This is a genomic window from Paenibacillus sp. Y412MC10 (genome assembly GCF_000024685.1).
GTDB classification, from domain to species: domain Bacteria; phylum Bacillota; class Bacilli; order Paenibacillales; family Paenibacillaceae; genus Paenibacillus_AQ; species Paenibacillus_AQ lautus_A.
This window is the reverse complement of the sequence record NC_013406.1, coordinates 4,607,749-4,665,419: the sequence shown is the minus strand read 5'-3', so window position 1 is coordinate 4,665,419 and position 57,671 is coordinate 4,607,749. Positions and strand designations below refer to the sequence as shown.

Sequence of the window (57,671 nt, the reverse complement as noted above, 5' to 3'; positions counted from 1 at the left end):
ACCTGTTCATGCATGCCGACGAGCGGTCACCGGCCGTCAAACTCCTGACGATCGCCTATTCCTTCATCTACGGATTTATATTACTGGCTGTTTATCTATGGACGGCTTCCCGCAAGGATGCAGCGTCCATGATCCGAAAAGTAGGTTGAAGTAGGAGGAGTCTTCCTTTACCATAGGAATATACACAAATAGAAACGGTAAAGACAGCCAATACTAGAGGAGGATACCATGAAACAAACTCGACTGCTGGACAGTGACCACTCCAAAGAGCTGTTTGCCTATTTCGGATTAGCGGTGTATTATTCACAGGCCCTTGAGCAGCAGCTCGCGAATTTGTTGATGCTGATCAAGCTTTCTCAAGGGAATGTGCCTTCAGAGGAAGATTTCACCCAATTATATCAGCGGAAACTAAGCAGCTCCTTGGGCCAGCTGGTCCATGAGATCCAGCATTACTTTCCGTTCTCCGAGGAAGAGACGCTTCAATTAAAAGAAGTATGGAAGCAGCGAAACTATATCGTTCATGATTATTTCAAAGAACGGATCCATGAGACGTTTAGCCCGGCCGGCCGTTCCCGAATGATTCGGGAGCTGACGGCATTTAAGGACCAAGCCCAAGCGCTGGAGCAGAAGCTTCAAGGTTACTCCCGCGAGATGTATATAAAGCTGGGCCTGGATAGCGAAAAAAGCGTGTAGAAGAAAATGCGCTTCAGATGAAACATATTCCAGCACCTCTGCGTCAGGAATAATAGGAGGTGTAACTATGAAAAAAACAACCAAATTATTAACCGCTATGCTTGTCACTTCGTCATTGCTCGGTGCCGGCGCCGCCTCTGCTTTTACGGATATACAAGAGGAGAAGCCATTGCAAATGGTGAAGGAACTGCAATCGAAAGGAATTATCCAGGGCATCAGCGCCGACAAATTCGCTCCGTCCAAGACGATAACGACCGCTCAGGCAGTGCAGATGATCGTGAATGCAGCCGGCCTGGAGGTGCAGCCGAACTTTACGGGCCGCTCGTTCGACAGTGTTCCGAAGGATGCTTGGTTTGCCGAAGCCGTGAACATTGCGGCTCAGAACGGATTGTCGGTATCCGCGGACATGAAATGGAATGAGCCGATCACGCGCGAAGGGTTCGCGACCTTGCTCTCGGAAGCGATTCAGAAGACCGGGAATTATCCGGTGATCATGATGTATTTGCATGTGGCCGACGAGGATCTGATGAAAGAGGAGAGCCGCGGGGCCGTGCAATTCCTGCTGTTAACCAAAATCGCGAAGCTGGACGCGAACGACAAGTTCCATCCGACGAAGAGTTTATCGCGAATCGAAGCGGCAGAGCTCGTATACAATTCCATTCGATTCATTGAGGAGCATCAGAAGAACATGATACCCGAAGAGCCGGACCAATCTGAACCGGATGTAAGCACAAGCGTCGTCAAGGTGGACGAATCGCAGAATAAAGTCACGGTAACCAAGGAAGATCTGCCGAATCCGGGGTATGGCATTAAAATTACTTCGGTAGACTATGTCAGCGACACCGAAGCCGTAATCTACTTCAAGGTGGTGCAACCCGATCCGGACAAAATGTACCCGCAAGTCATCTCAAAATCGTCCGATGACGTACTCGTGCCGTCCAAGTACACCAAAATCACGGTCAAAGCAGCCGGTACTCTTGATTCGGCAAAGTAATTCTTGTTATGTACCTCCAGAATACGATGTAAAAAAGAAGGCTGTCCCCAAGCGAATGTTACATTCGACAGGGGACAGCCTTTTTAAAGTGTCAGAAAGTATAAACTTACAAGCCTGGACCTTCCGGATATCGCAAGAAAAACTACGATATTAACCGCGGTCTGTCTTCATATGACTGCGTTGGCTTTGCCTAACTTGATCTATAAATGCCCTCCGGCCAAGTTGCTGTTGGAAGCGGCCAGCACCGTTTCCTTATTCTCCGGAACCGAAGGCGAGCTTCCTTGCTGGAGCTGGTACATTTTAAAGTACCTTCCGCCCAAGGCCATCAATTCGTCATGGGAACCCTGCTCCACGATTTCTCCGCGGTGAAGGACCAGAATCTGATCGGCGCTGCGGATCGTGGACAAGCGATGAGCGATGATAAACGTTGTACGACCGCGCTTCAGAACCTCCAGCGCGTCTTGAATCAAGGCTTCCGTTTCCGTATCGATGTTAGCGGTGGCCTCATCAAGGATCAGTATGGCCGGGTTGAACGCCAATGCACGGGCAAACGAGATCAACTGGCGCTGACCGGCGGAAAGCGTGCTGCCTTTCTCCAGCACCGGCTCATCAAAGCCTTGCGGCAGATGGGCCAGGAGCCGATCTGCACCTACGTCGCGAAGGGCCTGCTCTACCTGTTCCCGGGTAATGTCCGGATCGCCCAGGCTGACATTGGATGCAATGGTGCCGGTGAACAGGTACGGATCCTGCAGCACGATTCCCATATGCTTGCGGAGCCACTGCTTCGGAATATCGGTGACAGGCTGGCCGTCAATCGTGATGGTGCCTTTTTGCGGGTCATAGAAACGGAACAGCAGATTGATGATGGAGCTTTTGCCCGAGCCCGTATGCCCGACAAGCGCCACCGTCTGTCCTTGCTTCGCTTCAAACGAAATGTTCTTCAGCACGTAGTCCTTCTTGTAAGCGAACGATACGTCCTGAAATTCCACATTCCCCAAATATCGCGGCATGGAGCCGTCCGTTACTTTTTCGCCCGTTTCATCCATCAGCTCGAATACCCGCTTGGCGGAGACGATGGAGGTATCAAGCGCGGCCAGCTGGTTGACCATGCCGGTAATCGGCTGGAACATGCGGCCGAGCAGATCGACGAAAGCGTACAGCACGCCGATCGAAACGATCCCGGCACCGTTCAGCGATGCCGAACCGAAATACCAGAGCACGACCACAAAGGAAACGTTACGCAGCACGTTGACCAGGTTGTGGGTGGTGAAGGAGTTCAGATTCAGCATTTTGTTCTGATGGGCCATGTAATCCGCGTTTAGCGCCTCGAACTCGTCCTGGGTCGCTTTTTGGCGGCGGAATACACGGATGATGGCCATACCCTGGATGGATTCATTGATAATGGCGTTGATCTCGCTCAGACGGGAGCGGATAACCGTATTGTATTTGGTTGCGAATTTACGGTACAGGATGGTCCATACAATCAGCATCGGGATGACAAACAAACTGATCAAGCCCAGTCTGACATCCAGAAGGAACAGGGCGACATAAACACCCGTGATATAGACGGCGCCGGAGCTGAAGTTGGATAATACCGCAACGAACAGGTCCTTAACCGCTTCGGTGTCATTGGTTACCCGGGAAACGACTTTGCCTGCCGGCAGATTATCGAAGAAGTTGACGGGCAAGCGCTGTATATGGGCATATACATCGGTACGCAGCTTCTGGATGACCCGATTGGCTGCCGATTGGAGCCAGTACGTTCTGCCGAATACCGTTATCATGGAGATCAGAAGACAGATCAGGAACAGGCCGACGAGTTTATAAATGCTGGGCAGCTCGGGTTTGTAAAATTCAAACAGCTGTTCCTTGGTTAATTTGACGGCCGGGTATTGCAGCTCTTCCGAGGCGTAGGAAATCGTCAATACGCCATCCTGGAAGGAACGGTTTCCCTCGGTTCGGGTTACCGGCTCATCAATGAAATAGAAGCTGCGGCCAGCCTGAACGAGGCGCACTTCCTGACCTCGTGTCTCGCCTTCCTGAAAGCGATCTTCACGTTTATAATAAGTTCCATTATAGGATGCGGCACCCTGAGCCTGCGTCGTCTCATAATAGGGACGCTCGATGCCCAAGATATGCTCGTCGATCATCGTTTTCGCGATGAAGGGTCCTGCCAGCTCGGCGGCAACGCCGATGGCCAGCAGAATCAGGGCGGTGATGAAGGTGCCCTTAGCCGTTAAGGCATAACGGAAGAGCCGTTTGGCAATTCCGGATTCATTCGAGATGGTTGTATCGCTTGGAGTCAATTAAGACACCTCCTCCGAGGTCAGATTGTTTTCCACCTGCTGGCGTTCGAATTGCTCGCGGTACCAGCCGCCGAGTTCCAGCAGTTCATCATGGGTTCCCTGCTCCGTGATTCGGCCGTCCTCCAGCACGACGATCAGATCGGCATGCTGGACCGCCGAGAGGCGATGCGTGGAGATCAGGGTCGTTTTACCGGCGCGCTTGCTCCGGATATTATCGATGATCCTGGCTTCCGTGCGCGCATCCACCGCGGACAAGGAATCGTCCAGAATCAGGATTTCAGGGTCGCCGATGAAAGCCCGGGCCAGGGATACCCGCTGTTTTTGCCCGCCGGACAGCGCCACGCCTTTTTCGCCGACAATGGTATCCAGACCATCGGACAGGGTGACCAGATCGCGGTCAAACGCAGCGGTCGTAATCGCCTCCATGATCAATTCGTCGCTGGCATCCTTCTTGCCGAATTGGATGTTCTGGCGCACCGTCTTGGAGAACAGGATCTGCTCCTGCGGCACATACCCGATCCAGCTGTGGAGCTGATCGGTCGCGAGCCTCTCCATCGGCACGCCGGATATGAGGATATCCCCGGTTCCGGTCGGATACTCATGCAGAAGCTGCTTCAGCAGCGTCGATTTGCCGCTGCCCGTGCGTCCTACAACGCCTAGCGTCTGCCCTTTTTGCAGCGTAAAGCTGATATTTTGCAAATTTTCGATCGTTGAAGTCGGGTAACGGAAGGTGACATCCTTAAATTGAATCGTGTCCGGAACCTTCACGTCTACGGGATCCGCGACGTCGGCAACATCCGGCGGCGTCTTCAAGGTTTCGTTGACCCGATCCAGCGAGGCGTTACCCCGCTGCATGATATTGATCAATTCCCCGATCGCAAACATCGGCCAAATCATCATCCCGAGGTACATATTGAACGATACGAGATCTCCGAGCGTGATTTGATTTTGGAACACGAGGTACACCCCGTAGGCCAAACCGATGACGTAGCTGAGACCGATGGAAAAATTGATGGTCGGCTCGAATAAGGCATCCACTTTGGCAACCGCCAGATTTTTACGATATACGTCATCCGTAATATCCTGGAAGCGCTGTTGATCGGCGCGTTCCTGCACATAAGCCCGGATGACGCGCACGCCGGCTACGGACTCCAGCACCTGGTCGTTCATGTCTCCAAAGGCATCTTGAGCCAGCGTGTAGCGTTTATGAATGGCTCTTCCGTAGATCACCATGCCGATGGCAATGATCGGCATCGGCAGAATCGCCGCCAGCGTCAGCTTCCAGCTGACGATGAAACCCATGGCGAACAGGACGACGATCAAGTAGATGGTGGAGTCCGTCATGACGAGCATGCCGAAGCCGGCGGTTGCAGCCACGGAGCGAAGGTCATTCGTCGCCTTGGCCATCAGGTCCCCGGTACGGTTGCGCTCGAAAAACGGAGGAAGCATCCGCAGCAAATGGTTCATGTACCGGGTACGGAGCAGGCGTTCCACGAGGTTTGCGCCTCCGAATAAACGGTGCATCCATATGTACGTGGCACAATATACGACAGCAACGATGCCGAGAATCATGAGCAGGTATTGGACGAGGGACGCCCAGGTTATGGAGCTGCTGACGATATCGTCAATGGCGTTTCCGAGCAGGAGCGGCGGCAGAAGCTCAACCAATCCGCAAAAGATGAGCAGGGCCAGGCCAATCAAATAACGTTTTTTCTCACGCTTGAAAAACCAGCCTAAATTTTTAAGTACGGCAAACACATTATCCCTTCCTTTCGTATCGTTCTGGCATCATATCATCCGCAAAAACCAAAAAAAGCACATCATCCGACGACGGACGATATGCTTCATTAATTTTGAACTTATCATACGCACGGTGATCATGACTTCCGCGCAAAGGTCAGCAGCTTCGTTCTAATTCATTCCGACAACGAACGAACGAGGCTTGATGATGATGAGTCAGCACCAGCGGGGAGTCGATCCATATTGAATTGTAGGGAATGATGATCCAGATGATCTTTATCCATCGCAAACAATTTCAGCATGTCACTCACCCTTTCTTCGTCATTTTACATTTTATTCAAATCGATCTCGTATGGACTGAATTTTATCACCATGAACTGGAATGTGTCAAACTTATTTTTTCGGATCCCCGCGAGTCATTCTTATAGTGAAGGAAGGCCGGAACCTTATGTCACTATTTAATTATCAAAATGATTTGTATCCTAACGTGCGTATGCGTTATGATAATATTGCAGCTAAATATGGATACCGTCCCTATGATCTCCGGTCTGCCAAATAGATAGGGATCAACATAAAATAACGTCTAAGGAGGGTGCACGACACATGCAAATTCAAGTCAGCGATCAGGCAGCACGTTGGTACAAGAAGGAACTCGACCTTCAAGCCGGCACGTTCGTTCGCTTCTTTCCACGCTATAGCTCAGGCGGCGGGCTCCATCCCGGCTTTTCGCTCGGTATTTCGGTAGAAGAGCCAAGGGAAGCAGGACTGACGGAGCGTTCGGAAGAGGTAACTTTCTATATGGAAGAGCAGGATCTGTGGTATTTGAAAGGGTATACGCTACGCGTGAAATATGAGGAATCCTTGGATGACATTTCGTATATTTATGAAGAAGAGGGCGCAGTAAATTAACCTGATGAGAGACTGCAGCGCCATCTAGGGAAAGGAGGTTCCCAAGATGAGCGTATATCACCGTGATATTCGCCAGTATATCGGCAAACGTTCGGTGGTCCGTGTGAAAGCGGCGGTGCTTGTGCTGAACGATAACGGAGAGATACTTCTCCTGAAACGTCAGAACAGGGACGAGTGGGGACTCCCGATCGGAAACCTGAAGCCCGGCGAAGCTCTTGAAGACACAGCCTCCAGAGAGCTGTGGGAAGAGAGCGGCCTGACCGCGGACGATATGCGACTCTTGGACCTTGTATCAGGTCCGGAGTATATGAAGAAGCAGCTTGGTGGAGATGAGGTATATTATGTAATCGGCGTTTACGCGGCAACCGGTCTGCACAGCGCCATTCATTTGTCCCCGAATACGGAAGTATCTCTTAAATATTTTGATTTCCAGGCATTGCCCGCTATGGATGCGATCACGATCCGCTTGCTCGATAAGATAAAAAAGAAGAGCTGAGGCTCGTTCGTGGAGGCAGATGTGCATGCTTTAAATTCCCCCCACGGGGAATTTTTTTCGGTCAACATGAGGAGTCCCTGCCCCATTCAAACCGGGGAAGGGACTCCTTTTGCCTTGTGTATGCATGTACACAGGAGCCTTACGGCTGCCCGGATAACGGGACCTCCAGTGCAAAGTCAAAATCGTCGATATCATAGACCTGTACGGGAAGAGCGCTTTCAACGATACGCTGAATCAACTCGTATTGATCCGTCAATATGGGAGCCTCCGCTTTTTGGGAAGCCAGCAGCAGCTCGGTCTCAATGGGATCGAAGGACTCTCCGTACGGTGCGGTGTCCATGGTGTTCATGACCGAGACCCGAGTGGTTTCGCTAACGGGAATGGTCGGGCTTTTGGACCAGGGAACCTGGAGGGCCCGCTCGATTTTCTTTTTGTTCAGCGGCTCTTCGAAATATGATATCAATTCGCCGATCTTTATTTTGACGTGCTGGTCATCAGCACTGCTATTCATGAGATGTTCCTCCGTGGTATGAAGCTCATATAATTCCAAAATCGTGGTGTATGGAATGATGTATTCGACGGGTTTGGGTGGTACTAACAGCTGACCGTAAATGGCCAGCATGACCGCTTCCGTCACGAAAATTCTGGTCATGACTAAATCCTCCTGCAGACATGATACATTTCATGAGTTTAGAACTAATAAAGCATTGAAGCTCTCAAATGTCAACTGCTCTTCGTCTGTCACTAGATGGATGTCCCTTGAGAAAAACCTCCATCGATGTACCTTTACTGAAGGCAGACAGTGTTTAGAAGGGCGTTTTTCTTGCGATTATCGAAGGAGTTCACCTTCGCAGAAAACTTTGTGCATTCTATAATCTGAAGAAAGGGGCTGTGATTCACCTTTGAAGTCATGGAAAATCTATTATCCGTTCGTTAAGCCGTATATGAAGTGGATCATTCTCACCCTCATCATCGGCATGATCAAATTCGCGATCCCATTATTGCTGCCCATGATCATGAAATATGTCGTGGATGATCTGCTGATCAATCAGCAGATGAGCATCGAGCAGAAAATCCAGGATCTGATGTGGATTCTTGGGGGGACGCTGGTGCTGTTTGTCATCGTTCGCGGTCCGGTGGAATACCTGCGGCAGTATTTTGCGCAGTTCATTACGAGCCGTATTTTGTTTGACATGCGTAACCGGCTGTATGCGCATCTGCAGCGGTTGTCCCTCCGTTACTACCAGAATACCAAGGTCGGCGAGGCAATATCGCGTTTTATCAATGATGTGGAGCAATCGAAAAACCTGGTGGAAGTCGGCATGATGAACATCTGGCTGGATATGTTCACATTGCTGTTCGTATTAGTGGTCATGCTCTTCATGAATCCCGTTTTGACGCTGGTTGCCATCTCGATTCTGCCTCTCTACGGACTAGCGGTGAACTTACTCTATAAACGGCTTAAGCGCTTGACCAAAGACCGGTCGCAGGCTCTCGCGGGCATTCAGGCATACCTGCATGAGCGGATTCAAGGGATCTCGGTCATCCGAAGCTTTACCCTGGAGTGTTATGATCAGAAGAAATTCGAAGGCATCAACGGAAATTTCCTGAATAAAGCGATGGCCCAGACGCGCTGGAATGCGCTGACTTTCTCGGTGATTAACACGCTGACCGATATTGCGCCTATTCTGGTTATCGGGTACGGGGGCTACCGGGTGATCCAGGGAGATCTGACATTAGGTACGTTTGTTGCCTTCTTCGGTTATCTCGACAGATTGTATGCGCCCCTTCGCCGCCTGATTAACTCTTCAACGGTGCTGACGCAGGCCTCAGCGTCGCTGGAGCGGGTCAAGGAGCTCATGGACGAGCCGTATGACATCGTGGACCGTCCGAATGCCAAAACGCTTAAGACCGCGGGACAGATCGAATTCGACCGTGTCTCCTTCAAATACAATGACGCTGCGGGATGGGTGCTTCAAGATATTAACCTGACCATTCGGCAGGGACAGACGATTGCGTTCGTCGGCATGAGCGGCGGCGGCAAATCGTCCCTGATCGGACTGATTCCGAGATTCTACGATGTGCAGCAGGGCGCGGTGAAGATTAACGGCCACGATGTCAGGGATTTGACGCTGGACAGCCTGCGCGGATCGGTGGGCATGGTCCTGCAGGACAACTTCCTGTTTAGCGGCACCGTCCGAGAAAATATTCTGTTCGGCAATCCAGAGGCAGATGAAGCTGCGATCGTCGCCGCTGCCCAAGCCGCCAATGCCCATGACTTCATTACCCAGCTGCCGCAAGGCTATGACACGGAAGTAGGCGAACGCGGCGTCAAGCTGTCGGGAGGTCAGAAGCAAAGACTGGCGATCGCCCGCGTCTTTCTCAAGGATCCGGACATTCTGGTGCTAGATGAGGCGACTTCGGCGCTGGATTTGGAGTCCGAGCATTTGATCCAGCAGGCGCTGCAATCCCTAGCGAGCAACCGCACCACATTGATCGTCGCCCATCGTCTTTCGACCATAACGCACGCCGATCAAATCGTTGTGCTGGAGAATGGAAGAATTACGGAGCAGGGCACGCACGGCGAGCTGATGACTCTGGATGGAAGCTATGCCAGACTGTACAACGTGCAGCATTTGGAGACTTAATTACACGAAAGACCCGTCCTTCTTAGGCATGGTATTCGGCCATGCTTCAGGGGACGGGTCTTTTGATTTTTTTTACAGTCTTATTTCTCGATATGTTTGAACACCGTGTCATAGGTCGTCTGAATATAGTCCAGCGACTGACCGTGCAGCACGATATTGTTGACGAGCGTGATGAGCAGGAACAGCGCCATGATGCCGGTGAGGACTTGTTGAAGCCGGAGGCTCTTCGTCTTGGCAATGAACAGCCCAGCAAGCACGAACAGCGCAAACAGATAATGTCCTGCGTAGAGGTAGAGATCGTAAGCATATGTGGCCAAACCGAACCCCACGATGATGTGCAGCAGAATGGCGAACAGAATATAGATGGAAAATGCCCAGGTATCCCGGGAACGGATGCCCTTGATGAAGGACAGAACGGCTAGGAGCAGTACCCCGATCCCGACGATATGGACATGGATCGGATACGGTTTGGCCAGATCTGTCACGAACGCCGCGATTCCCGGATCGATCATGGCAAGCTCAGGCGACAGGATCGGGCTTACAAACAGCATGTAGAAGACCCGGGAATGATGCTCCCATGAGAAGGGAGAAACATAGCTGAGCGCACCATTCTGCACGCTTGAAAACACGTTCGCGATCCATGACTTACCGGAGAACAGCAAGTGCTGAAGCAGGGTGACGATCACCACCATTCCCAGAAAAATCAGCATAATGATGATAAACCTTTTGATTGTATCCATTCGGCGTCGATCGAACAGGCTGATCAGCAACGCTCCCGAGAACGTTGCCACATTCGTGGACGTGATCCCGAAATTAATCAGGGCCAGGGAGGCATTCGGCATGACGGCATACCGGTCCTCCAACCGGCTGTAGTGCAAATAAGCGGCCGACAAAATGATCATGAATTGGGCATACGCGTATGAATCCGGAATGAATGCCGTGAACAGCGAATATGAGCTGATACCGAAGAAAGCTGCCGTTACAAATGACAGCAACCAGCCGGCTCCGCTTCGCCGAACGATGTAATAAACCAAAGCTGCACTAAAGGCGTTCAAGACGGATTGAATCAGAAGATAAGGGAGGTTGGAGCTCCCGATCATCGTTGTTAGCGGACTCGTCAGGAAATTAATGAACGGATGGATGATCGAAATATTTTCCGGTCCATATTCCATCGAAGGGTCGAAGTTAAACAAATTCAGCGTAAAGGGCGCACCGTAGAAAGGGCTGTGAGGCATCAATTCGGCTGTGTGATCCTTGATGTATGTCACGAAGGGAAGGTTCATGAATACATACCATAAGGCAAGGCAGACGCTTAGCCCGACCGCCGTGTAATTATCTTTTCTATTTCCAAATAAATAACTGAAAAAAGTCATGTTTTTCGTTCCACCAATCTATCCGTGATATGTATTGAGATTCGGCCTAGCGGCATTCGTTTACCAGATCAGCAGCAGCAATCCGGATATGATAAAGGCAACGCCGGCGATTTTTCGAATGCCGATGGTTTCCTTGAACACCAGTTTGGCAAACAGCAGCGCCCACAGGAACGTAAGGGCATTGGCCGGCATCACCAGCGTATACGGAAGTTTCCCAAGCAGGTAAATGTTTAACAAGGCTCCCAATCCGTAGCTAAGAAAACCGATCAGCAGCAGCTTGATCCGTTTGCTCGCGGTATATCCTTTGAAGAATACGCTGCCCAGCGAGCCCAGCAAGGTCATTAGGAGCAGAAGCGAGTACAGCAGCACGTCACTTTTCATAGGAGGTTAATGTCACCCCGATTCCAAGCAGGGCCACGGCGGCCAGCTTTTTCAAGGTTAACGGCTCATCCAGAAAGAACTCCCCATAAAACAAAGCCACGATATAGCTGATGCACATCAGGGGATAAGCGACGGACAGCTTCTCCAGGGAAAACGATTTGATCATGAGGATGGCTCCCAGGCCGTAACAGACAAATCCGATTCCCATATACACCAAATTGGCGTGTCCCCATTTCCAGAACAGCTGGCCGGTCGCCGTCAAAAAAGCCGACAGGATCATAAACAGCTTGCCTAAGTGGCGCGGGGCGCTCTGCGCTTTTACTTGTTCCATGTTAATCCCTCGCATCCATGGGCGGACTTTTGATTGATCAAATATTTGTGCTTAACAAGCCGAAACATCGGCAGATCGGATAAGGAATCGGAGTACGCGCAGGAAGAGTCGTAATCAATGGCCAGCCGCTGCTCGCATAAGTATTGCTGAATCCGGTTCACTTTCTCCTCACCCTTGCAGTTGTTTCCTTCAATCATCGACGTGAAACGCCCATCCCGAACGGATAATTTCGTGGCGATGACCGCGTCGACGCAGGGCAGCTCCGCAAAATATCTCATGTAAGCGTCGGGGGACGCGGTTACGAGCAGGACATGATAGCCCTCGCTTTTTTTTAGCTGCATTTCCTTCAGCGCATCCGGGAAGATGGCAGGCTTCAATTCCGTTTCGTAAAAATGCTTCAGGTCGGCGTCATCCATATGGCGCATCGCATGAAAATAAGCGCTTTTTGCCTTTTCGGCTTCCAGGAGACGGAGCTTGTAGAGCACGGAATGCAGCACGACTTTCAGGATGACCGGTGTCGTGGCCGGGTGTTTTCGTATGCCGTACTTCAAAAATCGAAACATGGAGTCCGTATGGATGACCGTTTTGTCGATGTCAAAAATAGCGAATTTCTGATTCATGAAATTTCCCTCAATTGCCGTTTTTTTAATTACTCAAAATAGATCAATATACCGATAACGCTGATGACATAGAGGATCACGGTGACCAGGATGTGCGAGTCTTCCAGGAGCACCCGGTCCGGGGCTCCGCCCTTTTTCTCGATATGAATCAGATAAAGATACCGAAACATCCCGTAGATGACGAGCGGAATGGTCCACATAAGATGAACGGTCCTACCGGACGTAAAGGTAAAGAGCGAATAACTGATGATGGTTGCCGTTGTGACGATGCTGCTCATCTGGTCGAGCAGATCAAACGAGTATTGATCAAGCACCTTGCGGTGAGAGCCCTTGTCATGCTGCAGCAGATGAAGCTCATGCCGTCTCTTGCCGATCGCCAGGAAGAGCGATAGCAGCATGGTACATAAAAGGAACCAGGGCGTGAACGGGACGTGAATGACGAGCCCGCCTGCGATCGCGCGCAGCACAAACCCGGCCGCGATAATCATGATGTCGATGATGACAACATGTTTCAGCCGGAAGGAATAAGCCACGTTCATGGCAAAATAGAGCAGCAGTAATGCGGTAAACAGCGGATTGAGCAGATAAGAGACGGCCAGCGAAGCGATCAGCAGCAGTATGCCGAACACGACGGCCAGCTTAGGCGGGAGTGCTCCCGAGGCCATGGGCCGGTATTTCTTCACCGGATGGTTGCGATCCGCTTCGCGATCGGCATAATCGTTCACAATGTAGACGCAGCCCGAAACGAAGGACAGCAGGAAGAAACCGATCAAGGTTTCAACAAGTGACCCCGGATTTACCGTTTCAAACGAGAAGAGGGGGGCTGCAAATATTAACAAATTTTTGGTCCATTGCTTCGGCCTTAGCTGCCTGAAGAGCAGCATGGGAAGCTGCTTTAACGGGGCAGCGGCCGATTCGGTATTCGTTGAAGACAATTGTGTTACCTCCTGATACATCCTAATTCTTAGGGGAATACGGGAAAAGCCGTTAAAATACGATAGCTATCATACCATAAAATAGACTATATATGGTAACGGCCCGTCCGGCATGGTACTTAATAGAACAAATAAACCTCCCTTAAGGTTCATGAAACCGGCAGGGAGGTTTTTGGCCTTTATCCTATTTACCTATATAAATAACAGTTGTTCCGTGAGAATTCACGATTTGCCGATAAGTAAGGACAGCAGGCCGGCGGCAATAAGCGGGCCGACGGGCACGCCGCGGAATAGGGCTACCCCGAGCACGGTGCCGACGAGCAGGCCGGCGACTACCGTAGGGTTGCTGCCCATCAGCGTGGCTCCGCGTCCGCCCAGATATGCGACAAGCATGCCGACGGCGATGGCCAGAAGCGACTTCCAATTCAGGAAGGATTCACCGATCGTTTGGAGACTCATTTTGCCGCTCGCCAGCGGAGACATCACGCCAATGGTGAGAATTATGATGCCGAGGGTCAGCCCGTATTTCTCAAGCCATGGGAAGGCTTGCTGGAAGCCGGTGACGCGGATGAGCAGCAATGCCAGCATGGCTATGGTCACGGCGGAATTGCTGCTGATAATGCCCAGGCCCGCCATTGCCAGCAGAATGAGCGAGGTTACGTCCAATGGAGATCACTCCTTATGATTTAGATATCAGAAAGTATGAATTACCGATGAGCAAGCCTTCCTGATATCGAAAAAAACATCAATTACAAGCGGGTTGTCTTCCGGGAATGTACGCTTTGGAAGACGTTGGTTACACCTTTGTGCCCAGATGCTCCGCGATCAATCGGCCGTGCAGCCTGCCGGTTTCAATGAACACCTCATTGGCATTGCGGCCGGACGCAATTACGCCGGCGACGTACAGTCCCGGAACATTGGTCTCCATCGTATCCGGATTATAGAGAGGTTTCTCCATATCTTCGTCGAGCTGAACGCCGGAAGAGGCGAGCAGTTTGCGATCAGGACGGAACCCGGTCAATGCCAATACAAAATCGTTTTCGATGATCGATTCCTGTCCCTGATTCGAAAGCACGGTAATGGAGGACTCCGCGATTTGAACGACGCGGGAGTTCAGATGAAGCTGGATATGCCCTTTTTGAACCATGCTGTCGAACAGGGGCCGAACCCAAGGTTTGATGTTCTGCGAGACTTCCTCGCCCCGATAGACCATCGTAACCTCGGCCCCGACACGGATCAGCTCCATGGCCGCGTCCACCGCGGAATTGCTGCCGCCGATGATCGCCGTTTTCATGCCGGCATAAGGATGGGCTTCCCGGAAATAATGGGTTACTTTCTCCAAGTCTTCACCAGGAATGCCAATATAATTCGGATGATCAAAATAACCCGTAGCAATGACTACGTGTTTGGCTTGTCGAAGGGTCTCTTCACCGCCGCGTCGCCGCGTCTTTACTTGAAAGCTGCCGTCAGGCTGCTTGGCAATGGTGAGAGCTTCTTCGTATGGGGAAATATTCAGGTTAAAATGTTTGGCGACCCGGCGATAATAGGCCAGCGCCTCGTGCCGGTACGGTTTATCGTTCGATATGGCGAACGGAACTTCTCCGATTTCAAGCATTTCAGCCGTACTGAAAAACTGCATATGGGTCGGATAGAGATAAATGGAATGGACTACGTTGTGTTTATCAATGATCTCGCAGCTGAGGCCCTGGCGGCCGCACTCAATGGCAGCTGCTAGACCGCATGGGCCTGCGCCGATAATTAAGACGTCGAGCATGATGAACCTCCTTATGTATTAACCTTACGCTATCTATCAGCATTATAATCCTACAGCAATTATCGCGATAAATCCAGAATGCAGGCTATCGCACTCCCGCCCGAGCGGGCCTGATGCAGAAAGAGATTGACAAACAATTGTAATTTAATTAATATCTAATTAGACGAGCATTAAATTAGAAATTCGTTAAATTGTTTGTCGAAAAGGAGGAGTCCAGCATGGAACAGACTGCCCGAGAAGCTTACAAAGCATCCGTTCTTCGCAGTTTTATTGCTAAGGACGGATCCTTGCGGTCCATCCCGGCACAGTATAAAAAGAAGCTTGTCATTATGGAATTTTTGGTGGAGCAGTTGGAGACGGGGAGGGAATATCCGGAAAAGGACATCAATGCGTTTATCAAGCGCTATCACGAGGATTATGCGACGATTCGGCGAGAATTTATCAATCATCGATATATGAGCCGGGATCAGGAAATCTATATTCTTAACCCGCGCGAGGAATGGACGCAGTGGGATGCGCTTTAAACGAAAGCAAAACAAAAAAGCTGCCTTCACTGATTTGGTCAGTGAAGGCAGCTTTTGCGAAGTGCTATATGAATGAATACGTATAAGTTCAATTAAAATCCGGCAGCGGCCTTTTTAACAAGCTCAAGACCGTTCTGAACGATCATTTCCGCTTCGTCAGGGAACTGGTTGTGGCCTTCGATGATGAGGGTTTCGATATCCTGCACGCCCCATTGACGAAGATTGCCCATAACGAAGTTGACAGCCATCTCTGCTGCAGCCATAGGACCTTCGGAATAGTTGCCGCCGCGTGCATTCAGGATGACGACTTTTTTGCCGGTCACGAGACCTACCACGCCTTGCGGTGTATATTTAAACGTTTTGCCTGCTTGGTTCAGGTAATCGATATAGGTATGAAGAACGGCAGGGACGGTCATGTTCCACAGTGGGAAAGCCAGCACGATTTTGTCTGCGGCAAGGAACTGGTCAAGATATTTGCTGACATTGGCAGCAGCCGCTTGCTCTTCAGGAGTAGCTTCCAAACCCTTGGCGGCTTTGAACATACCGCTGATGGCTGTTCCGTCGTAATATGGAAGATTCTCTGCGAACAGGTCAAGCTCCGTGATTTGATCTCCCGGATGGCTTGCTTTGAAGGATTCCAGAAACTCATGGTACATTTTTACGCTGACCGATTGCTCGATCGCTCTGTTGTTTGCTTTGATGAATAGTACATTCGACATGTATGAAGACTCTCCTTGTTGTATAGTTTACTTTATAAATTATAGTATATTTCATTTCTATGGTTTGTCAACAATGCCTTAGTGTACGATATCGATATTACCGGAGTAGGTTTCCACTTGGATGGTATCGGTTGTTTCCTTCAATGACTCCGGCGCCGATATCGATCCGGTGAGCGACTTAAGGTCATAGAAACCGCGGAATGAAGGGTCAGGCTGCACTTTCACGTTGCCTGATCTGCACAGGATATTCACCGACGAAACGCCGAGCAATCCTACGTTTACATTGCCGGAAGTGACCTCGATGTCCACGGGGCCTTCCATATCTTTCAATTCGACGTTTCCTGAATGATTGACGAGTTGAGTGGAGGCCTGAATGTCGGAGCCGCGAATACTGCCCGAAATGTTCTCTACGTTCAACTGGTCAGCTACGATTCCGTTCATGTTGATGTTGCCTGACTTTACGGAAATGGCAATCGACTTGGACGAAGCTCCGCTTACCTGGATGTTATTGGATAACGTTGATAAATCGAGCTCCTCGAGTAATGTGCTTGAAGGAAGGACAATGGTTATTTTCCCTTTCGGCGAATGAAAGTCCACGCTCATAAACTGAAACGAATCAGCCGTAGTCAGATCCAAATCGATTTCTTGACCTGCAGGCTTAAAAGCTTCAAGGATATCGACATGCTCCGGCTTTAATTTGCCGTCAAAAGCGATATACCCGTTATCATCGCCGCTGTCCTCAAAAGCGAAACTGACATTCATATTGCTGGTGATTGTTAATTTCTTTAAATTTACGGCATCCTGCAGATCCCATCGGTTCTGGTAGCTGACCAGTTCTTCCCCGAATTTAAACTTGTTCGCAGCCATGCCGATGATTCCTACCAATATAAGTGCGATTGCTAAGCTGAACAACCATTTTCTGTTCACTGTGCGTCACGACCCTTCAACAAACGTGTATTCCATCTGGAGTACCTCAAGGTTAACGATAACAATCCAACCATGGCCAAGCGTGTGGCATATCCAAGGAAGATGCCGATTCCGATCAAGGAGATCGATAAGAATAATTTAGCCGGATAAAACGTTCCATTCAGGATGTAATCGAGCAGAACGAGCACCGGGCTCAGCAAGGTTGCCAGGGCTCCCAGAGCGATGGCGACGCCACCGGACCATAATGCCGCAAGGAACGGGACGGTCACTAATGCACAGAAGAACAAACCGGTTCCCACCGCATATTTGCCTATGGCAGACGGCCTTCTGACCGCCGCGGGAGCAGGCGATTCCATATCCACGTACCGGTCGCCTAACGCTTCCTTCGCCATTTCAAAAGGATCTCCCAACTCCCGGGCAATCTCCTCTTCGGAACGCCCATTCTGCATGCCGATGACAAAATGGGACTCTACATCCTGAATGAATTCCTGGCGTTCACCCGGAGGAAGCGCGGCAAGGCGAGATTCCAAAATCGAAATAAACTGTTTTTTAGTCATACAAATTTCCTTCCTCTATCAAATTGGTCACGTTGCTTACAAATGCTTGCCATTCCTTCACCATAGATCGCATATAAATCACTCCGCTGTCCGTCAGCTTATAATATTTACGGGGGGGACCCTCGCTCGATTCCTGGAGGTAGGTGGTGCAGTAGCCTTCATTAACAAGCCTGCGAAGGAGAGGGTACAGGGCGCCTTCGGCTACCTCGATATGCCGGGAGACGGCTTGAGCCAGCTCGTAGCCATATTGGTCCTTGCGATGGATCAGCACAAGCACGCAGAGTTCAAGAACGCCTTTTTTGAATTGAATACTGACATTCATACGGCGATACCTCCTTTCGTAAGTCCATGTTCATGCTGTTATCACGAGGTAGTAATTAATATTCAGTAGTGATCTACAATAAGATATCACTTAGTACTGAATAATGCAAGGTACTGATCATAAAATGGGTAAGCATCAAAAAACGTCGAACCGTGAGAAGCTTTGTATAAGGGCGGAAGTCTCGTTTAATCTTGAAAAGGCACGGTTAATAGAAGTTATCAGAACATAGGGTCGTTTTTCCAAGACAAGAATGGAGGGATGAACAGTATGTCCATCGATCGGTTTATATTAAAAAAGCTGAATAATTGCCAGGAGATCACAACGCGGAGAAATCTCGTGAAATTGTTCCAGATCCGAATTCAGCGGGCGCAGATAGCCGAGGATCGTTATTACGGGTTATAATGGAGACAAACAAAAAAAAGGGCTACCCCTCTTTTATTAAAAGAGAGATAGCGCAAGAGAGTCGTTTTCGCTTTTGCTGTGTAGAATTGCCTCGGATCCCTCGATTTCAATGCTGATGAGGGAGTTGAGGCATTTTTGCAGCGCCTTTTTGCCGGTTTGGATTTTATGGTCAAGCGCGCTGGTTAGCAGTTTCAATACCTTTTGAACCGGCTGCTTGCTATCCGTAGTAAAATAAACGGGAACCGGCTTGTTTTGGAACATGATCAGTGTTTTCATATCAATCACCTCACGAAAGTTTTTTCATGATATTTGCATTATAAATTGCCAATCTTAAAATAACCTTAAATTCATAGAATTAATCAGCATCATTTTTATGAGCGTGACATTTTTGTGAACGACGGGATTTTACCGTCGAAAAACCCGGATTTCCCCTATAATCAATACATAAATAGTTCCTCGGAACCAACAAATCCGCATCGGAAATAGGAAATAGGAAATATGACACAAATTGACAGAACAGACCCTGGAATGATATAGTTACAATAATGTAACTATTTTTTGCAACTATTGAAATAGGTGATTGGGCTTTCAATATGGAATAAACATAGGATTACCATTTTGAGGAAGGCAGGTTGACCAGATGATACTCACCGTGATCAGCGGTCGAAACGAAGATGATTGGTTTGATATCGACGTACCCGATGAATGCTCTATTGAACGGTTGAACGAGCTGCTGGGATTACGTCTTTTTCGCGAACCCTCGAGTGAAGGGATTCAATATATATTAGAAGCGAAATTCCCGGAAGGCTTGTGGTTTACGGTAGGCGGCCACTCTAACCTGGTTGAAGCGGGATTGAGGGAAGGCTCCTACGTTCGGTTGCAGCGCGCATTCTCGACAACCACCGATGAAGCTCCTGTCTATGGCAGAAGATCGTTGTTTCAAGAGAGTTGAAATTGGGTAAGTAACCCATTGGTTTTAACTGAAACAGCAAAATACATAATTGTACATTTCAGATGCTTTGGATTAGGAGGAAGTGACATATGAACGTGTTGTACCAACGTTCGCCGCGCATTAGACCGGCTTTACCGAATGAAGACTTGGAAATTCTGAGACCCCCGTCCGAGCCAAGCAAGCCGTCGTTTTCCATGATTGCCATCATCATTCCGATTATTATGACGGCGGTGACGATCGGTTTCTATGTCTATATGAACGTGAGCGGTAAGATGGGGAATTCCAATTTCATGATGTTTCAGATGATTTCCATCTTTATGATGCTGACATCCTACACGCTGCCGTTCTTCATGTATTTAAGCAACAAGAAGACCTATCAGAAGAACCTGGCCGAACGCAATCAGAAGTACCGGGCTCAGCTTGATGTGCATCGGGAAGAACTGAAGGAGCGGCAGGAGGATCAGGTCCATATTCTGTTTGACATCCATGGGGATCCGGACGTCTGTTACAACGTTGTGAAGAACCGGAGCAGCAGTTTATGGGAACGTTCCCCGGAAGATAAGGATTTTTTGGAGATTTGCGTGGGCAAGGGGGAAGTTCCGTTTCACATTAACGTGAAGCCTCCCCGTGCGGACGGGTATGATAAGGACCCGTTAATCGAAGCGGCCGAATTGCTGTCATCCGAGTTCCAGACGGTCGACGATGCCTCGATTGCACTGCCGTTATTCGAATCCAAGGTCATCGGGATCGTCGGCGGAAGAGAACGCGTATTAAACATGCTTCGCGTCATGATGGCCCAAACCGCCGTCAGGCACTCGCCTGACGAAGTGAAAATCGCCGCCTTCTACGAGGAGAGGGAAGCAAGCGAATGGCAGTGGCTGCGCTGGCTGCCCCATACCTGGGATGATGACCGTTCCAGCCGCTATCTTGCGGACCGACGGAGCAATGCGCATCAGCTTGCTGATGAAATATTTACCCATTTATACCGGCGTAAAAACAATCGCTCCGAACATGGAAAAAAATCGATTGAGACGCCGGCTTACGTCGTGATCCTATCCGCAGCCCAATTGATTGAGGAAGAACCTCTGCTGCCTCTGTTGATGGAAGATGCCGATGCGGCTGACGCCGTCACCATCATTCTATCCGACCGGAAAGAAAGCTTGCCGATGCACTGCCAGCTTATCGTCGAAGTCGATCGGGAGCAGGCGGCGTACACGATCAAGAAACCGGACGGCACCGTTTCCAAGCAATCCTTCCAATCCCATCACATCAGCAGGGAACAGATCGAAGCATTGGCCCGGTATATGGCGCCGATTCGGCTGAAGCGGTCTTCTGCATCCGATATTCCTAGCGTTTTGGCACTATTCGAGATGATGGATATTCAGAAAATCAACGATTTGGATGTATATAAACGCTGGCAGCAGAACCGATATCCGGATTCACTGCCCGTTCCCATGGGTGTGCGAGCGGGCGGAAAGAAGATTAATTTGAATCTTCATGATAAAATAGAGCGTCAAGGTCATGGTCCGCATGGCCTGATCGCGGGAACGACCGGTTCCGGGAAAAGCGAGGTTATCCAATCCATCGTGGCTTCCCTGGCATCGGAGTTTCACCCTCATGATCTGGCATTCATGCTTATCGACTATAAGGGCGGCGGCATGTCTAATACGTTTGTGAACCTTCCGCACGTCGTGGGCACCATAACGAATTTGGACAATAATCTGATCGAGCGGGCGAAGGTGTCGCTCAAAGCCGAATTGGTCCGCCGCCAGAAAATATTGAACGATGCGGGAAACCTGCAGCACATTGACGAGTATTACAAGCTGCTGCGCAATCGCCATGGCGAGCCGCTCCCGCATCTCGTCATTATCATTGATGAATTTGCGCAGCTGAAGAAAGATCAGCCGGAATTTATGGATGAATTGATCAGCATCGCCGCAATCGGGCGAACGCTGGGTGTCCATTTGATCTTGGCGACGCAGAAGCCGGCCGGCGTCGTGGACGATAAAATTTGGAGTAACTCGCGCTTCCGCATCTGTCTTCGGGTACAAAGCGAAGGCGACAGCCGCGACATGCTGAAGATTCCGAATGCAGCCTGGATCAACAAGCCCGGACGAGGCTACTTCCAGGTGGGCAGCGATGAAGTGTTTGAAGAAATGCAATTTGCTTGGAGCGGCGCTCCTTACATTGAAGAGAAGGATACGCCTGGGGCTGTTTCCATCCGCGAGGTCCGGATCAACGGGAAGACGGAACCGCTGCTTGCGTCGACTCCATCCCTGGGAGCGCATCTGGAAGTGCCCAAACAGCTGCAGGTGTTTATCGACCATGTAGCGGAAGCGGCCAAGGCGCAAGGGATCGAACGGCTGCAGGGTCCTTGGCTTCCGCCGCTTCCGGAGAGCTTGGATTTGGAGGCGGTACAATCCGGCATCGAGCAGCCGGTTACGTTCGGCGATTCGGCTCTCGTATCCTATGTCGGAATGGTTGACGATTTGCCTAACCAATGCCAGAAGCCGCTCGTGCTCAACCTGGAGCAGGGCCACTGGGCCGTATATGGGATGCCAGGGCTCGGAAAGACGACCTTTATTCAAACGATGCTCATGTCGTTGGCGAGTCGATATACCCCGGACTTTTGGCATGGATATATCGTGGATATGGGCCGAATGATGCGGGACTTTGCAGGACTGCCCCATATCGGGGGAGTCATGACGGCAGAGGAAGATGATCGGATCAAGCGTCTGTTCCGTTTTCTTGCAAAAACGGCCGCAGTACGCAAAGACATGATCGCCGAGGCTGGCGTGAAGACCGTTGCTTCCTACCGCCGTGGCAGCACGGTGACGGTTCCGCAGCTGGTCGTGGTTATTGACGGTTATCTGAATTTTAGGAATTCCTATCCGGACGAGAATGATATGCTGGAATACCTGCTGCGGGAAGGCGGCAGTCTGGGCATCACGTTTATCATCACGGCGAACCGGATTTCGGATATGTTCGAGAAGGTCCGGAGCAATATCGCGCAAGCGGTATCGTACGAGCTTGCCGATCCCGCCGACTATTATTACGCGGTGGGTCGTCCCGCGAGAGCCCCGAGCCAGCTTCCGCCAGGAAGAGGGCTGGTCAAAGGCCAGGTGCCTCCGCTTGAATTCCAGACGGCACTTCCGGCTCCCGGCCAGGAGGAGGGGGACCGTTCGGCAGCCCTTCGCGACAAGATTCGTGTACACCATGAATCATGGCATGGCGAGGAAGCCCCGCGGATCGAATCGCTGCCGGACAAGATTCCGCTCCATCAGCTGCTTAAGGTGCAAAAGCCTTATGAAGCGGCCGCAACGGTGAAGTATCAGGTGCCCGTCGGGGTGGCTACGGATGATCTGACTCCTTTTGCGATCAATCTCGAAGATGGGCCGCATTTTATCGTGGCCAGTCCGATGGAAGGCGGTAAGACGTCATTCCTTCTTAGCTGGATGCTTTCGCTCGCATATCATACTTCTCCGGATGAGCTGGAGATCTATACGGTGGATACGCGCTATGGAAGCAGCGGCCTGAGCCGGATGAACCATCTCCCGCATGTCCGCGGCCACGCGGAGAATGAGGAGGATCTGGGGCCGCTTATTACGAGCCTTTATGAACGGGTACAGACCCGGTCGAAGGAGAGCGAGGACCCGGCCATCCTGCTTATGATTGATGACGCCGACGTTCTCAGCAAGCAGCTTTCGGATTTCACCTTGAAGGACCAGCTGTCGGCCATCGTCAGACAGGGAAGGGACCGCAGGGTTCATGTCGTCATTGCCGGCGTGCCGGCGGATTTCCCGACGTATGGCGTCGACTGGTTTACCGATATCAAAGCTGCTCAAAACGGATTTTTATTCGGGACCTTGGATTCCAACGATTTATCGTTCTTCCGGATTCCTTTTTCCGAATCTTCTAATAGTCCTGGAGGACTAAAAATACTTCCGCCGGGACAAGGGTACTACGTAAAACGTAAATTTTCCAGAATAAAAGGCGCAGTTCCGTTCGATGAGGAATGGAACGCCCAAAGATGGGTCACAGAAATTCGCGACCGATGGCATGTTGTAGTTTGAGGGGAGGTGGCTCATAATGTTGACAATTCATGCTTCCAAACAAGAAACGATCACGCTGAATGACAAGGAATTTTTCTTCTTGGCTGGAATTATCGGATCGGACCGATTACTTGGTGTTGAAGATCCTTTTGTAGGATATTTAACGGAAGAAATCGCGGTTGAGTGGGAGAAAACCAAACAATCGCTCCTAAGCAAGCAATATTTGATTCAAGAGGAAGGCGGGGAATTGTCGATTCCACCCGAAGTCTTCTCACGAGTGGCTATTGCCGGTCTTGCGGAACGTGCGTGCTGGTTGAAATATGAAAATCAGGATTCGGCGTTTGAAGGATATTTGCATGTTACTGACGAACGGGTAATACAAGTATGCAGAAGCGATGAAGACAACCGGTGTTACATGCTTAGCGAACTCGGTACCATCGAACAAACCTGCGATCAACTGGTGCAGGATCTGGCCCTCAGCGACCAAAACTGGGGAGATATTCCGGCACTGTTGCTTAGCCGGAAGGAATTCGGCGATATCTATACCTCGGTTACCGAGCATAATTGCGACGATATCGGCGATCGTTTGGCCAGATTGACGGACGATGCGGAGGGTTCAATCGCTTTGGCGAAATGCATGAAGAACAAGGTATCTTCGGGGGAACTCCAGCTGTCGATTTGGAACGGAATCAGCTGGGAAAGTCAAAATGCAGCATTTATAGTGAACGAGTCCATGAATTGGCTGCTGCGTATGAGCCTGGAGGGAGACCAGGACTGGCTAACCGCAGCGCCAGCGACCAAAGAGCAGTTTCGTCATATGTTACTCATGTGGCTGAAACAGTAACAGAGCCTGTATGAAAGGTGAGGACCAATGCGTATTTCTGTCGAGCCGGAGTCTCTCCGGACGTTAAGCCGTCAGCTGCAGCATAGTGGCGATGAATATTTAGCGATAACGAGAACGCTCAACCAAGCCATGGAATCCCTTGTTTGGGAGACGTCTCTCAAAGCGGCGGTTATTGATGAATGGCAGTCTGCCCGGAGTCTTGGAGAGCATCTGGGAGCTCTTCTTGCTCAGCTGGGCAAGCATCTTCAAAGCAAAGCCGATCAATTTCAAGAAACGGATCATCAATACCATACGATTTTGGAGCATGCTATCGTAAGCACCGTATCACCGACGGCTCTGTTCGCCGCTTCCGGGATGGATGGGCGCTCGTCCATACTTCCGGAATATGGTAACTCCGGCACGGTTATATCGAACCCGAGTTCGGCAGCCGCAGCCGTGGGCATGACCAGCGGAGACAACGGGGGAGCGGCTAAACAGGCCGCATTAGCCGGGCAGAGCTGGACCTTTACCGATCCGTCTTCGTTTGGGATTGCCAACTAAATCCCTATTCCATTTGGGAAATTCGGGATGGAAAATGTTTCAAATTGGGACGTATAGGGTAACTCGAAATTAGGTCTGAGGACATTTTGATAAACCGAGTCTTCTGGGCTAAGATGTCAAGTGTCACCAGAAAACGAATTTCAAGGAGGTTACATAAATGGCAGGACGTATTTTAATTACGCCAGAACAAGTGGAGCAAGTAGCGAACCAATTTAAACAGAGCGGTGATCAAAGTCAGCAAATCGTTAACAGCCTGACGCAATCGATCAACGGAATGGAAGGTCAATGGGATGGTATGACGAAGCAGCGCTTCTTCCAGGAATTCCAGGAAGCAAGCCGCTTGATGAACTCCTTCGTACAAACGCTTGACAGCATCAGCAATGAGCTGAAGGCGATCGCTCAGAAATTCCGTATGGCTGACGAATCCCGTTAATATCATTCGGAGACTTTTGCTTTCTGATGCATTATAATAGTTTAATAGGCAAAATAAACCGGGTGGTAGGTAACCCGGTTTTCTTGCAATTTTGGATATTTAGAATGTAGTTAATCGTGAATCAATCGCGGTTCAATCGGTTAATAGAGTTATATAGCAAGGTAATGGAGTTAAGAGAGGGTGAAGTTCATGACATTTCAGCCAAACCCGGGCGATGGGATCGTTGTTAATGGAACGGCTTATACGGTAGGACAGCATCCGGCGGCACCGGGCGTAGCTTATGCCCAGGCTGGGAGGCAAGGGATCGTCTACCAGCTGATCCCCGTGAATGGGGAGCTGCATGAAGCCAAAGCACTTAAAGTGTTTTTTCCTAAGTTCAGAATTCCGGCTATGGTTTATCAATCCGAGCATATGGGGAATTATCGCGAGATACCGGGTTTGCAGGTAAGCAGTCGAGAGGTGCTCACTCCCGAAAGAAACGGAGATTTGATAGCGGAATATCCGGATTTGCTCTACGCGGTCATCATGCCATGGATTCATGGATGTACTTGGTTTGACGTTATAAGCGATCAGCGTAATCTGGGACGTTCCGAAAGCCTGATGCTGGCCAAGGCTTTGGCAGCCATCGGCTCAAGCATGGAGCAGCGCGGATTGGCGCATTGCGATCTGTCTGCGCCTAATGTCATGCTTCCGTTTTTTTCGGAAGTGAAGCTGCCGGAAGGCGCTGCCGCCGTGGAGCTTGTCGATGTGGAGCAGATGTACAGTCCAAAAATGGACCGTCCCGACGTTTTGCTCGCCGGCTCGCCGGGATATGCAGCGCATCGAACGGTGCACAGCGGGTTATGGAGCGCGTATGCCGATCGTTTTGCAGGGGCCGTCATCATTGCCGAGATGCTGGGGTGGAGCGATCCGGCTATCGTGAATCGGGCATGGGGCGAAAGCTATTTTGATCAGCATGAAATGCAGACTCCGTGCGAACGTTATTTTTTGCTTAAAAAATCGCTGGGTCAGCGTTGGGGCACACGGATCTCGGATCTGTTCGGCAGAGCTTGGGACAGTCAGGATTTGAGCAGCTGCCCTACCTTTGGCGAGTGGCTTATCGCTTTATCCTCGGTAAGTGAGGAAGAAGTGGTGGAAGAAGCTCCGGCTGCCGCCGCCACTGCCGCTGCGGCTGCCCAGGATGACGATTCGGATGAATCCGGCTCTGAGCGTTCCCGGGAGGTGCCTGCTGACATCATGGCATCGCTTGGAATCGAGCCGGGCACGCGAGAGGTTAACGACAATGTAGTAGGACGCTTGTTTCATCAGGCGCGCGACTTGGAGAAGGCAGGCAATCTTTCCGGAGCATTGGAAATATTCCGTTCGGCGTATCACTTCGTAAAGAAGGACAGTCCGCTTGAAGTGGAGCTCGCCGCCGCCATACAGGGACTGGAGGAACAACTGCGCCCCGCTGAAGAATCATCCAACAAAGGGATTAAGGCCTTGTTGTCATCCCGGAAATTCATGCTCTCCACCGCTGCGGCCATCGTGATCCTGGCGGGTTCCGCGATTACGGTGAATCAGATATTGGCTGAGAAGGCCGAGAACCGCCAGATGGATGCCCAGCGTTTAGCGGAGCAGCAGGCCCAGGAGAAAGAAGAGGCTGCGCGCAAGCAGGAGGAAGAAACGCAGAAGCAGCAGGAGGAGGCTGCAAAGAAGGAAGCGGAGGCCAAAAAAGCCGAAGAGGAACGCTTGAAGGCGGAAGAGGCGAAGAAGGCCGAGGAAGCCGAGTTGGCGCGCAAGGAGAAGGAGAAATCCGAGCTTCAGGCAAAGTATGATAAGCAGGCGAAGTATGAAGCTTATCTGGCATCGCTTGAGGAGAAAAAGAAGAAGCAGGCGCTGCAGGAGAAATATGATAATCAGGCAAAATACGAGGCGTATTTAGCCCAGCTGGAAGAGAAGAAGAAAAGGCAGGCTCAGGAAGAGGCAGCGGCTAAGGCAGCGGCCAAGGCGGAGGCGGAACGACAGGCTCGAGCGCGGGCCGCTCAGCAAGCGCAAGCCGCACAGCTTCAGAAGCAGCGGTCCCAAAACGTTGTCGAACTGGTTGCCTTGTATAACAAGGCGTATAATGCGCAGGTGGCCGGGAACAAGGACCGCGCGAAGAATGCCGCGCGTGAATTCATAGCGCTATATAACAAGGACAAATCCTATTACAAGACGGTTGGCAAAATGAGCAGCCGCCTTAACAATCTGCAGCAATTCATCAGTGACGACAGCCACTGGATACCTAAACTGTAAAGAAGTAAACATGACAAATTGCAGGGGTGAATGTTATTCACGATGAACTATACCATTCAAGCATCACAGCGCACGCCAGCGCTCATTATATATCTGATTGATATCAGCGCGTCCATGAATATGCTGATGGAGGATCGCAGAAGGATTGATGTTGTTTACGAAGCATTATCCTTAGCCATTCGGCAAATGGTGTTTCGTTCCACCAAGGGGAACCGGCTGACGCCGAGGTACCGGATCGCCATCCTTGCATACAGCGACGACGTATATGATTTGTTAAACGGGATCAAGGGCATTGACGAAATTGCGGCGATCGGCTCGCTTCCGGATTTGACGCCGAAGCGTTTCTCCGATTCGGCCAAAGCGTTTCTTCAGGCCGAGAAAATTCTGCAATCGGAGATTCCCAACATGCAGGATTGCCCTGCGCCGCTCGTATGCCATATGACGGATGGCGTGGCCACGGGAGAGGACCCGGAACCGATTGCCCGCCGTATCATGAATATGAGCGTTCCGGACGGAAACGTACTGGTGGAGAATATTTTCATCTCCGACCATCTGATGAACCAGCCGATCTCCGAACCACGCCGCTGGAAGGGGATATTGGCTGATACGCAGCTTGAGGATGAACACGCGCGCAAACTCAAGATGATGTCTTCCGTTCTTCCCGAAAGCTATCGAGAAATGCTGGTTGAGGCGGATTATCAGCTGAGTCCGGGGGCCTTGATGATGCTCCCGGGCACATGCTCCGAGCTGGTGTCCATCGGGTTCCAGATGTCAGCCGCCACGCCGGTAAGGTAAGAGGTCACAGCATGAAGCGATCATACGCTAGAAGCATGGAAACGTTGGGGATTCGCAAGCGGAAGGCTCAAGCAGCGTCGTTTTATTACGAGAGCAAGCAGACCGGGGAAGAGCCGCTTACGAAGATTAGGGATTTGTTCACATGTCGTTATGCGTATGGCAGAGCGGCGGAATCCGTCATGCTCTCCGAGACGGGCCAGGATTTCATTGCATTGAAAATGGATGAAGAGGTCTGCCATTTTGTATTGTGTGACGGCGTCGGCTTGAGTTATCGAGGCGATGTGGCTTCGCGCCTGCTCGGTCAGGGCTTGATGAACTGGCTGGATACGGTTGAAGATCCCACGTCCTCATCGCTGGAGCGCAAGCTGAAGGAACTAACGCATGAAGCAGATCGGGAAATGCGCACGCACTCGCTGAGCTCCGAAACCCCCAAGCTTCTGCGTGAAGTGCTGGAGGAGAAGCAGCGCAAGGGAAGCGAAGCCATGTACATATGCGGACGCATCGAGCGGTCATCGGGTTTTCGTCGAAAAGGAAGGCTGTGGCTTGCCTGGCAGGGAGACTCCAGGGTACGATTATGGCGTCAGCAGGACGAGATTACTTCAATATTCGGAGACCGCTTCCGAACGGCCGAACGCTGGTCTTCCCGCACCGGACCGATCGGAGGCAGTCCTCACGTGTTTACGTGCAAGCTGGAACCGGAGACCGGTTATCGCCTTCAATTATACAGCGACGGGCTTACGGATCTGGACCCGATGAAGGAGCCGATTCCCGATGAGCAAGTGCAAGTATTAATGAATGCCCGCCATACAGGCGGCCTGGAAGATGATGCTTCCTTTCTGGAGATCGTATGGTAATACAGAAATGACCGATTATTTCGCGAGCCGGACCCATGAGGTCCGGCTTTTTTTACTTGGATTCGAAGATAAACGGAATTGACGCGGCATTATTTAATGTGTATATTGTATATATACAATAAATACTTTATATACACATCATTAACATACAAAACCCTAATATCAGGCACAGAAAAGGCGGTGAATGATTATTGCGATGATTCAGATTATTCTATCCCATTCCGGCGGCGAGCCGATTTACTTGCAAATTGAAAGACAGATCCGGCAGAGCATCATGCGCGGAGAGATGAAGCCGGGAGAGCCGCTTCCTTCCATCCGGCAGCTAGCCAAGGATTTGGGAATCAGCGTTATTACGACGAAGAGGGCATACAGCGAGCTGGAAGCCGTGGGCTTGATCGAGTCGATGGTGGGCAGAGGCTCCTTCGTATCGGGAGGCAATCAGGATATGATTCGGGAGCAGCGCCTGCGCCTGATCGAGGATAAAATCAGGGACATTCTCGAGGAATGCCGGAGCATTCCTATAGAGACCGAGGAATTGATTGAGATGATCCATACAATAAACAAGGAGGAATCCGAATGAAGCATGTGGACGGAATAGAGGATCAGGATCAACCTGCAATGCAAATCAACCATCTGAGCAAGAAATATCCATCGTTTGCGCTGAATGACATTTCCCTTCTTATCCCTAAGGGATACATTACCGGATTGATCGGCCCCAACGGAGCCGGCAAGAGCACGCTCATCCGTTCCATCATGGGGATGGTTGTTCCGGATTCAGGCCAAATCGTCGTGAATGGCCGGCGGCTTCGCTCGGACGATGCAAGTTATAAGGAAGAGATCGGTTTTGTTTCGGACGAGAATATTTTTTATGAGTATTTAACGCTGAATCAAATTATCCGCATGACGTCCCCTTTTTATAAGCGTTGGAACAGCACCAGAATGGATCAGCTGATGCGGATGTTCGAGCTTCCCGGCAGAAAGAAACTAAAGGATTGCTCGAAAGGCATGAAAATGAAGTTTTCCATTGCGATGGCCATGGCCCATGAACCGCGAATATTGATTTTGGATGAGCCGACAGCGGGTCTTGATCCGGTATTTCGCAGAGAGCTGCTGCAATTGCTGAGCGATTTTATACAGGATGAGACCCGTACCATCCTGTTCTCGACGCATAATACGGATGATCTGGATCGAATCGCGGATTACATCACCTTTATTCACCGGGGTCGCATCGTGTTCAGTGAAGGCAAGGATGAAATTATCGACAAATATGTCATTGTCAAAGGCAGCAGCGACCTATTGGACCCGGATGTCCGCAAGCAGTTTACCGGCCTCAAGGAAACGCCGTACGGATTCGAGGCTCTCTCGGCAAACCGGGAATCCGCGCACAAGCTGTTCGGAGACAGCGTGTTATACGAGCGGCCTGCCCTGGAGGATATTATGTATTACACTTCGAAAGGAGACGCTGTTCATGAGTCATATCGTTCCCCTCATTCATAAGGATTGGATGGTCATCCGTAAATATGCTTGGCTCTTTGCGATCTGGCTGGCGTTGTTTTCGTTTGGCAATGCCGTCGGCATCCTAGGTTATATGGTGGCCGGGATGATGATCATCGTCATATCGAATACCGATTTGCATCCTTTCCATAAATATTCCATGAGCTTGCCGATACGTCGCCGGGACATTGTGTTGAGCAAGTATGTCTCTTCCCTCTTGTTTATGTTGATCGGGTTATTAGCGGGTTTCCTGATCCAAGTCGCTTATATCTGGTTAGGCGGGGATGGAGAAGGCGCTGTTCTTTATCAAAATATAGTGTCCGGCATTTCCTTGATCCTGTTTATAGCCGTGTACTATCCTCTCTATTATTGGCTGGGGCCCAAGGGCGGACAAACGCTGAAGCTGGTGCTGGTAGCGGTGTTGTTCGCGATTACGATGGCTATCAATACGCTGTGGTCGGATGGCCTGCAAACGGATTATCTTTGGTATGGACTCGGCATATCCTGCCTGGTGGTTTTCGCTTCATATCAGCTCTCAGCCTATATCTTTTCGCGAACGGACGTGTAAGTCCAACCGGATCTTGCAAAAAATTAGAAAACATGATTATAAAACAACTCCTTTTGGGTAATCTTGTGACAGATGAACGCATAACGGATAACGACAAAAGGAGCGTGTTGGACATGAATGAAGGACACGGACGTTTTCATGGGAGAACGGCGATCATTACCGGTGCCGGATCAGGCATCGGGAAGGCGGCTGCCATTCAGCTGGCAAAGGAAGGCGCGAATGTGGCCTTATTCGATCTGTTGGATGACCGGACCCATCAAGCGGAATCGGAGATCAACTCCATTCGCGAAGGGGCGGCCAGAGCATTCGACGTGGATACAACCGATCCCGACCGGGTGGAAAAGGCAGTCCTTGAAACGGTTGAGATATTTGGCGGCGTCGATATTGTATTTGCCAATGCAGGGATTAACGGCGTCATGACGCCGATCGATGAAATGAAGCTGGAGGAATGGGCCAAGACGCTGAACGTAAATTTGAACGGGACGTTCCTGACGGTCAAATATGCAATTCCGCATCTCAAGAAGAGGGGGCAGGGCAGCATCATCATTACGAGCTCCGTCAATGGCACTCGAACCTTCTCCAACTTTGGCATGAGCGCCTACAGCACAACCAAAGCGGGACAGGTCGCTTTTGCGAAGATGGCTGCGCTGGAGCTGGCTCAATTCAAGATCAGAGTCAATGTGATTTGTCCCGGCGCGATATCCACCAACATCGACCAAAGCACGAAGAAGCAAGGGGATTTGGAGGAAATCGTGATACCGGTTGAATATCCTGAAGGAAGTCAGCCGCTGGCAGACGGACCGGGGACGCCGGAAGAGGTCGCCGATTTGGTGGCGTTCCTCGCTTCCGACCAGTCGAGACATATTACAGGGGCGCAGATCTTCATAGATGGAGCGGAATCGCTGTTGTAATGTTGAAATGTTGTAAGGGATCGGATGTACCTGCGTGTGATCCCCTACATTTAGAACTTGGAATATCCCGCGGGCTGATTTATGATGAGAGGACGAAGGAACAGGAGGAGGCTGGACTTACATGAGCATCTTTTCCAGATTGGCTGAGCAGAAGATCGAGGAAGCGATCCGCAACGGAGAATTCGATAACCTGCCTCTTGCCGGCAAAAAACTCCCGATCGACGATCTTTCGCACATCCCGGAAGATTTGAGGATGTCCTACCGCATCATGAAAAACGCGGGTTACGTTCCTGAAGAAGTCACGCTTCGGAAGGAATGCGTCCAGCTCTATGATTTGCTCGGCGCTACCCGAAACGAGGGCGAGCAAGAGCAGCTCAAACGCAAGCTGAACGAAAAGCACCTTAGGCTGCAGTTGCTGCTGGAACAGCGGGGGCTAAGCGGTAACAGCGCGTTTACGCAGTATGAGTCCAAGGTCAGGGAACGATTGACCGGTAAGGAATAACATAACAGCGCCAGTCTTTCTTCTCGCCTCGAGAATGAAAGGGCTGGCGCTGATTGTTTTTCGCTAAAGTTAAAGCTCGAACAGCCGGTTTTTGACAGGATCCGTAATTTTTATGGGGAATGAAGAAACTTTCGATAAATCAAAAAGAGGGATCAATTCCGCAGGAGTTACTGCTTCCGGGTGATCCAGGAGCCCGGCTGTCCATGCCAGCCAGCCAGTTAAGCGTTCCGGCCCGATGCCCTGGCCGCGCAGAAAGGAGAGGCTAAGCCCGCGGGTTCTCTTGGCCAGCCGTTTGCCCTCCGCATCCACCATCAGCGGTGTGTGCGCAAACTGCGGCGGCTGATAGGACAGCGCTTCATACAATAGCAGCTGACGAGGGGTGGAGTCCAGAAGATCAGCTCCACGGAGCACATGGGTTATGCCCATTAGCGCGTCATCCACCACCACCGCGAGCTGATACGAAATGATATCGTCGGCTCTCCTCACGACAAAATCTCCGCCGTCGGATAGCCGATAGCGCTGCACCCCGGCAATGCCGTCAACAAAGGAAACGATTCTGTGCGGCACCTTCATGCGCAGCGAAGGTTTCTTATGAAGCTCTTTTAAGGCAGCTTCCTCCCGGGTCAACTCTCGGCAGGTTCCCGGGTAGCGAAAGCCCTCCGATGCAATGCCATGCGGTGCGCTGGCTGCTGCCGTAATATCCGCCCGGCTGCAATAGCAGGGGTACAACATATTCAATTCCTTCAGTTTGGCGATTTCCCGTTCGTATAACGCGTGGCGAGCAGCCTGATGATACGGCCCGCAGGCTCCGCCAACGCCGGGGCCTTCATCCCAATCCAATCCGAGCCATTCCAGATCTCTTATGATCTCGTCTGCGAGCTCTTGGCGGGAACGCTGCACATCGATATCTTCGATTCGGAGTATATATTGACCGTTCATACTCCTCATTTGCAGCCATCCAAGCAAAGCGGTCAAGGCATTGCCGATATGCATCTTACCTGATGGCGTAGGGGCAAAGCGGCCGCGAAATGTGGCTTGCTGCTCCATACATTTCACCTTCCGACTAATTGAATCTTGATGTTTCCATGGGAATGATACTCATATTGTAGCGCATATGCATCGATTCTCGCCAGCCAATGGCCTACTTGACGTAAATCGGCTGTTTAATATAATTAAGGGATTATATTGATATTCGATAGGATGACGGAGAGATATCCATGACTGAACTACCGATTCACCGAGTATTACCGCAATTGAAAAAGGCTTTATCAACAGGAACTCATGCCGTGTTGATCGCTGAACCGGGTGCAGGGAAGACGACGCAAGTGCCGCTTGCTTTTCTGAATGAACCTTGGCTTGCCGGCAAACGGATCATCATGCTGGAGCCCAGAAGGATCGCGGCCCGCTCAGCGGCGGGATATATGGCGTCCTCATTGGGAGAAGCGATAGGAGAAACGATCGGGTACCGGGTCCGGATGGACAGCAAGATCGGACGGGACACCCGGATCGAGGTCGTCACGGAAGGCGTTTTGACGCGGATGCTGCAGGATGATCCGGAATTGACCGGCATCGGCATGATTATATTCGACGAATTTCATGAGCGGAATTTGCAGGCCGATGCCGGACTGGCTTTTGCGATGGAATCCCAAGCGGTGCTGCGGGAGGATTTAAGGCTGCTGGTCATGTCCGCTACCCTTGAGGCCGAGCCGGTTGCAAAGCTCCTTGGAGACGCACCGGTCATCGTCAGCGAAGGGCGTGCTTTTCCGGTAACGACTCGCTATCTGCGCTCGTTCCCACTGGATGAGATACATAAAGGTGCGGCAAACGCCATTACGCGCGCGCTCTCCGAACAGGAAGGCGACATACTCGTATTTTTGCCAGGTGCTCGTGAAATCAGGCGGACCGCGAATGAATTATTAAGAACGGGCTTAAGCGCAGAAGTCGTCATTCGTGAATTATACAGCGCGCTTTCAGCGGAGAAGCAGGATGAAGCCATAAAACGCGATGTGAACGGAAGGCGTAAAATTGTTCTGTCCACAAGCATCGCGGAGAGCAGCATTACCATTCAGGGGATCAAAACCGTCGTGGACAGCGGTTATATGCGAACAGAGGTATTCTCCCCGAGAACGGGACTGCCGCAATTGATCACGAGGCGGCTGTCCAGGGCGTCCGCCGATCAGAGAAGGGGCAGGGCAGGCCGCGTCTCGGCCGGCGTGTGTTATCGCTTGTGGAGTGAGGAAGAGCACCGCCATCTGCCGGAGAGTACCATTCCGGCGATCCGCGAATCCGATCTCGCGCCGCTGGCCTTGGAATTGGCCGTATGGGGTGCGCGTGATCCGGAGCAGCTCGCTTGGCTTGACGCGCCGCCTCGGCTGGCCTATACGCAAGGTCAAGCGTTATTGAAGCAGCTATCGGCTCTGGATGATACGGGCAGCATCACCCGGCACGGCCGTGAGATGGCGCTGCTTGGAGTTCATCCGAGGCTGGCTCACATGCTGCTGAAGGCACAGGAAATCGGCGAGGCCCCGCTAGCCATCCGAATCGCCGTTCTGCTTCAGGAGCGCGATATACTGAGCCGAAGCGAAGCGCTTCGGGACCAGGATTTGCGTTCGCGCGTGGAACGGCTTCTCTTGTTTGAACAGCATGGACAGCGATCCGCCCAGCAGGACACGGCGAACGAAGCCGTGCTGCAGCGGATGAAACAAGAGATTCGGAAGCTCCATGCCCAGCTGAATATCGAATATGCAGCTGACGGTGACTTGAACCTCTGCGGCCTGCTGCTGTCGTTTGCCTATCCGGATCGGATCGCGAAGAACAGGGGAGGTAGCGGGTTTCTCATGCGCAGCGGCAGGGGCGTGAAGTTGGCTGCGGTTCAGCCTATGAGCCGTGCCCGGTACATTGTGGCCGCAGCCGTAGATGATCAAGGTGCAGACGGGAATATCCAGCTAGCTTCCGAAATGGATGAAGTCTGGCTTGAGCAGTATTATCTTGACGAGATGGAACAGCAGAAAGAAGTCGCATGGGATACAGCTTCCGGCAGCATCAGGGCCAGGCAGAAGCTGATGCTGGGAGCCATCGTTGTCAAGGAACAAGCCTATCCCAATCCGACAGGGGAGGAAATAGCGCGCGCCTTGCTGCAAGGGATCAGGCAGGAGGGCCTTGGCTTATTTCAGTGGAGCAAGGCGGCCATGCAGCTGAGAGAACGGATGGCCTTTATGTTCCGGCACGAAGCCGAAGGGGACTGGCCGGATGTATCGGACGAAGGATTGCTGGATCGTGCGGAAGCGTGGCTGCTTCCTTATTTGGACGGGCTGCGGAATCGTAATGATATCAGGCGACTGGCACCCGGAACGCTCTTGGAGCATATGCTCAGCTGGGAGCAGAAGCAGCAGCTTCAGAATGAAGCGCCGACGCATATCAAGGTGCCGAGCGGGTCGCAGATCCCGATCAACTACAGCAACCCTGAACAGCCGTTTCTGGCCGTTCGTCTGCAGGAGATGTTCGGGATGCGGGACACGCCGCGGATTGCCGGCGGGCGCGTTGCGCTGACCTTACATTTGTTGTCGCCTGCGCAGAGACCGGTCCAGGTTACCTCCGATCTGTCGAGCTTTTGGGCAAACGGGTATTACGAGGTGAAAAAGGATCTAAAGGGTAGATATCCTAAGCATTATTGGCCTGATGATCCGCTGGAGGCGGTCGCAACAAATCGGACCAGACCCAAGGCATAACAAGGCAGCGCCACGTTTAATTTCCCCTCCCGTCGGGTAATGTTAAATATGAACGACCACCGATGAGGAGGGTTTATCATGGAGAAGAAAGTTGTTGGGGTATTTCGTTCGGAACAGGAGGCCGCTCAAGCTATAGAGCAGCTGCAGCGGCACGGAATTCCGAACGATGCCATTTCCATTATAGCGAAGGACAAACGCGAGGCGGACATGATAGCCGAGCAGACGGGAACGATGGCTCCCGAAGGAGTAGCTGCGGGTGCAGCAACAGGCGGCATACTTGGAGGCACGGCAGGATTGCTGGCTGGACTGGGAGCCCTCGCCATTCCCGGCATCGGCCCGATTCTTGCGGCCGGACCGATAGCAGCGACGCTTACGGGCGCAGCAGTCGGTGCGGGAGCCGGCGGGCTGGTCGGAGGTTTTATCGGCCTTGGCATCCCGGAAGATGAGGCGAAGGAATATGAGTCCTATGTCGAGCAGGGACGGATTCTCGTCATGGTTGACGCCGATCAAGAGAATACCGGCATTTACGATATATTCCGCGATTACGATTACAGAAACGAGGGGCGATACGGTGCGGCTGATCCAGACCGGGACGACACATTGCCGCCTCGAGGAACTACGCTGCTGTAAAGGCGCGTGAACCGGTTCCGATTCGGAACCGGTTTTTTTGTGGTCAGTAAGTAACACTTCCTCATTTGTGCCTTGTAGATATTCGTTTAGAAACGAGGTCGCTACCCGCGGTAAGTCTTCCGTGAACGCTCGCCGATAGAAGTTTTCAATATATACATAATCATACGGATGAATGCTAGGTTATGGAGTCAGCCGTCATGCCCAGTAAATAATTGGATTAGCCCGTCAAGGGAGAAGTCCCTTACAATGAGGTTGATTATACGAAGCCAGCATGAAGGGGGAGCAGTATGTCCAAACAAAGAATTCCGGAAATCGAGCGCCTCCGAGGAATGGCCTTCCTGGCTGTGGTTTTGCAGCACTCCATCGCGCATTATTCGGTAGCGCCGGGGATGACGGCAAACGATGGCCTGATGATGGGCTTCCTCCTGATGGCGACGAAATTCGCTGTGCCCGTCTTTATTTTTATTACCGGCATGGTGCTGTTTTATAATGATAAAGGCCGTTTACAATACGGCAGGTTCATCAAAAGACGATTCGGCGACATTTATGTTCCTTTTGCCTTATGGACCCTGATCACGTTATTAATCAATCATAAGTTTAATCCCGCATTGATCGGGGACTGGAAATTTCTTGGGGAAGTATGGTTAACCGGAAAAGCCAGCTCGCATTTTTGGTATATTATTATGCTGTTCCAATTTTATTTGCTGTATCCACTCTTCAGATCCGCCATACTGGGAATCAAGGAACGATGCGGCATACGGACGCAGCTTACGATACTGGTTCTTTCCGGGCTTCTGTACGTGGGATTAACGGGAGTGATCAACGATATCGGACACTGGATGGGAAGTTTGAGCATACCGGTGTGGAGCGAGCTGTTCACAACCTATGCGGATCGGAATGCACTTTATTATTTCTTCTATTTTGCGCTTGGGGCAGCAGCCGGCTTATATCATGCCTCTTGGATAAAATGGCTGGAGAAGGCCCGGCCGGCCATATGGCTGGTCTTTGCATTTACGTTCGGCTGGATGCTCATGCAGGCCGTGAATGAAATCCGTTCAGCGGAGAATGGAGCGATCACGTTCTATTCCTTGTCGCTGTTGCGGCCGATGATGGCGCTTTTCCTGATTAGCTCCATCATGGTCATGTACGATACGGCCGGCTGGATTACCCGCCATGCCGGAGCGCGGACGAATGCGCTCCTAACCTCCATTGGAGTCTATTCGTACGGTGCTTACTTGATGCATTTATTAACGCTCCGGATAAGCTACGCAGTCGATGAGTATCTGCTGATCGGCATGCCATCTCTGGTGAGGATCCTTTCTTCATGGATCATCAGCGTGGCGATAGCGTACGCCGCAACGCGCCTGCTTGCAAAGCTGCCGTTCGGAAAATGGCTCGTCGGCATCGCGGGTGCACGGAACCCTCGCTCTATTCGGCCATACGGCAAATCGCATCCATCCGCCGGGACAACCACCGGCATGTGAAAATAAAATGAAGCCCACCCTTTAGGGTGGGCTTTTTCGTGGGCTCGCGCCATCGTTCCTAAGACCCAAACGAACCAAACGACCGAACCAACAACAGTTGAAAAACTAAACATTATACAATTGCAACATATGAAAAATTCATAATAGAAAAAACATGCGCATCCCTGCCTCATTCCCATGCGACCATCACCTGCCAACGTTTCAATCCACGCCTTCTTGGTTTAAAAAGAGAAGGATGCTTCCTATTGTGCAAACTGGGAAACTGTGGGTTATAATAAGGTATATTATGGGACAAGTAGCTCGTGAAGGAGGAGGCGTCCGAATGGCATTTATGATCGCGCAGCGCGCTTTTATCAAAGTATATCTTATTACCATGGTGGAGCAGCAGCGCGGATATGGATATCAGATGCTCGAAGAACTTCGGCAGGAATTCAAGAGCCATGGATATTCGCCGCCGCAAAGCGAAATCTATCGTGCGCTGCATGAATTGGTGCAGGAGGGGGTTCTATACCGTACCAAACAGCTGAAAGGAAACGATCCGCGGGTCGATTTCCAGGAAATCGTACTTTATCATTTTACTGACGAAGGTGCCGAGAAGGCCAAACTCTATAAAAAACAGGTTAAGACCGATTTGGATCGATGCTTGGGGATCCTTCATAAAGCCGTAAACGACAATTATTAAAAATCGATCCGGAATGCAGCCAAAGGAGGAATGACCTCGTGAGCAAGAAACTGCGCTTTGGGATTATGAGTACCGCTCGAATTGCAAGAAATTCAATGATACCCGGCATATTGAAATCGGAACGCTGTGAGGTTGGGGCCGTCGCAAGCCGCAATGCCGATAAAGCCAGGGAGCTCGCGGAACGATACCATATTAAAACATACTATGGTTCTTACGATGAGCTTCTGGCGGATCCCGACATTGATGCGGTGTATATTCCGTTGCCGAATCACCTGCATAAACCTTGGACCATCAAAGCCGCTGAGGCCGGAAAGCATGTCCTGTGCGAGAAACCGGCGGCCCTGACGGAAACGGATGTCCGTGAGATGGCAGAGGCAGCCAAAGCACACAACGTGCTGTTCGCCGAAGCCTTCATGTACCGCTACCATCCGAAGCACGCGCGCGTCCGCGAAATCATCGAAAGCGGCGAAATCGGCCATCTTCGCGGAATACACGGGTCGTTCACCTTCAACAATGCGGAGGATAAAAGCAATGTCCGCTACAGCAAGGACATGGGCGGAGGTTCGATCTACGACGTGGGATGTTATCCCATCTCGGCGGCGAGAATGATATACGGACAGGAGCCTAAAGCCGTGACGGCCCACGCTTTTTTCTCCGAGGAGCATGACGGCGTGGACATGATGGTCCATGGAATGATGGAATTTGACAATGGACTGGGCCTGACATTTGACTGCGGCATGTGGACCTACTCCAGATGCTCGTTAGAGATTGCGGGAACCGACGGCAGGATCGAGCTGCCCTCCGCCTTCGGCTGGGAGAGAATGGAGGATATGGCCCAGATATTCGTTCATACGGCCAAGGGAACCCGCGAGGAGAAAGTGGGGATTTACAACCATTTTGCCCTGCAAGCGGACGCCATGGCTGCTGCCGTGATGGATGGCGCACCATTGCCATACGGTCCGGAAGATGCCATCAGCAATATCAGAGCCATCGAAGCATGCCTTCAAGCTGCGAGATCTTCGTCGCGGGTGGAAATTAAATAAAGCTGCGCTATCAAATATTAACCCTATACCTTAAATCGCCAACATGGCGATTTATTTTTTTTGCCTATTGCATTCCTCTTCAAAATCATTAAAATAAACTTAACGTTAAAAAATATTTAACGTAATCATAATTTTAACGAATAAAAAAGTTTAATGAAACCATTTCATAACGAAGAGGAGAAAGTAACATGCAAAATGCCGCCGTTTTGGAAAAACAAGGCTTTGGCCAACTGTTGAAAATCCGCCCGTACCTGATTTATTTATCTGCTCAAGCCATTACCCGATTAGGGGATTCCTTGGACTCCATCGCTTACAGCTGGATGGTTTATATGCTCACAGGCTCAGAGCTGTTAATGGGGACCTTGTTCGCTTTTAACTTTCTGCCGGGATTGCTTTTCAGTTTGTTTACGGGAACCTTTGTAGACCGCTGGCCTAAGAAAAGAGTCCTCGCCTTAACCTACCTCAGCCGCGGCATCGTGGTGTCTCTGACGGCCTTTCTGTATGCGATCGGTTCTCTTCAAGTCTGGCATCTGTTTGTTTTCACGTTCCTGAATTCAACGCTCGAATGTTTCTCCAGACCCGCCGAAACCTCCATCGTTCCCCGGCTGCTCCCCAAGGAACAGCTGCTCGCGGGCAATTCTTTCTCCACATCTGTTAGCCGCAGCGCCGAATTAATCGGTCTGTCCATAGCCGGAGCCCTGATCGCCTTGATCGGAATCTCGGGAACGATCCTGATCGATGCCGTGACGTTTCTAATTGCCGCGATTATTATTGCATTCATGCCGAATCCGGAAGCGGCCGAACAGGCCGAAGACAAGTCCGATTTCCCTGGTCCGGTGCCTGAGAAGAACCGAACGGTGCTCGGCGACATCAAAGAGGCGCTTCTGTTTGTGAAGCAGCATTCGCTGCTTCTCATCACGACGGTTCTGGCAATGATCAATAATTTCTGCTTGGCACCGTTGAACGTGCTGCAGCCGGTCTACGTCAAGGAGACATTGGGTGCCGGAGCGGGAGGCCTGAGCGTAATGGGAACGGCGCTTCTGATCGGTATGATTTGCAGCGGGCTATGGATTGGTCGCTACGGAAAGAGTTTCAAAAAGAGCACCTTGATCATGTCAGGATCGATCATGCTCGGGATCGGATATTTTGCTTTAGGGATTCCAGGGCATCTCCCGGCGTGGCGCGTGGAGTCCGCGGCGGTCTGCATGTTCGTTGCCGGTTTTGCCGTCTCCATGCTGAATGCCCCGATCTCGACGTATCTGATGGAAGTAACGCCGCGGCATATGCTGGGCAGAATTGGGGCCCTGATGACGGTATTGTGCACGGCTGCAATTCCTGTCGGAAGCTTGATAACGGGACTTGTGGCAGAGCATCAATCCCCTCCTGTGCTCTTCTCGATGATGGGATTCGTCATGCTGGTGCCCGTGCTGTTCCTGATTCGAAAAAAGAGTTTCCGTGCCATCTGAATCCATCGCCGTTTTTGTAATTTCGACATTCTCGGCCTATAATGAAAAGGTGAAAAATTAACGTGAAGCTGAGGTGTACGGTGTGGAAACGAAGGAATTGACTACACTGGAAGAGATCAAAATATATTCAGATCCATATCGGCTCCAGATTTTGAATGTATTAAATAAGATGGATCGTCCGGCAACCGTAAAGGAGGTCGCGGATAAGATCGGGGATGTGCCTGCGAAGGTTCATTATCATATGAAGAAGCTGGAGCGGATCGGCCTGGTCAAGATCGTATCCACCAAAGAGATCAACGGAATCATCGCTAAATATTACGAGCCTTTTGTCGGTACGGTAAAGATCAAGCGTGGGGCGGATTCCGACGAGCCGGTCATCAAGGAATTGATTCGATCCGAAACGAACAAATTATTATCCGAGCTGTTCGACCAGAATCGAGACCGTTTCTTTAAAAATATGAGCCAGGATGGCGAAGCGACGTCCATGTTGACCAATACCACCTTGTATATGAGCGAAGATGAAGCTCGCGAGTTATTTGTTGAGCTGGATAAAATGCTGACCCCTTATAAAAAGAAGCGAGGGGAAGACTACAACGAATACGAGTTTTTTGCTTCCAATGTTCGGAACCATAAAGAATCTTGATTACGCAAAAAAAGCTGGTACCCGAACGTCAGGTACCAGCTTTCCCTTCTAATTTGCCAAATCAATTCATACATTCTTCTTATAATCGTCTTGTCCTGGTTTAATGGACATGCCGGGCGATGTGGAGGTTCCGTAATCTTCCACGGCATCCCAGGCGCCGGCGTCATCAAATTTACCGTCGGCTGCTTGGCGGTTGACGCCGGCGCCTGATGGGGGCGGGGTCATGACATCCTCTTCAACCGGACGGTTGTCGTTGATGTCTTTTCGCGGAGTATGCTCGAGGCAATAGGCCGTATAAGGCAAAGCTTCCAGCCGTTCATACGGAATTTCCCGTCCACATTCGGCGCAGGTTCCGTATTCGCCTTGGTCCATACGCTGCAGGGCAGCATCAATCTGCTCCAATTCACGCTCGAGCGTCTCCTGAATGGCCAAATCCCGACCGCGTTCGAAAACTTCGGTGCCCACGTCAGCGGGATGGTTGTCGGCAGCGCTCAGCTCTCCCGTGGAGTCTCTCAGGGAAAGATCCTTGTTGGTGTCTTCCCGGGACTCCAATTGATTTTCCAACCGTTCTTTATCACTGAGCAACCGTTGTCTTAGTTCACTGTATTGTTGTTTTGTCATGCTGGTCATAGGAATAGTCGCTCCTCTCTGGGTTATGTGCACAATAGAACTTCTTATGTAAATTCAATACCCGAAATGGATTGGTAACAATCACATGAAGCATGGGAATGACGGCCTGCCGTTTTTGGAACATTCTCCAAAAAAGCCCCGGAGTGTTTTAATCACGGTGCTTAATATGATATAAACAATGATAGAGAGAAGGCTAAGAAGAAGGGCTGCACCAATATCTGGAGGTAAATCATTATGGATGAACACATGAAACGCCGATTGGATAAACAGAAAAAGCTTTTTCGTCAGCTAGGCATTCAACTGGACGCTTTGTCTATCCATGAAAAGAATTTTTCGAATAAACTGAGGGGTTACGATCAGGAGGAAGTGGATTCCTTTCTGGACGAAGTGATTCAAGATTATGAGCGGTTCTATGCCACCATCTCCGATCTGATGGATAAATGGCAGGAGCAGCAGATCACCATTCGCGATCTGAGGGCTGGCGTTAAGCCAGAAGCTGAGCGTCCGGCACTGAATCCCGAAGAGATCGAAGAGACGGTGGCGAAACTGGAAGCCGACTTGCGGCTTCTGAAGAAACAGATACGCCCTGAACAAAGATTCTATATTGATTAATGCCATACGATGCGAGCGAAATCATTACATAAGAAGTGTCCCAGCAACAAGAACCACACGTGGCCGATCACCGGCTGCGTGTGGTTTTGTTGTTTAGGTGCCCGGCTTTGAGCCATGGCGGCCCCGGCATGGGCTTCTCCGGAGTCTCGCTCTCGATCCTGTTTTGCAGCGGGACGGGTGTAAGGAGTGTCTTCGAGTAAAGCTGCTTGTTCAGGTCGTTACCTTCATAGGTATCTTCTTCGTAAATCGAATATGGCCATAACGGTGTAAAATCGATTTGGTGCGGATGCCCGGTCCGATAGATCAAGAGCAGGATTGTCCCGGGGGATAGCGATGTAATCCAGTGACACCAACCGATCGGGGCATGTACCACCTGACCGGGTACGGCTTGAAACACGAGATTCCGGTGACTTTCCGGATCCACCAGGGAATAACTGATGTCTCCTTGAATGATGTAACACAATTCATCGGTATCCGGATGGCCGTGAGGCGGGAGGCCCTCACCGCGGCCGAGATGGATTTCCGACATGAACATGCCCTGCAGAAGGGGCAGCTCCAGGGACGACACGTTCGCTGCTCCTCGACCGGCAGTACGTACAGCCTGTTTCCTGGAATGATATACATGCCTTGTCAACGCAGTGTCTCCGCAAACGCTGTGACGTTTCTCATATGAGCGGTCCTCCTTTTTTAAGCTGGAATATATTAAAAATGTGACAAGCACGTCCCCTAACAATATATGCCCAAACGTTTATAAATCTGACTGCCTACGACTAAAGAATCATTGAATGTCATGAAAACTGGTTTTGCTTGTAAACCATTTTCATAACAATTACTATGAGAATATGAGCAGACTTATACTGATCGATAACAAGGGAGGTTAGCCGTATGTCTAACAACCTGAAATTCAACATCCGCAGCAAGATTGTCATCGGCTATTTATTGATATTAATGTGTCTTGGAGCTTTTCTCTGGATTGTCTCCGACCGTATCTCTTCCCTGCAGCAAGAAGCGGATTTTATAGAGAAACATGATATCGAAGTACATAATCTCACGCATGAAATCGAGAAGAATATGCTGGAGATGGAAACCGGCCAGAGAGGGTACGTCATTACGGGCGATGAAACCTACCTGGAGCCGTTCAACCAAGCGCTGTCGTCCTGGCAGATCAATTATAACAAGCTGTACAAGCTTGTGAGCGATAACTCGGAGCAAGCCAATCATCTGGAAAATATTAAGGAGAATATCAAAGAGTGGATTACCAACGCCGGACAGCCTGCGGTTCAACTCATGCAGCTGGGACAGGATGAAGAGGCCCTTCATTTCTTTATTAACGATCCCGGAAAGCAAGCGATGAATTCGATTCATGAGCTGTTCCTCTCCTTTCGAAGCAAGGAACGTGAACTGACAACCAGCAGAATCGAAGAAATGAAGGAGAGCAATGCCCGTTTATTGTACACGATGTATCTGTTATGGGCCGGGGCGGCACTGATCACCATATGTGCGGCTTGGGTCATTTCGAAAAGCATCGTAAAGCCGATCAACCAAGTGACCAACGTCATCTCCGATATTGTAAATGGAGGGAACATCTCCCAACGCATCCATGTACATTCCAATGACGAGGTCCGCCAGTTGGCGGATACAACCAACGAACTGCTCGCACAGGTTGGCAGGCAGAACTGGGCCAAGGACCATGTTTCGGTCATGTCGACGATTCTTCAATCGTCCGATCGCGTGGAGACGGCCGTGCAATTTTTCATCCATAAGCTCGCTTTGATCATGAAGCTTCCGTACGGGGCGGTGTTTATTACCCGGTCAGGATCGGAACTGGTTAAGGCTGCTGCTTTTGCCGACCCGGACGGCGAGCCTTGGAACAAGGTCCGGGATCGTTTCCTGCCGGGCGAAGGTTTGGTGGGGCAGTGCATGCTGGAGCAGCGTATGATCATACTGGACGATATACCGCCCAACTATGTGCGGATTGAATCGGGACTCGGCGATGCCGAGCCTTCGACGCTGCTGCTGGCACCCGTGATGTTCGAGGGACAAGTTCTCGGCGTGATCGAGTTGGCCAAATTCCAACCCTTCGATGAGCTGGAGATTCAGCTGATCGAACAGTTGAATTTTCAGCTTGGAGTGACCATGAATTCGATTCAAAGCAAAATGGAAATCCAGCAGCTGTATCATGAATCACAAACGCTGAACGAGGAACTGCAGAGCCAGACCGAAGAGCTGCAAGCGCAGACCGAGGAGCTTCAAACGCACTCCGTGGAAATGCATCTGCTGAATGAACGGTTGGGAGCCCAGAAGGAAGCGGCTTTAATCGCAGCCAGCGAGTTGGAAAAATACGCGAAGGAGCTGGAGAAGAGCTCTAAATATAAATCGCAGTTCCTGGCCAATATGTCCCATGAGCTGCGGACGCCGCTGAACAGCATGCTCATCCTCTCCCAGATTTTGGCGGAGAATAAGCAGGGGAATTTGACAGAGGAAGAACAACATTATGCTACCGTCATTCATAATTCAGGCAGTGAATTGTTGAATTTGATCAATGATATCCTGGATCTGTCCAAGGTCGAGGCAGGTAAGATGCAGATCGAAATGGACTTGGTGAACTTGACGGAGCTGCCGGAGCTGATGGAAGGATACTTCTCCAAAAGCGCGGAATCCAAAAATCTGGAATTTGATATCGAGGTGGCGGATGACCTGCCCGACATGATGTACAGCGATGGGATGCGCCTTCATCAAATTCTGCGCAACCTGCTCTCCAATGCGATTAAGTTTACGGAGAGCGGCAGCGTGAAGCTGAAGGTAAAGAAAATGAATTCGATTGTCACTTCGGATTTCATTATCAGCGGCGACGTCATTGCTTTTTCCGTTGAGGATACCGGCATCGGGATTGCGGCAGAGCATCTACAGCCGATCTTCGAAGCATTCCAGCAAGGCGAAGAAACCACCGCCAGAAGATTCGGGGGAACGGGCCTCGGCTTATCCATATCGCTGCATTTAGCGAAGCTGCTGGGCGGGTATATTACCGTGGAGAGCGAAGAAGGAATCGGGAGCACCTTTATATTATATTTGCCGCTCGTTACGGAGGGCGGTGCAGTCGACAGCCTGTTTATGCTGCCCGAAGTGGCTGCCACGGCAAGCGACAACAGCTTGAGCGATATCCGGATGGAAGAGTACGAACAGGAGGAGCTTAGCCGGTTGGAGAACAAAACCGTATTGATTGTCGATGATGATATACGGAATGTTTACGCATTGACCAATGCGCTGGAGAAACTCCAGTTGACCGTGCACACAGCCCAGAACGGCTTCGAGTGCTTGGAGCTGTTAAGCAAACATTCATCCATCGATGCGGTATTGCTGGATACGGTCATGCCTGAAATGGACGGCGTCGAAACCATGAAGCGGATTCGGGAGAACCCGGAGTGGAGCGATCTGCCACTGATCGTCATGAGCTCGAATGCGATGAGGGATTCGGATCAATTCCTTGGAGAAGGTGCGAACGGCTATCTTCACAAGCCGCTCCAACTCCGCGAGGTCATCCTTACCCTTCAGAAATGGATAGGGTAATAAGCGATCAAGTCAAGTCCGGGATATGACGGCGCTAATGTGCTGTTCCTTGCAAGGGCATGTCGTAAGTTGACGAATGCAAGCGGGTTGTTTTATGATGGAATCATAGTAGAAACATAAAACGGCGTGTTACCTGAAGCAGGGCATGAGCCAAGAAGAGACATCTTTATTTAAGGGGTCTTTTCTTGGCTTTTTCAATGTTCATGCGGTAGGAGTATTTCTCCGCAAATGAATCCTATGGCGGAACACTGTTTAAACTTAAAGGAAAGGGGGAAGTTAATGAGCGGGATTGAGTTGTTTACAGTCGTTCGTGTTATTGGTAACAATGTCGTGATGGTTACTGGCGGCAAAAAAGAATCGGAATATGTCATCTTAGGCAAAGGCATTGGCTTCGGCGCAAAAATAGGCGGTACGATCGCTTCGGACGATAAGCGGATTGAAAAGCTGTTCAGGCTGGAGGATCGGGAGCAGTGGAGCCAAGCTCACCATCTGCTGGAAGAATTTGATCCGCAGGTGATGGAGATTACGGATCAGATACTGAATCTCATCGGACAGGAATTTCCGGGCACATTAAATGATAAGGTATACCTGGCGCTTCCAAGCCATATCCAGTTTACGATCTACAGAATCCGCAAAGGCATGGATATTATCAATCCTTTCCTTGAAGAAACCCGGATCAGCTTCCCAAAAGAATATGATATCGCAGCCAAGGCAGCGGAATTGATCGGCAAGACCTTCGATATAGAGGTTCCCGAGGATGAGATTGGCTTCTTGACCTACCATGTGTATTCGGCCGTCAGTCATGTACCCGTTGGCCATCTGGTCAAGGCATCCAACGTGGTGGGAAGCCTGGTGAAGTATATTGAAGAGGAGCGGCAGGTCGCCTTTGACCGGGGAAGCATGGATTATGTTCGTCTGCTCATGCATTTAAGGTTCTCGGTAGACCGCATTCTGAATCAGGAAATCCATGTCGATAATCCGTTCGCGGAACAGATCCGCTCCAAGTTCACGCAGGAATACGGATTGGCAACACGTCTCTCAGGCATGATGGAGAAAGAACTTGGCAAGAAAGTGCCCGAAGCGGAGGTCTGCTTTCTAGCTATGCATTTATACCGGCTCTTCACAGGCCGACTACAGCAAAAGAATCAACCCAGGGAGGAATCTTAACATGTTCGATCGTTGGAAAAAGAAAAAAACAGCTACTGTCATTCAACTCACAGCCCCATTGTCGGGTAAAGCCGTGCCTTTATCGCAAGTGCCCGATGAGGCGTTTGCTGCCGGACACATGGGCCAAGGCATCGCCATCGAGCCTTCCGAGGGCAAATTAATCGCGCCTTTTGACGGGACCGTTGCGCATGTCATCAAGTCCAAGCATGCCGTCATGCTCGAGGATCCCGCAACCGGCCTGCAGTATTTGTTCCATATCGGGATTAACACGGTCGGTTTGAAGGGTGAAGGCTTTACAAGCCATGTTCAAGCCGGTGACCAGGTGAAGTCGGGTCAGACGCTCATCGAATTCGACATGGCTGCGATCCGGGCCGCCGGTTATCCGACGATTACGCCGATTATCGTAACCAATGCGGATGAAGTGGCTTCCAAGGTGGACGGTCAGACCGGTGACGTCGTGTCCGGCCAAAATCCTGTTTTGACCATCGATTTGAAATAGTTTTCATTCGATAAGGAAATAAATATTGGTTATTGACAAAACGGGAAGACGTGAATTAAGATAACAACATCAAATGAATACGTTTAAGGCGTGTTACCATAAACATGGGCATGAGCCAAGAAGAAACGGACTATTTAATGCATAGTCGCCGTTCTTCTTGGCTTTTTTTGTTGACTTCGAATGATGATGGTATCCATGCCGCCTTAAAATGATGAATACAAGAGCCCGCAAGGAGGAGGATTTTCTGAGGTATTTCTGTTCCGGAGTGAATGGGAAGAAATGGTTATTATATCGACGCATTATGTAAACGGTTTCAGCAAAAGCTAAATTATTGAAGTTGAAAGGATGATTGACATGCTGGCTAAATTGCAAAAGCTGGGTAAGTCCCTTATGCTGCCGGTGGCCACATTGCCTGCTGCAGGTATCTTGCAGGGGCTTGGATTGATCGACTATCAAAAAGACATACCATTGGGAGCTCTCGGAGCTTTTCTGAATCAATATGTAACTCCGTTCATGACTTCCGGCGCCCTTGCCATTCTGGATAATCTGCCGATTATTTTTGCGATCGGCGTTGCGATCGGATTCGCCGGGGATGCCGTTGCGGGTCTCTCCGCTCTTATCGGGTACATGGTGCTTACAAGAGTGCTGGCGCAAGTGCCGCTGCAAATGCCGTTTATACCGGATGACGTAAAGCTGAATATGGGCGTTCTTGGCGGTTTCTTTGTCGGTCTATGGTCCGCCTACCTGTATAATAAATTCCACAACATTAAGATGCCGGATTGGTTGGGCTTCTTTGCGGGTAAACGCTTCGTACCGATCATCACGGCAGCCTCCACGATGGTGCTGGCAGTGCTGATCGGCATGATTTGGAGCCCGATCCAGGATGGCATTTCCGCCTTCGGCAACTGGGTTGTCGGTCTGGGAGGCATCGGTTCGTTCATCTTCGGTACGGCTAACCGCTTGCTGATCCCTCTGGGTCTGCATCACGTATTAAACTCCATCGCCTGGTTCCAGATCGGCGATTACACGAATGCCGCGGGCGAAGTCGTTCACGGCGACCTGTGGCGTTTCTTTGCGGGAGACCCGACGGCAGGCATGTTCATGTCCGGTTTCTTCCCGATCATGATGTTTGCGATGCCGGCTGCGGCGCTGGCCTTTATGCATACCGCCAAGCCGTCCAAACGCAAGCTCGTCGGCTCCATCTTTATCGGTTCGGCAGTGGCGTCGTTCCTGACGGGGATCACCGAACCGCTTGAATTCGCGTTCATGTTCATTGCTCCGGTACTGTATGTAGTTCATGCGATTTTGACAGGTCTTTCCGGATTGATCATGTATGTCCTGGATGTGCATTTGGGCTTCTCGTTCTCGGCGGGCCTGATCGACTACCTGGTGAATCTGAAGCTGTCTACCAATGCTTGGCTGCTCCTGCCGGTCGGCTTGGCTTTCGGAGTCGTTTACTATCTGCTGTTCAGAATCCTCATTGTGAAGCTGAACTTGAAAACGCCTGGACGCGAGGATGACGACGACATGGATCCGATTTCTGACGATGGCGATACAGTTGCCCCGGCTCCATCCGGAGCGGCATCCAATGAATCCAAAGCGGCCAAGGTTCTGCAAAACATCGGCGGCGCGGATAATATTACCAGCATCGATGCTTGTATCACGCGTCTGCGCCTCGTCGTTAAAGACGAGAAGGCCGTTAAGGATTCGGAGTTGAAAAAATTAGGCGCATCGGGCGTCATGCGTCTGGGTCAAGGTGCGGTCCAGGTCGTATTCGGACCGCAGGCCGAATCCATTAAAGACGAAATCAAAAAAATGATGTAAATGTGGCGGCAGCTGCTACTAACGAGAGAAACCCTGTGCTATTCCAAGCACAGGGTTTCTCTTTTTTTGCATAGGTTCATTATCGGTTCAGGCTTTTACGCTGTCCCCAATACCGGATGTTGACATTGACATCAAGCTCAAGCGGCGTTTCGTCGTAGATTTCCTTTTTCTGTTCCACTAGTTTCTTCCATAGTTTTGGATCGGTTCGGTACAATTGGAGACATAGCTCATAAGGATCCGCGTGGATCAATGCTGCTTTATGAAAGGTGTTCTGCAATTCCTTACGCAGGGTATCTTCCGTTAATCGCTTCATTTCCTTAATCCCCACCTGCTTGTATATATTCTGTACCGTCCCTATGACGTTCAGCTTGATTCGATACGACGCATCGTTTGGCTTCCGGATGACTTCGATGGTAGATTGGGGCTTCTCCAACCGAATGCTCCCGACGGCTTCACCGTCCGCCTGAACGACGACGGCAGCGTGAGTATTATTCGATGCTAACCAGCGGGTCCCCAGCAGATCGGATCGTGGGAGCCAGCCCATCAATTCCTTGTTCTTGATCAGAAATCCACCGTTCACTTCCAATATCGGATGCTGCTTCAAATTTTCCGACCAGTTCTGGGTCGAAATATGAAGGGAGGGAAGTAGAACGGTGGCGGCTTTTTCCCGATAGAGACGAATAAAGTTCACGAATTGGATCGGACGTATAAACGAGAATTGGACATAGCTTTCCCTGGGTTCATGAAGCAGCGAGTGCAGGGGGGAGAGCTGAAAGAACGGCGACACCGTAAAGAGATCCTCCATCTTATCCTTGGTCCCGTATATCCATTTCGTATACCGGATTTCCTGCGAACGGTTGGTCAGGTCGAACACTTGGGACAACTGCTTAGGTTTTAACACGGCCTCCGAAAGCACCAAAGCCGTCACATGCCCCCAGGAGACCCGCTGCTGACTCGACGTGTACAGATCAACGAGGGCTTCAGTCAACGTGGTACCGGTACCTCGGCCAACCCAGATAGGCGCTTTCTCCGTCTGTTTGTTGGATTCTTGTTTGGCAATCGTGGCAAAGTCAAGCATCTGCACATAGATGATATATTTCTCGTCTTTGTAATCCACGCCGAGCGCCGTGATATAGTTGATATCCTGGACTTCATTGTTGTCCCAGCAGCCTGAGAGCAGCAGAGACGCTAGGCATACAAGTATCCATACCCGCTTCATAACGCGCCGCCCTTTTTCCGTTTCCCCGGAAATCGCAAGAGATTGCCCAGGATTTTGGATATGGAGAAGGGCGAGAAGGGGGCAAGGTACGGCTGCCCGAACGGATTATGGTTTGCTGCATATTGAACGATCATGAAGACCGATATGAAGAAACCGAATAACCCGAACATCGAGGACAGGGTAAGGACAAAGAAACGCAAGATCGTTTGGCTGACAACAAAATCCTGATTGGAATGGGTAGACCCCGCCACAAAGGATAGGGCGCCGATGACGGTCATCGTCGGGGAGAAAAAACCGCCCCGAATAGCTGCGTCGCCGATAATGATACCGGAAACCACCGTAATGGTTGACGCGATCGGAGAAGGCATCTGCATGCCGGCTTCCCGCAGCAGAGTGAGGAGAAACAGAATGATCAGCATCTCAAACCCGGTCGGGATCGGAAGGCCGAGCCTGGTATTCGCAACCGTTGCCAGCAGCGGAAAAGGGATTTGATCCTGGTGAAAGGCTAATAGCGTTATATAGAAGCCGGGAAGGAAAATGGAAATCAGGAACCCGAACATTCTCAGAATTCTCCAGGGCATCACGAAATAGAACGGCATTTGGGGGTCTTCGGCAGCGAACAACAATTGCATGAAGCTCGCAGGCGCGATCAATAGGACGGGACTTCCCTGCATAATAATGACCAAACGGCCGCGAGTCAGAGAGTCGTATGCCAGATCCGTCCGCCCCGTGTAGTCAAACATGGGAAGCACGCTGAACCTGTACGGAGTCAGATGCTCCGCAAGCTCGCCGATCCCTACGGGAGGATCCCCGGCGTAATGGTTTAGCTTGTCCACGATGGCCGTGACGGTCTCCGGTATGACCTTGTCCTTTAAATACATGATGCCGACGGTGGTTTTGCTTTTGTCTCCAAGCTTAAAGGAGGAATAGACAAGTCCCGGTGATTTCAGCCTTTTGCGGATAAGTGCTACATTGATATCCAATTCCTCGACAAACCCGTCGCGAGGTCCTTTGACCGAGGTTTCCGTGGCGCTTTCTTCCGGCGTTCGGCCGATGGTTTTGCCGGCGCTGTACGAATACAGCTTATCGTCCTTGGGAAAATACAAGGCAACGTAGCCGGAATAAACAATGTCATCGACGGACTCCAAATCGGCATCGGCGACATCCAGCGTAAGATAATATTCAAGGCTGGTCGGGTCAAACGGATGCTTTTGCGAAACGGAAGTATTCCATTCCTTGCTGATGACAGGCAAAAAGACCTCGGACAACACTTTCGAATCGCACATCATCGGGCTGTAAACCATAATCGCCCAAGGCTCTTCATCCATTCCCGGGTAGGACGTTATATAGACGTCATCGGAATCGGCATAACGATCGCGCAGCTGCTGTTCGGTCATGTTCATTGCGGCGTATCTCCTTTCGTGGAACTGGCATCCTGCGGCTCCTGCTGATTCGGTTTGCGGATCAGGAAGAATAACAGGAGGCTTAGGATGGTGATATAAACGGCGGATGCGGGCAAGAAATAGTCGGCCATGGCATAATACATTTTCAAATTGCTGATCGGTGAGGCGCACAGTATGATGAGCAGCGTGGTGGCGGCTAATACGCCAACGCTCTGTCTGGACTTGGGAAGAAGGGTTTCGCAGAGCAAAAAAATCGAAATCGAAATGGAGATATAAGCCCCGCTAAGCCACTGGAAGATGGATAAAAAATCGACGTGCTCCACGAATTTGCCCAGCTTCACGAGACGCCATTGTTCATAGGCGGGATATCGCTGAAGCTTCATTTCTTCCGGACCAAATTCGGCAATGCCGCCGATCGTGGGTCCAAACGTGAGGAGTATGAGAACCAGATGGATGAGCAGGATCGTCAAGAAACCGGGCTTTTTCTGCAGGTGAGGCCGCAGAAACAAGATCAGGATAAATTGGGCAAGCCCCCCTAACATGGTCGGGATTCCGCTGAGCACCGGCATGAAGCCTTCCTCAAGGACAGGCAGCAAGTAGCTGTAGTTTTTTACTTTCAGGTTGGACACGGACACGAATATGCCAAGCAAGACGACGCAAGGCAGCAAGATGCCGGCGGCAACGCCGATGGTTTTGATTCCATGGTTAATGCTGATAAGGCACAGCATCATGAGCACGAAGGCCGTTGCAATGACAGGGGTTTGGACCATATAGGTCGATTTCGTCCAATCGATGACTTCCTTTAGGGTATAGAAGGCGAAAGCGAAAAAATACAAGCCGGACATGCCCATTGCAAGCATGCGAGCCGCTTTGCCGCTGCTCTCGTCCAACGCTTGCTTGATCGAACGGGGGCCGACTTTTTTGATGATTCCGTAAACTAGCAGAACCCAGGGCATAAATAACACGGCTGACACTAGAATGGTGATCCAGGCATCCCGTCCGGACTTCTCCAGAAGCACAGGGATGATCATGACATGATTGGTCAAACCTGCCGTGAGCATCATAATCATAAATGCCTGATTCGTTGGAATGCGAGCTAATGACATGTGTGATCCCCCAATTCTGCTTTCTTCCGTTTATACTTCTCGGGGAACAGCCAAAATATGCGAGAGCATCCAGCCTCGGGTTGCATAAGCTCTTTGCTCGTCTTCTTTTTATGAACTTTAAAGGCATTTTTAGGCTGGGCGGCACGGTACATAAATCACGGAGAATCCCTTCATAATAAGGAAAGTTTTGAACGAACACATCACAATATCCGGAGGACATAACCGTGAACAGAGGAGCGAAGACGGAGGCAGGGAAAGAAAAAGGGAATCTGAAGTGGTGGCAGCTATCGCTGCTGGGGGTCGCATCAACGATCGGCACGGGGTATTTTCTCGGATCCGCGCTGGGTATCCGGCTTGGGGGACCGGCTTTTCTTCTTTCTATTATATTGGCGGCGACGGCCACCTACTTCGTGTTTGATGTGCTGGCGCGAATGACGGCGGAGGATCCGCAAAAAGGCTCGTTCCGAACCTACGCCAAAAAAGCCTACGGCCGGTGGGCAGGCTTCTCAACAGGGTGGATGTACTGGTGCTCCGAAGTATTGATCATGGGAAGCCAGATGACGGCGCTGGCGATTTTCTCCCGTTTTTGGTTTCCTGGCGTTCCAATGTGGATATTCGCATCAGGTTATGCCGTACTGGGGCTTTTTGTCATATGGATCGGCACCAAGGGCTTCGACCGCCTGGAGAATGTGCTGGCTGTTATTAAGGTTGCTGCCATCGTCATGTTTCTTGTCATTGCCGCCGCCGCTTGGATGGGATGGTTGAAAGGCGGGACTAAGCCCCATGTTCCGGGCAGCATGAACGCCTTATTTCCGACGGGCGGAAAAGGCGTGTGGTCGTCCTTGATCTTTGCGTTTTATGCTTTCGGCGGAATTGAAGTCATGGGAGTCATGGCCGTCCGCTTGAAGAATCCGAAGGAAGCGCCGAAATCGGGCAAGGTGATGATTCTCCTGCTGTCCATCGTATATGTGCTGTCTATTGGGATGGCCGTCATGATGGTAGCCTGGAATCGCTTCTCCACGACGAAAAGCCCCTTCGTTGTAGCGCTTAACTCGTATCAACTGCCTTTTATCCCCCATCTATTCAATGCGGTCTTAATCATTGCCGGCTTCTCGACGATGGTTGCCTCGCTGTATGCCGTAACCACGATGCTGGTCACGTTGTCCGAGGATAAGGATGCGCCCAAGCTGTTTTCCAGAAAAATGTTTAAGCGGGATACGCCCATCTTCTCGCTTTCCCTTACCGCCGCCGGGTTGATTGTATCCATCGTGCTGTCTCTGCTCATGCCCGGCAAGATTTACGAGTATCTGACAACTGCGGCAGGCCTTATGCTGCTGTATAACTGGTTTTTTATCCTGATATCGGCAGGCCGGCTGATGGAGCTTACAGGATGGGGCAAGGTCAAAAGATACATCGGAATGATACTCATAGCGGCTGCCGTCAGCGGAACCGCCCTGCACCCGACGAGTCGGCCGGGACTCTGGATCAGTCTCGGGTTCATATTGTTAATCGGACTGGTCGTATTATGCATGCGCTCCGTGTGGAAGAAATCCGGTCAGGGCCGCGCGATGGAGAGGGAAAAGCGCAAGCTTAGCCCCAAACCGGCCCGTTAGAATACGAGCGGATAAAGCAATGCCAGAGCTCGAATTCCGAAATAAACACCAAACACGATTAGCGAGATCCCGGAAAGCACCGAAATGAGAGAAAGCGCCCGCTCGTTTAAATATCGGCGGAATACGCTGCCGAGCGCGGCCATGAACAAATCCCACAGCACGACCCCGGCGATGACGGCAACGCTGTAGAGAAACAGGTTCCCGGACCCTTCGTCCGCAGCCGTTTTGACCAGGATGGATCCGTAGATGCCGAGCCAGAACAGAATCGTCATCGGATTCGAGACGGACATGAGAAACCCGGAGAGCATGCTTTTCCATAACGAATCATCGCTTTTTTCTTGACTGATCGTCACTTTATTGGCGTTCAGGATGCTTTCCAGCCCGGAATAGATAAGGACAAAAGCGCCGAACAGCCAGAGGAATGTCTGCATGAACGGCGTATTCAGAAAATGAACAACGCCGAGATAGACGAGGACCATATACAGGATATCCGCAAGGACCGCACCAATGCCGAACAGCCAAGCATGCCAGAACCCTTTCTTGATCCCCTTATCAAGCTGCGCCGCATTAATCGGACCAACGGGGGCTGATAGGGAAAGGCCAAGGATCATGTAGCTAATTAGAATACTCATCAACTTCCACCTCTCGTCTGGAACATGGATAACACAGCTTGTACCTGCTTGCTCGTACATTGTATTCGGAAGGCGGACAAACTAAAACTGGATTGGGAATTTTTTCTGCCTTAAAAAAGACATGAAAAACCGCGCAGCTCCCTGCGCGGTTTTATTTGATTTCGTTTATTTGGTAGGATATAGATGAATGTCAGATGGCTGGTATTACAGCATTACATAACCATAAGAAGAGGTGCATCCCAATGAGTCGCCCATATCGGATTACGGTATTGTCAGACACCCATATGCCCAAAAAGGCGAAGGAACTGCCAGACCCGCTGCTTGAAGATTTACGGCAATCGGAGCTTATTCTTCATGCCGGAGACTGGTCCGATTGGGAGCTCTACGAGCAGTTAAGTCAATATGCTCCCGTGGAGGGCGTGGCCGGGAATGTGGATGACGCGCGGATCGTGGAACGCTTTGGATATAAAAGACTGGTTGAAATCGAAGGCAAGCGCATCGGGATTGTGCATGGACACGGTCAAGGCGGAACGACGCCATCCCGAGCCAGAAAAGCTTTTGCAGATACGGAGGTGGACTGCATCTTGTTCGGCCACTCCCATATCCCCTTTAAAGAAGATGTACAGGGGGTCCTGCTGTTCAATCCCGGTTCCGCTACGGATAAAAGGCGGCAGTCCCGTTATTCGCATGGAAGGATCGAGATCCTGGACGGAAACCTGGAAGCCCATCATGTTTTTTATGATCGGAAGTGAACGAAATCAAGGCATTGGTAAAATCAGTATGGGGCTGCCTGCTTTTGAAATCACCCGGATCAGGTTAATTAATAGAAGTCCCCGATATGGTAAATCAT

At 50.8% G+C, this 57,671-nt stretch carries 57 protein-coding genes (1 of these 57 running past the window's edge); 35 read left to right on the top strand and 22 right to left on the bottom strand.

The features are described 5' to 3' along the window. From GYMC10_RS20195 to GYMC10_RS20185, 3 genes are all read left to right on the top strand, one after another. A protein-coding gene (locus tag GYMC10_RS20195; protein ID WP_015736262.1) for a hypothetical protein crosses the window boundary here: on the top strand, window positions 1–149 show its 3' end. Its footprint begins 583 nt before the window's first position; 149 of the gene's 732 nt are visible here — the last part of the coding sequence; its start codon lies off the left edge, out of view; it ends in the stop codon at window positions 147–149. Window positions 150–228: 79 nt separating this feature from the next. Then, complete coding sequence (locus tag GYMC10_RS20190) at window positions 229–693, top strand: hypothetical protein (protein WP_015736261.1); 465 nt, start codon at window positions 229–231, stop codon at window positions 691–693. Window positions 694–760: 67 nt separating this feature from the next. After that, window positions 761–1,687, top strand: a complete 927-nt coding sequence (locus GYMC10_RS20185; protein ID WP_015736260.1) for an S-layer homology domain-containing protein — start codon at window positions 761–763, stop codon at window positions 1,685–1,687. 200 nt (window positions 1,688–1,887) lie between these two features. On the opposite strand, the gene GYMC10_RS20180 is transcribed toward GYMC10_RS20185, so the two are convergent. Continuing rightward, complete coding sequence (locus GYMC10_RS20180; RefSeq protein ID WP_015736259.1) at window positions 1,888–3,993, bottom strand: ABC transporter ATP-binding protein; 2,106 nt, start codon at window positions 3,991–3,993, stop codon at window positions 1,888–1,890. Next, window positions 3,994–5,751 carry an ABC transporter ATP-binding protein gene (locus GYMC10_RS20175; RefSeq protein ID WP_015736258.1) on the bottom strand — a complete coding sequence of 586 codons (1,758 nt, stop codon included), beginning with the start codon at window positions 5,749–5,751 and terminating at the stop codon, window positions 3,994–3,996. A 585-nt stretch (window positions 5,752–6,336) separates the two neighbouring features. Between GYMC10_RS20175 and GYMC10_RS20170 the strand changes: the two genes are divergently transcribed. Beyond that, window positions 6,337–6,642, top strand: a complete 306-nt coding sequence (locus tag GYMC10_RS20170) for a HesB/YadR/YfhF family protein (RefSeq protein WP_009590696.1) — start codon at window positions 6,337–6,339, stop codon at window positions 6,640–6,642. A 46-nt stretch (window positions 6,643–6,688) separates the two neighbouring features. Continuing rightward, window positions 6,689–7,138 carry an NUDIX domain-containing protein gene (locus tag GYMC10_RS20165; protein WP_009590665.1) on the top strand — a complete coding sequence of 150 codons (450 nt, stop codon included), beginning with the start codon at window positions 6,689–6,691 and terminating at the stop codon, window positions 7,136–7,138. 139 nt (window positions 7,139–7,277) lie between these two features. Here the strand turns inward: GYMC10_RS20165 and GYMC10_RS20160 are convergent, their stop codons facing one another. Beyond that, entirely contained in the window at window positions 7,278–7,790 is a 513-nt protein-coding gene (locus GYMC10_RS20160) for a hypothetical protein (protein ID WP_009590651.1), read from the bottom strand. 250 nt (window positions 7,791–8,040) lie between these two features. Here GYMC10_RS20160 and GYMC10_RS20155 point away from each other — a divergent pair, with 250 nt between their 5' ends. Further along, a complete protein-coding gene (locus GYMC10_RS20155; protein ID WP_015736256.1) occupies window positions 8,041–9,786 on the top strand; it encodes an ABC transporter ATP-binding protein in 1,746 nt (581 codons plus the stop codon). 80 nt (window positions 9,787–9,866) lie between these two features. Here the strand turns inward: GYMC10_RS20155 and GYMC10_RS20150 are convergent, their stop codons facing one another. The 7 genes from GYMC10_RS20150 to GYMC10_RS20120 all read right to left on the bottom strand — a co-directional run bounded on the left by GYMC10_RS20150 (window position 9,867) and on the right by GYMC10_RS20120 (window position 15,200). Continuing rightward, entirely contained in the window at window positions 9,867–11,159 is a 1,293-nt protein-coding gene (locus tag GYMC10_RS20150) for a DUF6080 domain-containing protein (RefSeq protein WP_015736255.1), read from the bottom strand. Window positions 11,160–11,219: 60 nt separating this feature from the next. Continuing rightward, on the bottom strand, window positions 11,220–11,540 hold the full coding sequence (locus GYMC10_RS20145; protein ID WP_015736254.1) for an EamA family transporter: 321 nt from the start codon (window positions 11,538–11,540) through the stop codon (window positions 11,220–11,222). Further along, window positions 11,530–11,871 (bottom strand): EamA family transporter, encoded by a 342-nt coding sequence (locus GYMC10_RS20140; protein ID WP_009590672.1) that lies wholly within the window; start codon window positions 11,869–11,871, stop codon window positions 11,530–11,532. The genes GYMC10_RS20145 and GYMC10_RS20140 overlap by 11 nt, the downstream gene beginning before the upstream one ends. Continuing rightward, window positions 11,859–12,491 (bottom strand): HAD-IB family hydrolase, encoded by a 633-nt coding sequence (locus tag GYMC10_RS20135; protein WP_015736253.1) that lies wholly within the window; start codon window positions 12,489–12,491, stop codon window positions 11,859–11,861. The genes GYMC10_RS20140 and GYMC10_RS20135 overlap by 13 nt, the downstream gene beginning before the upstream one ends. Before the next feature lie 29 nt (window positions 12,492–12,520). Next, window positions 12,521–13,447, bottom strand: a complete 927-nt coding sequence (locus GYMC10_RS20130; protein ID WP_176502425.1) for a decaprenyl-phosphate phosphoribosyltransferase — start codon at window positions 13,445–13,447, stop codon at window positions 12,521–12,523. A gap of 201 nt (window positions 13,448–13,648) precedes the next feature. Continuing rightward, window positions 13,649–14,092: a DUF441 domain-containing protein gene (locus GYMC10_RS20125; protein ID WP_015736251.1), complete on the bottom strand. Its 444-nt coding sequence runs from the start codon at window positions 14,090–14,092 to the stop codon at window positions 13,649–13,651. A 130-nt stretch (window positions 14,093–14,222) separates the two neighbouring features. Further along, window positions 14,223–15,200, bottom strand: a complete 978-nt coding sequence (locus GYMC10_RS20120; protein WP_015736250.1) for a YpdA family putative bacillithiol disulfide reductase — start codon at window positions 15,198–15,200, stop codon at window positions 14,223–14,225. A 218-nt stretch (window positions 15,201–15,418) separates the two neighbouring features. Here GYMC10_RS20120 and GYMC10_RS20115 point away from each other — a divergent pair, with 218 nt between their 5' ends. After that, entirely contained in the window at window positions 15,419–15,724 is a 306-nt protein-coding gene (locus GYMC10_RS20115; protein ID WP_015736249.1) for a DUF2087 domain-containing protein, read from the top strand. 92 nt (window positions 15,725–15,816) lie between these two features. Here the strand turns inward: GYMC10_RS20115 and GYMC10_RS20110 are convergent, their stop codons facing one another. From GYMC10_RS20110 to GYMC10_RS20095, 4 genes are all read right to left on the bottom strand, one after another. Next, window positions 15,817–16,443 carry an FMN-dependent NADH-azoreductase gene (locus tag GYMC10_RS20110; protein ID WP_015736248.1) on the bottom strand — a complete coding sequence of 209 codons (627 nt, stop codon included), beginning with the start codon at window positions 16,441–16,443 and terminating at the stop codon, window positions 15,817–15,819. A 78-nt stretch (window positions 16,444–16,521) separates the two neighbouring features. Then, complete coding sequence (locus tag GYMC10_RS20105; RefSeq protein ID WP_162164388.1) at window positions 16,522–17,370, bottom strand: DUF4097 family beta strand repeat-containing protein; 849 nt, start codon at window positions 17,368–17,370, stop codon at window positions 16,522–16,524. Further along, window positions 17,367–17,927, bottom strand: coding sequence for a DUF1700 domain-containing protein (locus GYMC10_RS20100; protein WP_015736246.1), 561 nt, complete (start codon window positions 17,925–17,927; stop codon window positions 17,367–17,369). Before GYMC10_RS20100 ends, GYMC10_RS20105 begins: the two co-directional genes overlap by 4 nt. Beyond that, window positions 17,920–18,249 (bottom strand): PadR family transcriptional regulator, encoded by a 330-nt coding sequence (locus GYMC10_RS20095; RefSeq protein WP_009590638.1) that lies wholly within the window; start codon window positions 18,247–18,249, stop codon window positions 17,920–17,922. Before GYMC10_RS20095 ends, GYMC10_RS20100 begins: the two co-directional genes overlap by 8 nt. 267 nt (window positions 18,250–18,516) lie before the next feature. Here GYMC10_RS20095 and GYMC10_RS33095 point away from each other — a divergent pair, with 267 nt between their 5' ends. After that, window positions 18,517–18,651, top strand: coding sequence for a hypothetical protein (locus GYMC10_RS33095; RefSeq protein WP_015736245.1), 135 nt, complete (start codon window positions 18,517–18,519; stop codon window positions 18,649–18,651). Window positions 18,652–18,687: 36 nt separating this feature from the next. Here GYMC10_RS33095 and GYMC10_RS20090 read toward each other — a convergent pair whose 3' ends face one another. After that, window positions 18,688–18,927, bottom strand: a complete 240-nt coding sequence (locus GYMC10_RS20090; RefSeq protein ID WP_006211206.1) for a hypothetical protein — start codon at window positions 18,925–18,927, stop codon at window positions 18,688–18,690. Window positions 18,928–19,291: 364 nt separating this feature from the next. On the opposite strand from GYMC10_RS20090, the gene GYMC10_RS20085 reads away from it, so the two are divergent. From GYMC10_RS20085 to GYMC10_RS20025, 13 genes are all read left to right on the top strand, one after another. Further along, window positions 19,292–19,603, top strand: a complete 312-nt coding sequence (locus tag GYMC10_RS20085; RefSeq protein ID WP_009590697.1) for a hypothetical protein — start codon at window positions 19,292–19,294, stop codon at window positions 19,601–19,603. An 89-nt stretch (window positions 19,604–19,692) separates the two neighbouring features. Beyond that, the gene (gene essC / locus GYMC10_RS20080; protein ID WP_015736244.1) at window positions 19,693–23,676 is read left to right on the top strand and encodes a type VII secretion protein EssC; all 3,984 of its coding nucleotides are present in this window, start codon (window positions 19,693–19,695) and stop codon (window positions 23,674–23,676) included. A 16-nt stretch (window positions 23,677–23,692) separates the two neighbouring features. Beyond that, window positions 23,693–24,499 (top strand): hypothetical protein, encoded by an 807-nt coding sequence (locus GYMC10_RS20075; protein WP_015736243.1) that lies wholly within the window; start codon window positions 23,693–23,695, stop codon window positions 24,497–24,499. Window positions 24,500–24,526: 27 nt separating this feature from the next. Then, window positions 24,527–25,039: a WXG100 family type VII secretion target gene (locus tag GYMC10_RS20070; protein ID WP_015736242.1), complete on the top strand. Its 513-nt coding sequence runs from the start codon at window positions 24,527–24,529 to the stop codon at window positions 25,037–25,039. Between the two features lie 157 nt (window positions 25,040–25,196). Beyond that, a complete protein-coding gene (locus tag GYMC10_RS20065; protein WP_006211202.1) occupies window positions 25,197–25,472 on the top strand; it encodes a WXG100 family type VII secretion target in 276 nt (91 codons plus the stop codon). A gap of 189 nt (window positions 25,473–25,661) precedes the next feature. Continuing rightward, the gene (locus tag GYMC10_RS20060; protein ID WP_015736241.1) at window positions 25,662–27,749 is read left to right on the top strand and encodes a serine/threonine protein kinase; all 2,088 of its coding nucleotides are present in this window, start codon (window positions 25,662–25,664) and stop codon (window positions 27,747–27,749) included. Between the two features lie 42 nt (window positions 27,750–27,791). Beyond that, window positions 27,792–28,544 carry a vWA domain-containing protein gene (locus GYMC10_RS20055; protein ID WP_036661656.1) on the top strand — a complete coding sequence of 251 codons (753 nt, stop codon included), beginning with the start codon at window positions 27,792–27,794 and terminating at the stop codon, window positions 28,542–28,544. Between the two features lie 11 nt (window positions 28,545–28,555). Continuing rightward, on the top strand, window positions 28,556–29,398 hold the full coding sequence (locus tag GYMC10_RS20050; RefSeq protein ID WP_015736240.1) for a hypothetical protein: 843 nt from the start codon (window positions 28,556–28,558) through the stop codon (window positions 29,396–29,398). A gap of 184 nt (window positions 29,399–29,582) precedes the next feature. After that, window positions 29,583–29,978, top strand: a complete 396-nt coding sequence (locus GYMC10_RS20045) for a GntR family transcriptional regulator (protein ID WP_015736239.1) — start codon at window positions 29,583–29,585, stop codon at window positions 29,976–29,978. Beyond that, window positions 29,975–30,895 carry an ABC transporter ATP-binding protein gene (locus tag GYMC10_RS20040; protein WP_015736238.1) on the top strand — a complete coding sequence of 307 codons (921 nt, stop codon included), beginning with the start codon at window positions 29,975–29,977 and terminating at the stop codon, window positions 30,893–30,895. Before GYMC10_RS20045 ends, GYMC10_RS20040 begins: the two co-directional genes overlap by 4 nt. Then, window positions 30,867–31,460: an ABC-2 transporter permease gene (locus tag GYMC10_RS20035; RefSeq protein ID WP_015736237.1), complete on the top strand. Its 594-nt coding sequence runs from the start codon at window positions 30,867–30,869 to the stop codon at window positions 31,458–31,460. The genes GYMC10_RS20040 and GYMC10_RS20035 overlap by 29 nt, the downstream gene beginning before the upstream one ends. 113 nt (window positions 31,461–31,573) lie before the next feature. Then, a complete protein-coding gene (locus GYMC10_RS20030) occupies window positions 31,574–32,371 on the top strand; it encodes an SDR family oxidoreductase (protein ID WP_009590728.1) in 798 nt (265 codons plus the stop codon). Between the two features lie 121 nt (window positions 32,372–32,492). Then, complete coding sequence (locus tag GYMC10_RS20025; RefSeq protein ID WP_009590658.1) at window positions 32,493–32,873, top strand: DnaJ family domain-containing protein; 381 nt, start codon at window positions 32,493–32,495, stop codon at window positions 32,871–32,873. A 69-nt stretch (window positions 32,874–32,942) separates the two neighbouring features. Here GYMC10_RS20025 and gluQRS read toward each other — a convergent pair whose 3' ends face one another. Further along, window positions 32,943–33,920 (bottom strand): tRNA glutamyl-Q(34) synthetase GluQRS, encoded by a 978-nt coding sequence (gluQRS, locus tag GYMC10_RS20020; RefSeq protein WP_015736236.1) that lies wholly within the window; start codon window positions 33,918–33,920, stop codon window positions 32,943–32,945. A gap of 170 nt (window positions 33,921–34,090) precedes the next feature. Here gluQRS and hrpB point away from each other — a divergent pair, with 170 nt between their 5' ends. The 7 genes from hrpB (at window position 34,091) to GYMC10_RS19985 (ending at window position 42,549) form a co-directional block, all read left to right on the top strand. After that, a complete protein-coding gene (gene hrpB, locus GYMC10_RS20015) occupies window positions 34,091–36,601 on the top strand; it encodes an ATP-dependent helicase HrpB (protein WP_015736235.1) in 2,511 nt (836 codons plus the stop codon). 78 nt (window positions 36,602–36,679) lie between these two features. Next, a complete protein-coding gene (locus GYMC10_RS20010) occupies window positions 36,680–37,231 on the top strand; it encodes a general stress protein (protein WP_015736234.1) in 552 nt (183 codons plus the stop codon). 287 nt (window positions 37,232–37,518) lie between these two features. Further along, the gene (locus GYMC10_RS20005; RefSeq protein ID WP_015736233.1) at window positions 37,519–38,715 is read left to right on the top strand and encodes an acyltransferase; all 1,197 of its coding nucleotides are present in this window, start codon (window positions 37,519–37,521) and stop codon (window positions 38,713–38,715) included. A 322-nt stretch (window positions 38,716–39,037) separates the two neighbouring features. Further along, window positions 39,038–39,397, top strand: coding sequence for a helix-turn-helix transcriptional regulator (locus tag GYMC10_RS20000; protein ID WP_009590710.1), 360 nt, complete (start codon window positions 39,038–39,040; stop codon window positions 39,395–39,397). A 38-nt stretch (window positions 39,398–39,435) separates the two neighbouring features. Beyond that, window positions 39,436–40,440 carry a Gfo/Idh/MocA family protein gene (locus GYMC10_RS19995; protein WP_015736232.1) on the top strand — a complete coding sequence of 335 codons (1,005 nt, stop codon included), beginning with the start codon at window positions 39,436–39,438 and terminating at the stop codon, window positions 40,438–40,440. A gap of 188 nt (window positions 40,441–40,628) precedes the next feature. Next, the gene (locus GYMC10_RS19990; RefSeq protein WP_015736231.1) at window positions 40,629–41,906 is read left to right on the top strand and encodes an MFS transporter; all 1,278 of its coding nucleotides are present in this window, start codon (window positions 40,629–40,631) and stop codon (window positions 41,904–41,906) included. Window positions 41,907–41,988: 82 nt separating this feature from the next. Continuing rightward, entirely contained in the window at window positions 41,989–42,549 is a 561-nt protein-coding gene (locus GYMC10_RS19985; protein ID WP_015736230.1) for a winged helix-turn-helix domain-containing protein, read from the top strand. Between the two features lie 66 nt (window positions 42,550–42,615). Here GYMC10_RS19985 and GYMC10_RS19980 read toward each other — a convergent pair whose 3' ends face one another. Then, window positions 42,616–43,179, bottom strand: coding sequence for a TraR/DksA C4-type zinc finger protein (locus GYMC10_RS19980; RefSeq protein WP_015736229.1), 564 nt, complete (start codon window positions 43,177–43,179; stop codon window positions 42,616–42,618). A 234-nt stretch (window positions 43,180–43,413) separates the two neighbouring features. On the opposite strand from GYMC10_RS19980, the gene GYMC10_RS19975 reads away from it, so the two are divergent. After that, the gene (locus tag GYMC10_RS19975) at window positions 43,414–43,791 is read left to right on the top strand and encodes a DivIVA domain-containing protein (protein WP_009590687.1); all 378 of its coding nucleotides are present in this window, start codon (window positions 43,414–43,416) and stop codon (window positions 43,789–43,791) included. A gap of 67 nt (window positions 43,792–43,858) precedes the next feature. Here the strand turns inward: GYMC10_RS19975 and GYMC10_RS19970 are convergent, their stop codons facing one another. Further along, a complete protein-coding gene (locus GYMC10_RS19970) occupies window positions 43,859–44,425 on the bottom strand; it encodes a cupin domain-containing protein (RefSeq protein ID WP_015736228.1) in 567 nt (188 codons plus the stop codon). Between the two features lie 251 nt (window positions 44,426–44,676). On the opposite strand from GYMC10_RS19970, the gene GYMC10_RS19965 reads away from it, so the two are divergent. The 4 genes from GYMC10_RS19965 to nagE all read left to right on the top strand — a co-directional run bounded on the left by GYMC10_RS19965 (window position 44,677) and on the right by nagE (window position 50,848). Next, complete coding sequence (locus tag GYMC10_RS19965; RefSeq protein ID WP_015736227.1) at window positions 44,677–47,358, top strand: CHASE3 domain-containing protein; 2,682 nt, start codon at window positions 44,677–44,679, stop codon at window positions 47,356–47,358. Window positions 47,359–47,637: 279 nt separating this feature from the next. Further along, entirely contained in the window at window positions 47,638–48,525 is an 888-nt protein-coding gene (locus GYMC10_RS19960; RefSeq protein ID WP_015736226.1) for a BglG family transcription antiterminator, read from the top strand. Between the two features lies 1 nt (window position 48,526). Continuing rightward, the gene (locus tag GYMC10_RS19955) at window positions 48,527–49,024 is read left to right on the top strand and encodes a PTS glucose transporter subunit IIA (protein ID WP_015736225.1); all 498 of its coding nucleotides are present in this window, start codon (window positions 48,527–48,529) and stop codon (window positions 49,022–49,024) included. Between the two features lie 354 nt (window positions 49,025–49,378). Beyond that, complete coding sequence (gene nagE, locus GYMC10_RS19950) at window positions 49,379–50,848, top strand: N-acetylglucosamine-specific PTS transporter subunit IIBC (protein WP_015736224.1); 1,470 nt, start codon at window positions 49,379–49,381, stop codon at window positions 50,846–50,848. Window positions 50,849–50,927: 79 nt separating this feature from the next. On the opposite strand, the gene GYMC10_RS19945 is transcribed toward nagE, so the two are convergent. The 3 genes from GYMC10_RS19945 to GYMC10_RS19935 are packed head-to-tail and all read right to left on the bottom strand — an operon-like array spanning window position 50,928 to window position 54,576. After that, the gene (locus GYMC10_RS19945) at window positions 50,928–52,067 is read right to left on the bottom strand and encodes a Ger(x)C family spore germination protein (RefSeq protein ID WP_015736223.1); all 1,140 of its coding nucleotides are present in this window, start codon (window positions 52,065–52,067) and stop codon (window positions 50,928–50,930) included. Further along, window positions 52,064–53,470, bottom strand: a complete 1,407-nt coding sequence (locus tag GYMC10_RS19940) for a spore germination protein (protein ID WP_015736222.1) — start codon at window positions 53,468–53,470, stop codon at window positions 52,064–52,066. The genes GYMC10_RS19945 and GYMC10_RS19940 overlap by 4 nt, the downstream gene beginning before the upstream one ends. Then, the gene (locus tag GYMC10_RS19935) at window positions 53,467–54,576 is read right to left on the bottom strand and encodes an endospore germination permease (RefSeq protein WP_015736221.1); all 1,110 of its coding nucleotides are present in this window, start codon (window positions 54,574–54,576) and stop codon (window positions 53,467–53,469) included. The genes GYMC10_RS19940 and GYMC10_RS19935 overlap by 4 nt, the downstream gene beginning before the upstream one ends. A gap of 224 nt (window positions 54,577–54,800) precedes the next feature. Between GYMC10_RS19935 and GYMC10_RS19930 the strand changes: the two genes are divergently transcribed. Further along, window positions 54,801–56,189: an amino acid permease gene (locus GYMC10_RS19930; RefSeq protein ID WP_015736220.1), complete on the top strand. Its 1,389-nt coding sequence runs from the start codon at window positions 54,801–54,803 to the stop codon at window positions 56,187–56,189. Here GYMC10_RS19930 and GYMC10_RS19925 read toward each other — a convergent pair. After that, on the bottom strand, window positions 56,186–56,821 hold the full coding sequence (locus GYMC10_RS19925; RefSeq protein WP_015736219.1) for a LysE family transporter: 636 nt from the start codon (window positions 56,819–56,821) through the stop codon (window positions 56,186–56,188). The genes GYMC10_RS19930 and GYMC10_RS19925 overlap by 4 nt on opposite strands. Before the next feature lie 242 nt (window positions 56,822–57,063). Between GYMC10_RS19925 and GYMC10_RS19920 the strand changes: the two genes are divergently transcribed. Next, the gene (locus GYMC10_RS19920) at window positions 57,064–57,573 is read left to right on the top strand and encodes a metallophosphoesterase family protein (RefSeq protein ID WP_015736218.1); all 510 of its coding nucleotides are present in this window, start codon (window positions 57,064–57,066) and stop codon (window positions 57,571–57,573) included. The last annotated feature ends 98 nt before the right edge of the window (window positions 57,574–57,671 follow it).

Bases quoted from the DNA above. Each gene is read 5' to 3' on its own strand.
- GYMC10_RS20190 (WP_015736261.1), top strand. From the start codon at position 229: ATGAAACAAACTCGACTGCTGGACAGTGACCACTCCAAAGAGCTGTTT.
- GYMC10_RS20185 (WP_015736260.1), top strand. From the start codon at position 761: ATGAAAAAAACAACCAAATTATTAACCGCTATGCTTGTCACTTCGTCA.
- GYMC10_RS20170 (WP_009590696.1), top strand. From the start codon at position 6,337: ATGCAAATTCAAGTCAGCGATCAGGCAGCACGTTGGTACAAGAAGGAA.
- GYMC10_RS20165 (WP_009590665.1), top strand. From the start codon at position 6,689: ATGAGCGTATATCACCGTGATATTCGCCAGTATATCGGCAAACGTTCG.
- GYMC10_RS20160 (WP_009590651.1), bottom strand. From the start codon at position 7,790: ATGACCAGAATTTTCGTGACGGAAGCGGTCATGCTGGCCATTTACGGT.
- GYMC10_RS20150 (WP_015736255.1), bottom strand. From the start codon at position 11,159: ATGACTTTTTTCAGTTATTTATTTGGAAATAGAAAAGATAATTACACG.
- GYMC10_RS20145 (WP_015736254.1), bottom strand. From the start codon at position 11,540: ATGAAAAGTGACGTGCTGCTGTACTCGCTTCTGCTCCTAATGACCTTG.
- GYMC10_RS20140 (WP_009590672.1), bottom strand. From the start codon at position 11,871: ATGGAACAAGTAAAAGCGCAGAGCGCCCCGCGCCACTTAGGCAAGCTG.
- GYMC10_RS20135 (WP_015736253.1), bottom strand. From the start codon at position 12,491: ATGAATCAGAAATTCGCTATTTTTGACATCGACAAAACGGTCATCCAT.
- GYMC10_RS20130 (WP_176502425.1), bottom strand. From the start codon at position 13,447: ATGTATCAGGAGGTAACACAATTGTCTTCAACGAATACCGAATCGGCC.
- GYMC10_RS20120 (WP_015736250.1), bottom strand. From the start codon at position 15,200: ATGCTCGACGTCTTAATTATCGGCGCAGGCCCATGCGGTCTAGCAGCT.
- GYMC10_RS20115 (WP_015736249.1), top strand. From the start codon at position 15,419: ATGGAACAGACTGCCCGAGAAGCTTACAAAGCATCCGTTCTTCGCAGT.
- GYMC10_RS20110 (WP_015736248.1), bottom strand. From the start codon at position 16,443: ATGTCGAATGTACTATTCATCAAAGCAAACAACAGAGCGATCGAGCAA.
- GYMC10_RS20100 (WP_015736246.1), bottom strand. From the start codon at position 17,927: ATGACTAAAAAACAGTTTATTTCGATTTTGGAATCTCGCCTTGCCGCG.
- GYMC10_RS20095 (WP_009590638.1), bottom strand. From the start codon at position 18,249: ATGAATGTCAGTATTCAATTCAAAAAAGGCGTTCTTGAACTCTGCGTG.
- GYMC10_RS33095 (WP_015736245.1), top strand. From the start codon at position 18,517: ATGTCCATCGATCGGTTTATATTAAAAAAGCTGAATAATTGCCAGGAG.
- GYMC10_RS20090 (WP_006211206.1), bottom strand. From the start codon at position 18,927: ATGAAAACACTGATCATGTTCCAAAACAAGCCGGTTCCCGTTTATTTT.
- GYMC10_RS20085 (WP_009590697.1), top strand. From the start codon at position 19,292: ATGATACTCACCGTGATCAGCGGTCGAAACGAAGATGATTGGTTTGAT.
- essC (WP_015736244.1), top strand. From the start codon at position 19,693: ATGAACGTGTTGTACCAACGTTCGCCGCGCATTAGACCGGCTTTACCG.
- GYMC10_RS20075 (WP_015736243.1), top strand. From the start codon at position 23,693: ATGTTGACAATTCATGCTTCCAAACAAGAAACGATCACGCTGAATGAC.
- GYMC10_RS20070 (WP_015736242.1), top strand. From the start codon at position 24,527: ATGCGTATTTCTGTCGAGCCGGAGTCTCTCCGGACGTTAAGCCGTCAG.
- GYMC10_RS20065 (WP_006211202.1), top strand. From the start codon at position 25,197: ATGGCAGGACGTATTTTAATTACGCCAGAACAAGTGGAGCAAGTAGCG.
- GYMC10_RS20060 (WP_015736241.1), top strand. From the start codon at position 25,662: ATGACATTTCAGCCAAACCCGGGCGATGGGATCGTTGTTAATGGAACG.
- GYMC10_RS20055 (WP_036661656.1), top strand. From the start codon at position 27,792: ATGAACTATACCATTCAAGCATCACAGCGCACGCCAGCGCTCATTATA.
- GYMC10_RS20050 (WP_015736240.1), top strand. From the start codon at position 28,556: ATGAAGCGATCATACGCTAGAAGCATGGAAACGTTGGGGATTCGCAAG.
- GYMC10_RS20045 (WP_015736239.1), top strand. From the start codon at position 29,583: ATGATTATTGCGATGATTCAGATTATTCTATCCCATTCCGGCGGCGAG.
- GYMC10_RS20040 (WP_015736238.1), top strand. From the start codon at position 29,975: ATGAAGCATGTGGACGGAATAGAGGATCAGGATCAACCTGCAATGCAA.
- GYMC10_RS20035 (WP_015736237.1), top strand. From the start codon at position 30,867: ATGAGTCATATCGTTCCCCTCATTCATAAGGATTGGATGGTCATCCGT.
- GYMC10_RS20030 (WP_009590728.1), top strand. From the start codon at position 31,574: ATGAATGAAGGACACGGACGTTTTCATGGGAGAACGGCGATCATTACC.
- GYMC10_RS20025 (WP_009590658.1), top strand. From the start codon at position 32,493: ATGAGCATCTTTTCCAGATTGGCTGAGCAGAAGATCGAGGAAGCGATC.
- gluQRS (WP_015736236.1), bottom strand. From the start codon at position 33,920: ATGGAGCAGCAAGCCACATTTCGCGGCCGCTTTGCCCCTACGCCATCA.
- hrpB (WP_015736235.1), top strand. From the start codon at position 34,091: ATGACTGAACTACCGATTCACCGAGTATTACCGCAATTGAAAAAGGCT.
- GYMC10_RS20010 (WP_015736234.1), top strand. From the start codon at position 36,680: ATGGAGAAGAAAGTTGTTGGGGTATTTCGTTCGGAACAGGAGGCCGCT.
- GYMC10_RS20005 (WP_015736233.1), top strand. From the start codon at position 37,519: ATGTCCAAACAAAGAATTCCGGAAATCGAGCGCCTCCGAGGAATGGCC.
- GYMC10_RS20000 (WP_009590710.1), top strand. From the start codon at position 39,038: ATGGCATTTATGATCGCGCAGCGCGCTTTTATCAAAGTATATCTTATT.
- GYMC10_RS19990 (WP_015736231.1), top strand. From the start codon at position 40,629: ATGCAAAATGCCGCCGTTTTGGAAAAACAAGGCTTTGGCCAACTGTTG.
- GYMC10_RS19980 (WP_015736229.1), bottom strand. From the start codon at position 43,179: ATGACCAGCATGACAAAACAACAATACAGTGAACTAAGACAACGGTTG.
- GYMC10_RS19975 (WP_009590687.1), top strand. From the start codon at position 43,414: ATGGATGAACACATGAAACGCCGATTGGATAAACAGAAAAAGCTTTTT.
- GYMC10_RS19965 (WP_015736227.1), top strand. From the start codon at position 44,677: ATGTCTAACAACCTGAAATTCAACATCCGCAGCAAGATTGTCATCGGC.
- GYMC10_RS19960 (WP_015736226.1), top strand. From the start codon at position 47,638: ATGAGCGGGATTGAGTTGTTTACAGTCGTTCGTGTTATTGGTAACAAT.
- GYMC10_RS19955 (WP_015736225.1), top strand. From the start codon at position 48,527: ATGTTCGATCGTTGGAAAAAGAAAAAAACAGCTACTGTCATTCAACTC.
- nagE (WP_015736224.1), top strand. From the start codon at position 49,379: ATGCTGGCTAAATTGCAAAAGCTGGGTAAGTCCCTTATGCTGCCGGTG.
- GYMC10_RS19945 (WP_015736223.1), bottom strand. From the start codon at position 52,067: ATGAAGCGGGTATGGATACTTGTATGCCTAGCGTCTCTGCTGCTCTCA.
- GYMC10_RS19940 (WP_015736222.1), bottom strand. From the start codon at position 53,470: ATGAACATGACCGAACAGCAGCTGCGCGATCGTTATGCCGATTCCGAT.
- GYMC10_RS19935 (WP_015736221.1), bottom strand. From the start codon at position 54,576: ATGTCATTAGCTCGCATTCCAACGAATCAGGCATTTATGATTATGATG.
- GYMC10_RS19925 (WP_015736219.1), bottom strand. From the start codon at position 56,821: ATGAGTATTCTAATTAGCTACATGATCCTTGGCCTTTCCCTATCAGCC.
- GYMC10_RS19920 (WP_015736218.1), top strand. From the start codon at position 57,064: ATGAGTCGCCCATATCGGATTACGGTATTGTCAGACACCCATATGCCC.